Source organism: Streptococcus atopicus (assembly GCF_049166725.1).
Lineage (GTDB): Bacteria > Bacillota > Bacilli > Lactobacillales > Streptococcaceae > Streptococcus > Streptococcus hominis.
The window spans coordinates 1-56,308 of sequence record NZ_JBMHFC010000014.1; the positions used below are offsets into that span (position 1 = coordinate 1).

A 56,308-nucleotide genomic window follows, 5' to 3' on the forward strand; every position below is an offset into this window, starting at 1 on the left:
ACAATGTATTACCTCATTACGCATAACAAACTTTACGATTACACTTTAACCCAAAATCATTAAAGCCGTCTATGCTCTATCATTGTAACACCTTATGAAAAAAATAGCTAGATAAGGTGTTGATTTTGTGTACTCTTTTTCCAATCAAAAGAACCGAAAAGGGCTAGGATAAACTATTAAAATCAAATCAATCATCAATTCTTTGACTGAAAAACATTGAATTGCTTGACAAATGGTAGAAAAAAGACCACCTCTTGGTGATCCTTATAGGGAGATTTTTATGAAAAAGTTTTAGGATTTCTATCAAACAAAGTTAGGAGGTCTTCATTTGATGATGTTATTATAAAATGATTTTCTTAAATGAAGCTTAAGCTGCATTTTAAATTTACAATTTCTGCAAAAGATACTGGAAAAGTTCTAGATTTCCTTTTTCTTCATTGACTAAAAACTCTGGGTGCCATTGAAGCCCAATGATCCGACTATCATCTAGCGACTCAATCGCTTCAATGGTTTTATCCCTAGGATCAAAAGCTGTTGCGCGAAAATTCGGCGCCAAATCTTTAATACTTTGTCGGTGGACAGAGTTAATCTGACTAGCACGACCGAACAATTCTTCAACAATGCTGCCTTTCTCAGTTTGAATAGAGTGAGAAGTTCCAAAAGGTAAGCCCTGCCAATGGTTGTCAATATGCTGATTCAGCGTTCCACCAAAAGCAACATTGACTAGCTGCAAGCCTCGGCAAATCGCCATAATTGGTTTTTCTTGCCGAATAGTTTCTACTAACAGAGCCAGCTCAAATTCGTCTCGCACCATATTGTAATCATCACTCTCAATCGTCTGCTTTTCTCCGTAAAAAGTGGGGTGCACATGTTGTCCACCAGACAAAATCAATTTATCAATACTTTCAACATAATCCCTCACCAAATTTTTGTCACCAACAGGGATAATCATAGGCAATCCGCCAGCGATTCCGATACTCTCAGCAAATTTACTAGAAACGGACGAGTGAATATTTTTACCTTCCTTATCGACAGGACAAAGATTAGCGGTCACTCCAACAATCAGTTTGCTCATACAATTCCCTCCTCATTGATATACACAATCTTACCACTTCCTCTACCTGCCGTCCAATTGATTTTTTTAAAGGTCGTGATAAATAGTTTTTATACTAGCCACAACTCCTGCCTCATTACACTCTTTTTATGCACTCTAATCAGACTTTATTCTTATAAAATAATAACTTATAAAAACAAGCTACTACTAAACAAGAAATTTATCGCTTTCTATGGTAAAATGAAATTAGAAAACTCTATAAGGAGAAGAACATGGAAAAACAAACAGTTGCTGTTTTAGGCCCTGGTTCATGGGGTACTGCCTTGGCACAAGTATTAAATGACAATGGACATGAAGTTCGCATTTGGGGCAATATTGCCGAACAAATTACTGAAATCAACGAGCACCACACTAACAAACGGTATTTTAAAGATATTGTTCTTGATGAAAAGATCACAGCGTATTACGACTTAAAAGAGACCCTTGATGGCGTGGATGCTATCCTTTTCGTCGTTCCAACCAAGGTTACACGTCTTGTAGCCAAACAAGTGGCTGAGGTATTAGACCATCCAGTCAAGATCATGCACGCTTCAAAAGGACTCGAACCCGATACTCACAAACGACTTTCCATAATTTTAGAGGAAGAATTGCCTGAACAATTCCGTAGCGAAATCGTCGTTGTCTCTGGTCCTAGCCACGCTGAGGAGACTATCGTTCGCGACATTACTCTCATCACAGCAGCTTCAAAAGATTTAGAAACGGCTAAATACGTCCAAAACCTTTTCAGCAATCACTACTTCCGTCTCTACACTAATACAGATGTCATCGGCGTAGAAACAGCCGGCGCACTAAAAAATATCATTGCGGTCGGAGCAGGTGCCCTTCATGGTCTCGGTTACGGTGATAATGCAAAAGCTGCCATTATCACACGCGGCTTAGCAGAAATCACCCGTCTCGGTGTAAAACTCGGTGCCAGTCCTTTAACATATAGCGGTTTATCCGGAGTGGGAGATTTAATTGTCACAGGGACCTCCGTTCACTCACGCAATTGGCGCGCTGGTGACGCTCTTGGTCACGGTGAAAAGCTAGAAGATATCGAAGCTAACATGGGCATGGTTATCGAAGGCATTTCCACTACCAGAGCGGCCTATGAACTCGCACAAGAGTTAGACGTCTACATGCCTATCACCCAGGCCATTTATCATGTCATTTATGAAAACCTTAACATAAAAGATGCCATTTATGATATAATGAATAATGAATTCAAAGCTGAGAACGAATGGTCGTAATCAGTCACATTAAATAAGGAGTCGTTCTATGACAAAAGTAAGAAAAGCAGTCATTCCTGCTGCTGGACTTGGAACTCGTTTCCTACCAGCCACAAAAGCACTCGCAAAAGAAATGCTGCCTATTGTTGACAAACCAACTATTCAATTTATCGTTGAAGAAGCGTTAAAATCCGGTATCAAAGACATTCTGGTTGTAACAGGTAAATCCAAACGCTCTATTGAAGACCACTTTGATTCAAATTTTGAATTGGAGTACAACCTCAAAGAAAAAGGTAAATCTGATCTTTTAAAACTCGTAGATGAAACGACTGGTATCGGTCTTCATTTCATTCGTCAAAGCCATCCACGAGGGCTTGGCGATGCTGTTTTGCAAGCCAAGGCTTTCGTTGGTAACGAACCTTTCGTTGTCATGCTAGGCGATGACCTAATGGACATTACAAATGACAAAGCAGTACCACTTACCAAACAATTGATGAACGATTACGAGGAAACACACGCTTCAACTATTGCTGTCATGAAAGTGCCACACGACGAAGTTTCTTCTTACGGCGTTATTGATCCACAAGGTGAAGGAGTAAATGGACTCTACAGCGTTGAAACTTTTGTTGAAAAGCCAAAACCAGAAGATGCACCAAGTGATCTCGCCATTATCGGTCGTTACCTACTAACGCCTGAAATCTTTCCCATTTTGGAAACACAAGCGCCAGGTGCTGGGAATGAAATCCAACTGACAGATGCTATTGATACTCTCAACAAAACACAAAGAGTATTCGCTCGTGAGTTTACAGGTGACCGTTATGATGTCGGCGACAAATTTGGCTTTATGAAAACATCTATTGACTATGCCCTCAAACATCCTCAAGTCAAAGACGATATGAAACAATACATTATTGAGTTAGGCAAGAAATTAGACAAAAAAGAAAACTAACAGATAGCTGTGATGGGTGGCACCTATTCCTAATCAATTGTTCCAAGGAACTCTAATTGATTAAAATCAAAAGTGCTTTTCCAATCACTACATTTGTTGGGAAAACAATAACTTGTAAAAGGCAGGGAAAATATCATCCCTGCCTTACTTTTTGATACCCAAAATTCTTAATGAAGTAGATAATTGCTCAAAGCACTAACTTGAGGTTATAGATAGAGTTTGCGAAGTAAGTCTCAATACTGCTTTTGGCAGACTCGGAAAAAGCCCCTTTGGAAATGAAAATAGTAACCGCAAATCTACTTTACAACAAACTCTCATTGCACCCAATCTAAATGATAAATTGTAAAATATAGTGCAACAAAAAAACTCATAGCGTTTCATTGGTGTAAACTGTAAGTAACCACACAAACAGAACCCGAGGAAAAACTATGAGCTACTACCATCTTACCATAACTGACCGAATAAAGATAGAAACCTACTTGGAATTAGGTTTGAAACCTTGCCAAATTGCAAGTAAACTTGGCGTCCATAAGTCTACCATTTCAAGAGAGTTAAGACGATGCCAAAATGGTTATTCCGCAACCTCAGCACAGGAACAGTACGACCGCAGGGCTAAGCAAAAAGGTCGGAAGTCTCGTTTGACACCAAAGTTGAAAAAGGAAATTGAGGACGGTTTAAAATCCTCCTGGTCGCCTGAACAGATTTGTGGTCGCTATCAGCTTGAACAAAAGCCAATGGTAGCTTTTAAAACCATCTATAACTGGCTCTATGCTGGTTTGATTGATCTGGATTTGAGCGTCCTTCGTCGTAAAGGAAAAACTCGACAACCCAAAGAAACACGTGGAAGATTTAGGATTGGTACGCCAATTTCCAAACGTCCTAAAGAGGTCCGTAATCGTGAAACTTTTGGGCACTGGGAGCTTGATACTGTGGTGTCTTCCAGAGGCAAAAGCAAGGGGTGTTTAGCGACCTTTCTAGAGCGAAAAACTCGTTTTTACTTAGCTTTCAAGATACCAGATAGAACAGCCAAAGCCATGTTTTCAGCCATCGAACAACTTTGTAGGCTATTTCCAAAAGAGGCTCTTAAAACCTTCACTTCAGACAGGGGAAAAGAGTTTGCCTGCTATCCTCTGGTAGAGAATTTAGGAATTTCCTTTTTCTTTGCGGATGCCTATTCATCCTGGCAGAGAGGAAGCAATGAAAACGCAAATGGCTTACTAAGAGAATATTTCCCAAAGAAAACAGATTTAGCCACTATCTCTGATGAAGATTTGAACAAGGCTTTATATAATATCAATCACCGACCACGAAAATGTTTAGGTTACAGAACTTCTTGTGAAGCTCTAGAGGATGAGTTCGAATAAATGTTGCACTTATTCTTGCAATTTATCAAATAAAAAACTCATTAAAATCCTGAATGGTCTATTTTAGGTCTTAAACGGTCCTTTTTAACTAAAACTCCGCCTTAGTGATTCCCTAAGACAGAGTTATTTCTATAAAGTTAAAAGATAAATCGCAAACCAGCCACCAATATCACACCAAAAATTACGGTCATCACTAAGTTACGATAACGAAAAGCAATGTATATTGTTGGAAAAACAGCTATTAAATCTAGCCATTTAAAGGTTGGCAACTGTCCTACTTCTCCCTTGGTAATGCTGGATAAAATCAACGCAAAAATAATAGAGACCGGTAAATATTGCAAGAAACGTTCGACAATCTTAGGTAACCCGCGATATTTTACCAATATAAAAGGAGTAATCCGTGATAACCATGTCACCAAGGCTGAGAGAAGAATGGCGACAAATATATAATTATTTATCATCTAGCATTACCCCCGCAGCACAGCCTAATAAGGTTGAAAATAACACAGCTAATGAAGAAGAAATTATCATTATCAGAGCAAAGAACGACAAAGTGACCACAACTAAAATCACCAAAAGTTTTTGAAGTTTTGTCTTATGGAGCATCACTAAAAATTGGGAAGAAAAAATCCCAATAAACATACCCACCAGCGCAAAATCCAAGCCAAACATTTCTGGATTTGGCAAAAGGCTTCCTAATGTCGTTCCGACTACAGATCCGACGAACCAAGCGAGATAGCTCGTAATGTTATTGCCGTACATCCATTGAAGCGAAATATATTTTGTATGGACGTGCTCACTTAGTAAAACGCCGTATGTTTCATCTGTCAAGAGTATTCCGATACCAATATTTTGCAAGAGACTTGCATGCCGAAAAAAAGTAGATGTATGAAGACCTAGCAAAAATAGACGCAAATTGATTAAAAAAACTGTCAGAGCAATAGCTGTTACCGGGGCGTGAATCGCAAGAAGTGCTAGCATAGCAAACTGAGCACTTCCTGCATAGACTAAACTGCTCATCAGTACCATCTCAAGAGGACTGACATAAGAAGCACCAATAATTCCACAAGCTAGTCCAATACTAACATACCCCAGAGCTGTTGGCATTGCCGCCTTAACCCCGTCCTTAAAACTTTTTCCTATCATATTTATACTTCCATTGTGTCAAATGCCAGACTTGGCTTAGCATTCAAGCTCAATGTTGCAAGATTCCCTTTATTCCACTCACTGACGCTCGCATAAGCAATCATTCCTGCATTGTCCCCACAGAGACGCAAAGGCGGTATGATTACCTTGATATCTGTCATTTCAGCTGCTAAACGTTCACGTAAACCTTGATTAGCAGCAACACCGCCCGCAACGACTAAGGTCTTAACAGGATATTTCTCCAAAGCTTTTTTTGTTTTTGCCATGAGAATATCTAAAACAGCAGCTTGAAAACTAGCAGCCAAATTTTCTTTTGCCAAACTTTCACCCCTTTGCTCCGCATTGTGACAGAGGTTGATAAAGGCAGATTTTAACCCAGAAAAGGAAAATTCCAAATTATCCTCTTTGATCATCGCTCTCGGAAAATCATAAATATCTTGTCCTTTATGGGCCAATTCATCTATCTCACGCCCAGCTGGATAAGTCAATCCCATCACACGACCAACTTTATCATAAGCTTCTCCAACTGCATCATCGCGTGTTTCCCCGACAATCTGATAATCACCAGCTTCGCTGACATAAACCAACTCAGTATGCCCCCCGCTGACTAATAACGCTAAAAGAGGGTATTCTAATTTCTCAACACTTTGAGCCGCCATCAGATGACCTGCCATATGATTGACAGGAATAAGCGGTAAATGATGTGCCCACGCAAAAGACTTAGCAGCTGCCAGTCCGACTAAGAGGGCGCCTACGAGCCCTGGTCCATAAGTTACTGCTACTGCGGTCACCTCTTTTTCTGTAATACCGGCTTTCGCAAGAGCTTCCTCAATGCAAGCCGTGATAACTTCCACATGGTGACGGCTAGCCACTTCCGGTACCACGCCACCAAAACGTTTATGGCTCTCAATCTGGCTCGCAATAACATTGGATAAGAGTTCAGCGTCATTCTTTAAAACCGCTACGCTAGTCTCATCGCAGGACGTCTCAAAAGCTAAAATATATCTATCATTCATAGTTTTCCCTTTTCATTACAATCGCATTTTCCACTGGCTCATGATAGTAATTCTTGCGCCGAGCGATTTCTATAAATTTCTCTTTTTGGTAAAACAGCAGAGCTGCTTTGTTAGATTCTCGCACTTCGAGGAAAATCTCTTTGTCAATTGGCAGATGTTCAAACAAAGCGGTCGCAATTTTCTTTCCTTGATAGGCTTTCTTAACCGCAATTTGTAAAACTTCTGCTTCAAAGTCCGACTCTTGAAAAGTCAGAAACCCGATTAAATTTTGGGCTTCTAAAGCCAAAACATAAACCGACAAAGGATTTTGTAAATCTTTCTCAATCTGCTCTATATTCCAAGGACTGACAGCATACACATCTTTCAATACTTGGTAAATCTGCTCTGCTAAATCAGCAACCTGCTTTTTTTCATCTTTTTTAATCTCAATCATAAGCGCTTGATGTAAGAATCTTTTGTTTCTTGATGGTTTTTGAGCCAATTCTCTTCTGCTTCCACTCGCTTGAGGTAATTCGGCACGAAATCATGAACAGAGCGAGCTGGTAGTTGCAGACCGATTTTAGCAAGGAGCACAGCGCTTGGCAGGGTTGCTTTGATAACAGCTGCTGGCAAAGCGGATTGAATCTGCTCCACAAAATTTTCCACTTCTCCTACAAAAGTTACCTGAGAAGCAGACTTGGCTTTTTCTAAAACTTCTTCAAAAGATAAATGAGCTTCCGGCTGAGTTGCTCTGCCATTTTCATAAAAACCAGCATAGACATTGTTGCGTCTAGCATCCATGAGAGGAATGACCAAGCCGTCAATGTCCTCTGGCACCAGAATCCGCAAGCTAGAAACTCCCACCAAATCTATTTTAAGCGTATGTGCTAACGTTTTGGCCGTTGCTACAGCAATTCGCAAACCTGTATAACTACCAGGACCTTCTGCAACTACAATGCGACCTAAGTCACTTGGTTTCAAATCCAAACTTTCCATTAAAAAATCAATAGCCGGCATCAATGTAACGCTATGATTTTTCTTAATATTTATCGTCATCTCAGCAAGCAACTTATCATCTTCTAAAATCGCAATTGCTAAGGCTTTGCTGGATGTGTCAAAAGCTAAAACTTTCATTCTTATCTTTCCTTTGTGATAATCTACTTTCTATTATACTACAAAAAATACGGATTTCCTTAATATGATTTCCAAAAAAACAAGACCTTTTGAAAATCGCTTTCCTAGATTTTCTCACTTCTTTCTTTTACTAAATATCCTTTTTATGATATAATGATTGTAATTGTAACGTATCAAAATCAATCTATTACTCGGAAAATCAAATAGATGAAGACCGCCCTTGAAAATAAGGTGGCTATTTTCTGGTAGATTGATCATGAATGAGAAAGGAATTGAAATGATTTACAAAGTTTTTTATCAAGAAACAAAAGAACGCAATCCACGTCGGGAAAACACGCATTCTCTCTACTTGGATATTGACGCCAAAAACGAATTAGAAGGACGCATCAAAGCTCGGAAACTCGTCGCAGAAAAAACACCTTACAATGTTGAATTGATTACACTTTTGTCTGACAAACATTTAGAATACGAAAAAGAATCAGGCAACTTTACAATTACGGAGCTCTAAACCATGTCATATACTTTAAAACCCGAAGAAGTCGGTGTATTTGCCATTGGTGGTTTAGGAGAAATCGGGAAAAATACCTACGGGATTGAATACCAAGATGAGATTATCATCGTTGATGCAGGGATTAAATTTCCTGAAGATGACCTCTTAGGGATTGATTATGTCATTCCTGACTATTCTTATATCGTAGAAAATATTGACCGTATCAAAGGAGTGTTGATTACTCACGGTCATGAAGACCACATCGGAGGGATTCCCTTCCTTCTCAAGCAAGCAAATGTTCCTATTTATGCTGGACCACTTGCCCTTGCACTGATTCGTGGTAAATTAGAAGAGCACGGACTTTTACGTGACGCTAAACTCTACGAAATCAATCAAAATACCGAACTTCAATTTAAAAATTTAAAAGCAACCTTCTTCCGCACAACTCACTCCATCCCAGAGCCTTTGGGAATTGTCATCCACACACCTCAAGGGAAAATTGTTTGTACGGGTGACTTCAAGTTTGACTTTACACCTGTTGGCGAGCCAGCAGATTTACATCGAATGGCAGCACTTGGTGAAGATGGTGTTTTAGCACTTCTTTCTGACTCCACCAATGCAGAAATTCCAACTTTCACAAATTCCGAAAAAGTCGTTGGTCAGTCTATTATGAAAATCATTGAAGGCATTCATGGGCGGATTATTTTTGCCTCCTTTGCCTCAAATATCTTCCGTCTCCAACAAGCTGCGGATGCTGCGGTTAAAACTGGCCGAAAAATTGCTGTTTTTGGACGTTCAATGGAAAAAGCCATTGTCAACGGAATTGAACTAGGGTATATTAAAACCCCAAAAGGAACGTTCATTGAACCAAATGAAATCAAAGATTATCCCGCAAATGAAATTCTAATCATGTGTACAGGAAGTCAGGGAGAACCGATGGCAGCTCTTTCACGCATTGCGAATGGAACCCATCGTCAAGTCCAACTCCAACCAGGTGATACAGTGATTTTCTCTTCTAGTCCTATCCCCGGAAATACTACTAGTGTCAATAAGCTCATCAACACCATTTCAGAAGCTGGCGTTGATGTTATCCATGGAAAAATCAATAACATCCATACATCTGGACACGGTGGACAACAAGAGCAAAAATTGATGCTCCGTTTGATAAAACCTAAGTATTTCATGCCAGTCCATGGTGAATACCGCATGCAAAAAGTTCATGCTGGACTTGCAATGGATACAGGCATCCCTAAAAAGAATATCTTTATCATGAGTAATGGAGACGTCCTTGCTTTAACTGCCAATTCGGCTCGCATCGCAGGAAGTTTCAATGCCCAAGATATTTATGTTGACGGTAATCGTATCGGAGAAATCGGTGCTGCAGTCCTCCGCGACAGACGTGACCTTTCCGAAGATGGCGTTGTCCTTGCAGTAGCTACCGTTGACTTTAAATCAAAAATGATTTTGGCTGGTCCTGATATTCTTAGTCGCGGTTTTATCTATATGCGTGAATCAGGCGATCTCATTCGTCACAGCCAGCGTATTCTTTTCAATGCGATACGTATTGCATTGAAAAATAAAGATGCCAGCATCCAGTCAGTCAACGGAGCTATTGTAAATGCTCTTCGACCATTCTTATATGAAAATACCGAACGCGAGCCTATTATCATCCCAATGATTTTAACACCAGATGAATAAATCTAGCAATATAATCCTTACATACTAAAAAAAAAACAACTTGATTTGGGTAAAGTCAAGTTGTTTTTATTGTAGCTTGGTCATAACGACCAAACGAGTGGAAACTCTGGAGTTTTATCAACATTCTAATTTGATTTTTATACATATTCAACTCCCAACTTCCACAAGTATAAGCTGAGGAGCGAATGACAACAAAAAAGAGAGGCGAACCTCTCTTCTCTATACTGATGAATTATTTAGCAATTTTTGCAAAGTATTCAAGAGTACGTACAAGTTGTGCAGTGTATGACATTTCGTTATCGTACCAAGATACAACTTTCACCAATTGTTTTCCGTCAACATCAAGAACTTTAGTTTGAGTTGCATCAAACAATGAACCAAATGACATACCTACGATATCTGAAGATACGATTGGATCTTCTGTGTAACCGTATGATTCGTTAGCTGCTGCTTTCATAGCTGCATTTACTTCATCAACAGTTACATTCTTTTCAAGAACAGCAACCAATTCAGTAACTGATCCAGTTGGAGTTGGAACACGTTGGGCTGAACCATCAAGTTTACCGTTCAATTCTGGGATAACAAGACCGATAGCTTTAGCAGCACCAGTTGAGTTAGGAACGATGTTTGCAGCACCAGCACGAGCACGGCGAAGATCACCTTTACGATGTGGACCGTCAAGGATCATTTGGTCACCAGTGTAAGCGTGGATTGTTGTCATCAAACCTTCAACGATACCGAAGTTGTCTTGAAGTGCTTTAGCCATTGGAGCCAAGCAGTTTGTAGTACATGAAGCACCTGAAATAACTGTTTCAGTACCATCAAGAACATCGTGGTTAGTGTTAAATACGATTGTTTTAACATCGTTTCCGCCAGGAGCAGTGATAACAACTTTCTTAGCTCCACCTTTAAGGTGTTTTTCAGCTGCATCTTTCTTAGCAAAGAAACCAGTTGCTTCCAAAACGATTTCTACACCGTCAGTAGCCCAGTCGATTTGTTCTGGGTCACGTTCAGCAGAAACTTTAACGAATTTACCGTTAACTTCGAATCCACCTTCTTTAACTTCCACAGTACCGTCGAAACGACCTTGAGTTGTGTCATATTTCAACAAATGTGCAAGCATAACTGGATCTGTAAGGTCGTTGATACGAGTAACTTCAACACCTTCTACGTTTTGGATACGACGGAATGCAAGACGACCGATACGACCGAAACCGTTAATACCAACTTTAACTACCATTCGTGATTTCCTCCTTATGAAAATCAAAAAATTTTTATGTGAAAAGAGTAACTTGAGTTGCTACAAATCACCTTTCAACATATCTATTATATACTTTATCCCTTAAAATTGCAACTGATTTCAGCATTATTAACAAGGAATATCATTTCTTTCAAAGATTTTCATTTCTCTTTCATTTCCGGAAGCTAAGTGGAAGATATGCAAAAAGAGAGTGGGACAGAAATCAGTAGTTTCGTAGAAACTTGATTTCATCGTCCCACCTCTGTACGGTTGAGTAGGGCTGTACAAGTTGATTTATCAACGTATTAGAGTCCACTCAGCAGTGATTGATTGGCGCTAAAGTGCCTAATCAACTGTGCATGGGAAACTCTACATTGACTAAAGTCAATAGAGTTTCTCCAAACTACTGCGTTTTATAATTCTGACTATATAAACAAAGGAAGCTGAGTACATTGTCCCAGCTTCCTTTGTTTATAAAAAACGCCCGCAATTGCGGTGCGGACGTATGGGCTTGACTTGATTAAGCCTCACCTTTGTTTTTCTTAATAATTTCTTCTTGTACTGACTTCGGTACATCTTCGTAGTGGTCAAATACCATCATGAAAGTACCGCGTCCTTGTGATGCTGAACGAAGAACTGTTGCATAACCGAACATTTCAGCAAGTGGTACATAAGCACGAACGATTTGGCTGTTACCATGAGCTTCCATACCATCAACACGTCCACGACGAGCTGTTACATGTCCCATAACGTCACCAAGGTTTTCTTCTGGAACAGTAATGGTAACAAGCATCATTGGTTCAAGAATAGTTGGTTGTGCAGTCTTAGCAGCTTCTTTAAGAGCAAGAGAGGCAGCAACTTTGAAGGCTGTTTCAGATGAGTCAACATCGTGGTATGAACCATCATACAGTTTTGCCTTCACGTCAACGATTGGATAACCTGCAAGGACACCGTTTGCCATTGACTCAACCAAACCTTTTTCTACAGCTGGGATGAATTCACGTGGAACGACACCACCAACGATAGCATTTTCAAACTCGAAGCCTTTTCCTTCTTCGTTTGGAGTAAATTCAATCCAAACATCACCGAATTGACCTTTACCACCTGATTGGCGTTTGAAGAATCCACGTGCTGATGTTTGTGCACGGAAAGTTTCACGATAAGATACTTGAGGAGCACCTACGTTTGCTTCAACTTTGAATTCACGACGCATACGGTCTACAAGGACATCCAAGTGAAGTTCACCCATACCAGAGATAACTGTTTCACCAGTTTCAACGTTAGTTTCAACGCGGAAAGTTGGGTCTTCTTCAGCCAATTTTTGAAGGGCAATACCCATCTTATCTTGGTCAGCTTTTGACTTAGGTTCAACCATCAATTGGATAACTGGTTCTGGAACTTCGATAGATTCAAGGATAATTTTTGCCTTTTCATCTGTCAATGAGTCACCAGTTGTAGTATCTTTCAAACCAACAGCTGCAGCGATGTCACCAGAGTAAACTGTTTCGATTTCATTCCGGTGGTTAGCGTGCATTTGCAGGATACGCCCGATACGTTCACGTTTTCCTTTAGAGGTATTCAAAACGTATGAACCTGAGTTCAAGACACCTGAGTACACACGGAAGAAAGTCAAACGACCAACAAATGGGTCTGTCATAATCTTGAAAGCAAGTGCTGCAAACGGTTCGTCATCAGATGCAGGACGAGTTTCTTCTTCTTCAGTATCTGGATTTACACCCTTGATAGCTGGAATGTCAAGTGGGCTTGGAAGGTAGTCAATAACTGCATCAAGCATCATTTGAACACCTTTGTTTTTGAAGGCAGAACCAGCAAGAACTGGGAAGAACTCAACATTGATAGTTGCTTTACGGATGGCAGCTTTTAGTTCTGCTTCAGTAATTTCTTCCCCTTCAAGGTATTTCATCATCAAGTCTTCGTCAGTTTCAGCAACTGCTTCGACTAATTTTTCACGCCATTCTTGAGCTTGTTCAAGATAATCAGCTGGAATATCTTCTTCAAGAATATCTGTTCCAAGGTCATTTGTATAGATTTCAGCTTTCATGCGAACCAAGTCAATGATTCCACGGAAGTCGTCCTCTGCACCGATTGGCAATTGAATTGGATGAGCATTTGCTTGAAGGCGATCGTGAAGTGTGCTTACTGAGTAAAGGAAGTCCGCACCGATTTTATCCATTTTGTTAGCAAATACGATACGTGGAACGCCATATTCAGTTGCTTGACGCCAAACTGTTTCCGTTTGAGGTTCAACACCTGATTGTGAGTCAAGGACAGTTACGGCACCATCCAATACACGAAGAGAACGTTGTACTTCAATTGTGAAGTCCACGTGCCCTGGTGTGTCAATAATGTTGACACGGTAATCCTTCCATTGTGCTGTTGTTGCAGCAGATGTAATAGTAATACCACGTTCTTGTTCTTGTTCCATCCAGTCCATTTGTGAAGCACCTTCGTGTGTTTCACCAATTTTATGGATTTTACCGGTATAGTAAAGAATACGTTCAGTCGTTGTTGTTTTACCAGCATCGACGTGAGCCATGATACCGATGTTACGAGTTTTTTCAAGTGAAAATTCGCGAGCCATTTGGTTGTTTCTCCTATTATTTTATTTACAGTTTATTATAACATATTTTAAGAAAAGCGAGTAGGCAAATCCTACCCGCTTGTTGATTACTCATGCTAATTAGTAAGAGTATTAAGCCTTTGAAAGAGCTTTTGCAATTCTCTAAAAAGAGAAGCAATCTTACCAGCGGAAGTGAGCAAAAGCACGGTTAGCTTCAGCCATACGGTGAGTATCTTCACGTTTTTTAACAGCTGCACCAGTATTGTTAGCCGCATCCATGATTTCTTTTGCAAGGCGATCTTGCATAGTGTGTTCTCCACGTGAACGTGAAATAGTTACCAACCAACGAAGTCCAAGAGTTGTACGACGTTCTGGACGAACTTCAACTGGGACTTGGTAGTTAGAACCACCGACACGGCGAGCACGTACTTCAAGTACAGGCATGATGTTTTCCATAGCTGTTTCAAATACTTCAAGTGCATCATTTCCAGTAGCTTCTTTGATTTGCTCAAAAGCACCATATACGATTGAAGCTGCTGTACCACGTTTACCATCAAGCATAACGCGGTTGATAAGACGTGTCACTAATTTTGAATTGTAGAGCGGATCTGGCAATACTTCGCGCTTAGGCGCACGGTTTTTACGACTCATTGATCTTTATCCCCTTTCCTTATGCTTTTGGTTTTTTCGTACCGTATTTAGAACGGCCTTGTTTACGATCAGTTACACCTGCAGTATCAAGTGCACCACGAACGATATGGTAACGTACCCCTGGAAGGTCTTTTACACGTCCACCACGAAGAAGCACAACGCTGTGTTCTTGCAAGTTATGTCCGATACCTGGGATATATGCAGTTACTTCGATCAGATTGCTCAAACGTACACGAGCAAACTTACGAAGAGCTGAGTTCGGTTTTTTAGGTGTCATAGTACCAACACGAGTTGCTACACCACGTTTTTGTGGTGAGTTTTCACGAGTAGGTACACGCTTCAAACTATTATAACCAACATTTAAAGCTGGTGATTTAGATTTTTCTACTTTTGATTTACGCGGTTTGCGAACCAATTGGTTAATTGTAGGCATCTACATTTCTCCTGTATTTTTTTAATTTTGGTGATGATACACTTGGTGACAGCTATCATCTGTGTGTACTTTTGCAACATTTGTCAGCACGTCTCTGTACACTTTTGAGAGACCAAAAGTAAAAAGTACCGTCTATTAGTATAACACGACGGCACTTTCTTTGTCAATATATTTTTTATAGTTTTCCTATTGAAATCCCAGCTATTGTCCAGTAGTATTTGTGATTGGGACACTTGCTCCGTTTCCGTTAGTCGTTGGAGTTTGAGCTGAATTGGTTTCAGCTTGTCCTGTGGTAGCTGAAGTTGCTGGAGCTTGATAGGTTTGAGGATAAGTTTGTTGGTACGTTTGCCCTGCATCTGTTTGAGGCGTCACAGCGTTTTGATTTGCTGTAGCAGCTGCTTCGCTGGCTGCACGCGCCGCAATCGCGTCACTAACTGCCTTAATCCGTTGTTGAAGTTGAGCTTTTTGAGCTTCGTCTTTCAACTTGTCCACTTTTTCTTGAGCAGGCGTTACATTAGCCGTCGTCTGCTCCGCTTCCAGTTTTTTAACAGCCTCTTCTGCCTCTTGTGCAATTTTGGCTTGCTCTTTTTTCTCTTTTTCTGCTTTCGATTCTGAAGATTTTGATGTTGAAATGGTTCGCCTTACAGTCGGAGCAGCTGCACGCATCGCGTCATCTTGCTTTTTAACGAAAAATAATCCAGTAGCAAGAATGAGCGCCAAAGCTGTAACAATCGAAATTCTTAGCCACAAAGAGCTTTGATCCAATTTATCCAATATATTTTTCAAATTTTCACCTCATCTATTTGTCAAAAATATTCCCAACTTCTACGCTAATTTTGTTGGACTTCACATCGATATCTGTCACTTTCAATAATGATTTGTACTCTAGGTGTTCGCGTTCTGTCTGTGCATTTTCGGCAAAAACAGCTACACCAGCTAATTCCGAATCAAACTCTCGTAAAAGACTAATCATCCCATTAACTGTCCCACCGCCCTTCAAGAAATCATCTACAATTAGTACACGACTGCCAGCTTTTAAGCTTCGCTTCGACAAAAACATCTTTTCAATACGGTCGCCGCTTGAGCCTGACACATAATTGACGCTAACCGTCGAGCCCTCTGTGATTTTCAAGTCGCGACGGACAATGACAAATGGAACATTTAGCACATTTGCCACTGCATTCGCCAATGGCACTCCCTTTGTAGCAACTGTCATAACAGCATCAATTTTTTGTTTTCTAAATGTTTTGGCGATAATGCGTCCAATGTTATTTAAAATAGAAGGTGTACTCAACAAATCTGACAAATAAATGTAGCCACCAGGTAGAATCCGATTGCTTTCGGATAATTTCGTACAAAGTTCTTCTACCATTGCTCTAGCTTCTTTATCTGAGATAGAAGGTGTAAAAATAACACCTCCCCCTGCTCCTGTAATGGTTTCAATATGCCCAATCTCCATTTCTTCAAAAGCACGTTTAATAATGACAATATCTTCAGAAATAGATGATTTTGCGGACTCATACTTTTCGGCAAATGTATTGAGACTAGTTAGCTCATACGGATGATTGATTAGGTAGTTGGAAATGACTACCATACGTTCACTTCTTCTTAATTTCATGTTTTCACCAATTTTATTTTATTTTCTTCATTATATCATAATAAGCTCAAAAAACGAACATTATTTTTGCAATAACATTCGTTTTTCGTTTTTTACTTATCAAAATTAGGCTTATAGAAAGAGCGGTTGTCCATAGCAAAGATTCGATTGGTCATCTCACCCTCGCCAACCAAGGCTAGAGCCGAAGTCATCATCATCATTTCCGCATCTAAATTATCAATCATGTGGATAATTTCAGCTTCCATGATTTTCGGACGCACTGGACTACCGTATTCCAACAGGCCGTGATGACTTAGCAAAACATGACGGAGAATAATGACCTCTTCTCTAGTGTCGTCAATTTTTAATTCTGCCAACACCTTTGTTATTTCTTCATCAATCAAAGCGATGTGTCCGATGAGATTGCCTCGAACAGTGTATTCTGTTTGCTCTGGGCCTGTCAATTCCAGCACCTTTGCTAAATCATGGAGCATAATTCCTGCATAAAGTAAACTCTTATTTAGTTGCGGGTAAATCTCACCAATAGCATTTGCCAGCCGCACCATAGTCGCAGTATGAAAAGCAAGTCCTGCCTCAAAAGCGTGGTGATTGGTTTTCGCTGCTGGATAGGAGTAAAATTCTTTATCGTATTTAGCATACAAAGCCCGTACCACACGCTGCCAAACTGGATTTTCAATTTTAAAAATCATTTGCGAGAGATAGTCACGTAACTCTTGGACATCAACCGGTGGTTTTTCCTTAAAATCAGCCGGATTGTTTGGCTCGCCAACTTTAGGCAATCGCAAGGTAATTTGATTCACTTGCGGAGTATTGTTATATACTTCTCTGCGCCCTTGCATATGGATGACTTTTCCAGCAGTAAATTCTTCCACATTGTGCGGTTGTGCATCCCACAATTTCCCTTCAATCGTTCCAGTGTCATCTTGAAAGGTGAATGCCAAATAGTTTTTCCCTGCCCTTGTTTGACGAAGTTCAGCAGATTTGATGAGGTAAAACCCCTCAAACAGCTCGTCTTTTTTCATTTGGTTAATCTTCATATTCTTCCTCTTCATCTTGGAAATCTAGTAGACCGTTGAAGTCCGATTTGTCCGAAATTTCAATATGGCGCAAAGTTCGCTCGATAGCATTGGTTCTGCGCGTCAGCAATTCATCAATATTGCCAGAAGCATGTTGCAGATGTTTTTGTGCCTTGAGCAAAATGCCACCAAATTTATTAAATTCTGATTTGACATTACCCAAAACCTTGCTGATGTCATCTGCACTTCTTTGAATGTTGAGTGTTTTAAAACCGACCGAAAGCGAATTGAGTAGGGCAGACAACGTAGACGGTCCTGCGACCACAATCTGCTCGTCTCGACGCAAACTGTCAAAGAATTCCGGATTGCGAACGACTTCTGAATAAAGCCCTTCCGTTGGTAAAAACATCACGCCAAAGTTTGTTGTTGCAGGAGGCGCTAAGTATTTCTTATTGATGTCCTTGGCAAAACGTTTGACGCTCGCTAGCAAAGACTTGCGATACAAATCAATCTCTTCTTTGTTTCCTGATTCATAAGCATCCTCTAATCGATAGTAGTCAGCAAGCGGAAACTTGGAATCAATCGGCAAATAGATATATTCTTTTTCCACTTGCCCCGGTAATTTAATCGCATACTCTACGCGCTCACTGGATCCTGCAACCGTCGCAAATTCGCGTTCATACTGGCTCGGTGTCATAATATCTTCAATAATCTGACCAAGCTGCAATTCTCCTAAAATTCCACGCGTTTTGGTATTGGAGAGCACTTTGTTTAAAGTACCGACATCACGCGCTACATTTTGCATTTCTCCCAAGCCACGATTGACCGACTCTAATTGTTTTGAGACCGTTTCAAAGGAGGTTTGCAATCTCGCCTGCAACGTTTTCTCTAATTTTTCTTCCACTGTTTGGCGCATTTGCTCTAAACGACGGTCATTTGACTCTTGAATCTGACGCATTCGTTCGTCTGTCTTATCACGATTTTTAGTTAGATTCTCGCTTATCTCTAACCGCATTTCCGTTAAATTTCGATGTAAATCCGTACGCACCTCACCCAAACGATCTCCCAGAGCTAATTCCAGCTGTTGCTGTGCTAGAAGGCGTTGCTGCCGCTCCTGCTCAAAACGGTAATCCAACTGATCAGATAATTGATCGGCTTGATCTTCAAAAATCTTCTTCGCTTGGTCTGTCTGTTGCTGATTCTTTTGCCACAAAAGAAAGGTCACAATAAGATCTCCCAGCAATAAGAGGATGATTACAAACTCCATACTAACTCCTGTCTTTGCTATAAATGACAATAACATAATCTAATTGGCACTCTAAAAAAACGGGCTCATCTATAAATTCGTTAGAAGCATACACTTTTTTAAAAAAATAATTGGATTCGTTTAAAGGATATTTGGCGCCTTCAATGGTCAAACGACCGTCGTCCACAGGCATAAAAGCTAAATAGTTCATACCAGCTACTGGCTTTATCTCGTGACGCCCTTGAGGGCAATAGCGGAGCTCATTTTGTGCATTGCACAGTCGAATTTGCTGCATATAAGGAGTAATTTCTGGATTACTTGGCAAGAAAATATTTGCCAAAGTATGATCCAAGCGCCCGCCAAAAGCACCAAAAATTGTCACTTGCGCCTGTGGATAACGTGCAAAAACAGCTTTAACTGCCAACTCTAAATCCGTATCATCTTTTTCAGGTTGTGCTTGAAGTACCTCTTTAGATTGAGAACAAATCAAAGCCAACTCTTTCTCCGAAACGGAATCAAAATCACCGACCGCTAAATCTGGGCAAATGCCTTGTTCAATGAGAAACAGGCTTCCCCTATCTACTCCGATAAAGAGGTCAAAATCCATTTGAAAGCTATCTATCGTCCCACCAGCAAAGAGAGCAATTTTAATCATGCAATGCTTCTTTCAAGGTTTGAACCTGATGAGCGACATCACCTTTGAACACATAACTACCTGCCACAAAGACATTAGCACCAGCCTCTTTGGCAATGCGAATGGTTTCATCATCAATACCACCATCTACTTCAATATCAAAGTCTAGTTGGTTCACTTCTCTCAAAACGACTAATTCGCGTACTTTATCCATTGTTTCTGGTAGAAAAGCTTGTCCACCGAAGCCCGGATTGACAGTCATTACTAAGACTTGGTCAACCAGATTAAGTACGTTTTTCACCGCTTCAACAGGCGTTCCCGGATTGATAACAACACTTGCCTTGACACCAGCTGCCCGAATCTTTTGCAAAGCTCCGTGAATATGTGGTGTTGCTTCAGCATGGATGCTGATAATATCTGCACCCGCACGAGCAAAATCTTCAATATGGTGTTCTGGATTGGAGACCATAAGATGACAATCAAATACTAATCTACTGTGTGGTCGCATGCTCGCTACCACACCCGCACCGAAGCTGATATTGGGAACAAAATGTCCGTCCATAATATCAATATGAGCGTACTCTGCCCCTGTGGCTTCTAATTTTTTCAATTCTGATTCAAAGTTTGCATAGTCTGCACTTAAAATAGACGGTGCAATTTTATAAGATTTCATTTAGCTTCCTCCTCATTTAGGTTGCTTTTTAACTGCTTTTTTATAGATTTCACGACGATGTTCAATTTCACTCAAAAATTGCAAGTAATCTTCAAATCGAAAGGCTGCAATTGTTCCATTTTCAACGGCAGGTTTCACCGCACAGTTTGGCTCATGCGTATGGGTACAGGTTCGGAATTTACAGCTGCGACTGACTTCAGCAATTTCAGGAAATGCTCGGTTTAAATCCTCCGCGTTGTCCACTTCGTAATCCAAGGAAGAAAATCCCGGAGTATCCGCAATTTTTCCTCCATTGAGATTGTAAAAACTAACTGCCCGCGTGGTATGACGACCGCGGCCCAGACTTTCTGAAATCTTACCTGTTTCTAATTGCAAATCTGGTGCGATTTTATTGAGCAAAGTGGACTTGCCAACTCCCGTCTGTCCCATAAAAACTGTCTTTTTACTTGTCAAAAATGGCAACAGTTCGGCTACTGTTTTGGCAGTATCATAACCAATCGCTTGGTAAACCTCAAGGAAAACATCTAGCTCCTTGTCAGCTGTCAACAAATCCAATTTACTGATATAGATAATCGGATGAATGGCTTTCTGCTCCAAAAGAACTAAGAACCGATCCAAAAGATTGGGACTAAAATCTGGCTCTTTGGCACTCACTATCACGACAGCCTGATCGATATTAACGATGGGCGGCCTCACTAGACTGTTTTTTCGCTCTGCTATTTTTAAAATGTATCCTTCAGAATCTTTCTCAGCAGAAAATTCGACCTCATCTCCCACATAAGGCGTTTGACCTTTCTTGCGAAAATTCCCTCTTGCTCTGGTCTGATACACCTTGCCTTCTGACTCTACATAATAGAAGCCAGCCAAGGCTTTCACGATTGTTCCTTTCAAATGAACTCCTTTAACGCTTAATAAGTTCATTATAACAAAAAAACAAGTATTTTGCTTTTTAGTGCAAAAAAATGATGAAAAACGTCGCCAATGTGGTATAATAGATACCGAGCGGAAATGGCGGAACGGCAGACGCGCATGCTTCAGGCGCATGTGTCCATTCGGACGTGAGGGTTCAAATCCCTTTTTCCGCATTTTTATTTTGTTAGGTGTTTTGGTATTGCAGCTTATGCTGCGCTTTGCTTTCTCTCCTAAAACGAAATAACCTATTTTGAATGCTTCTATCGAGCCCATTCAAAAATTCCTTATTCTAAATTTTGGAAAGGTGGCCCAGCTTGGTACGGCACCGGACTCGAAATCCGGCAAATGGATTTTATTCATGCGCGGGTTCAAATCCCGTCCTTTCCTTATAAAGAACCTCACTAAAATGAACTTAGTGAGGCTTTTTGTTTACAATATTATCCAACTTATCTGAATCCCTCGTCATATAAGCTGTCTGCTAAACGCGCAAATTCTTGCAAGCCAAGCGCTTCTCCTCGTACACTTGGAGATAACTCAGCGTTGTCCAAAGCGGACTCTAGCTTTGTTTTGACTTCATTAGACTTCCCAAAATAACTGGTCAGATTATTCCAGAGGGTTTTCCGGCGGTGGGTAAAACTAGCTTTTGAGACTTTGAAGAAGAAAGCTTCATCTTTGACCCCAACTGCTGGCTGGTCTCTGCGGACCATCTTGAGGATAGCCGAATCCACATTTGGAGCAGGAACAAAGACTGTTCGTGGTACGATAAAAGCGACCTTGGCGGTCATATAATACTGCACCGCTATTGACAAACTGCCATAAGATTTACTATTGGGTTGCGCCGAGATACGATCAGCCACTTCTCGCTGCATCATCACGACAAATTCACTAAAAGGAATGCCACTCTCAATCAAGTGCATGAGGATAGGAGTGGTAATGTAGTAAGGCAGGTTGGCCACCACTTTGATAGGAAGATTTGGATTAGCAAATTCCTTGATTCGGGCTTGCAAGTCTGACTTAAGAATATCTTCATTGACCACGCGCACATTGTCAAAATCCCGCAGAGTATCTGCCAAAATCGGCACCAAGCGATCATCAATTTCAAAAGCCATGACTTCGGCTGCATTTTCCGCCAAAAACTCAGTCAGTGCCCCGATGCCTGGTCCGATTTCGATAACATTAACATTCTCATCAATCTCAGCTGTGTCCACAATTTTTTGTAAAATATTGGTATCCGTCAGAAAGTTCTGACCGAACGATTTTTTAAAAGTAAAACCATGACGCTCTAAAATAGCTCGCGTCACACTATAATCCGCAATTCTCATAAATCTCTTTTCTATCTGTTATCTGAATAAAATATATAAAATTCGCATAATTCCCAGCACAAGCAAAATCCAAAATGCCGGATGAATACGGCGTTTAGTTTCTGTTGAAGTAGATTCAGTCACATCAGTCATTTGCTTGCTTTTTTGATTTTTACGTTTCTTCAACTCATCTTGGTAAACAGCTGATTTTAGAATATTGTCTTCTGGCAACATGTCTGAAGCATAATCATCTGGGAAACCCATAGCTATCCCAAGCAAATCTTTATCTGTTAAAGAAAAATCCAAATCTTCCGGTTGATTTTGCTGAATAGCACGGACATTTTTTAAAAGTTTGTCAGAAGCAATAGGCAACTCATTCATAGAAATAATTTCTAAAACGTCAAATCCTAGCGTATCACCCTCTTTGATATTTACAGTAATGTAACACACAAAGTCATCGTACAGTTGCAAAGTCTGTGGAGCATGCTGCTCTAAAAAGGAGCGATTGCGACGAGCATTCTGATGAAAATTTTCAACAGAAAGAGCAATCCCCATATCCTGTGTCCGATAAAATTCTTCTGTTTTTCCTTTATCTTCTTTTTCAAGCTCTTCTGCTTTTTTCCATAGAGCAATAGCTGATTGCAGCTCTTCTTCACCCCAAAATAGTTGCCAGAAATAAGGAATCGTATAAATTCCCTCCGCTAAAACACGTACCTCATCTCCGTTTTTTAAATAAATATAGCTTCTATTTGCCATCTCGCTTCCTTTCGTATTTTTTTCATTCCATCTCAACATCTGTCAATCCAATCTCAAATAATTCTAGTCGTTTGAGCAATTGTTTCTCATTTGGATAGCCCATGCAGAATTCTTCAACTCAGAATTCACAACATTTTTGGACATCAACTTCATGTGAAACCAGTAGTACATAATGTTTCATTAGTGACATCAGTCATCATCACTGTCAAGCACTTCAAACATAATCTTTTGTAAATATCAAAGTTGACATATTATCGCCAGCTAAATCCCTCTTACCACTCATCATGCTTAAAAAACATACTAAACGCTATAATATTCGACTATCATTCTCCGGTCTTCTCTGTGGTTAGTTGCGTCAAAATTCGGTAGAGTTTCTCTTGTGCCTCTTGATCATAAACCGAGCGATTGGCTTTGACCTCTTGGCATTTTTCATTGTATAAAAAGCCGTTATAGCTGTTTCCCGTGGCGAGAGCGACATAGGTTTGTGCCATTTCTTCAGGCGAAATTGAGAATCGAGATTTCAGTTTGTATAGGTTTTTCATAAAGGAAGAAAGGTGACTATAACGCTTCATATCTACCTTAACACTAGGTACTCTGATAGCCTGAATTGTAACGTCTTTGTACCTTGCTCTCATAGCTAAGGTCAGCATCAGAAGCGCTAATTTGTTCTGGTAATAAGTTTTTGAAGGGGTGTAAGATTGTTCGCCCTTTAGATTATCAAAATTCAATTTAATAAAAGGATAGGCTTGTAAACCTTGCGATGAAATATTGAGAATGCGACCACTCTCGGACTCTTTCAATAAGGAAATAAAAGACTGGGATAGCAAAAAAGGAGCTACAACATTGGTCGCAAACTGCTTTTCCAATCCATCTTTGGTTAAAACTGGTTGCTTAATTGATAAATCAAAGTCAGCAGCATTATTTATCAAGACATCAAGCGCTCCTTGAGTCTGGATATAATTTTCAATAGCTGTTTTGGTACTCGTTAAGTCAGAAAGATCTGCTAATAGGTAGCTGACATGAGAATTACCAGTTTCACTAATGATTGTCTCACAGGCGCTCTCAGCTCTCTCTTTACTACGACAAAAAATCGTTACCTGCCAGCCTTTATCAGCTAGCTGTTTAGCTGCTTGATAACCTATCCCGCTATTTCCACCTGTTATGATACATTTTTTCATACTATTCCTTTACTTTTCACTTTCTTGATAATGCGCCATCACGCTCTCAACTTTTGCTAAATTTATCCCAAATAATTCCAAGCGTTTAAGCAATTGTTTCCCATTTGAATAGCCAATACGGAGTTCTTTCCCTAAAAACTCGCGACGTTTGCGGCTATCTTTTCCAGCTAGAAATCCTAAACGAATCAAATCTGAGCGTGTAATGTCAAAATCAGTCGTTTTTTCAAAATTCTTAGTCACCTGCGAAAGAGCTGTCCTCAAATCTTCATAAGAAGCATGCTCAATACCTAATGATTTTCCTTTACTTTTAGACTTGGGAGCTGCCTCATTGCGCTTTAAAAAAGCATGCTGAACGCTAGGAATCTCTGTCATAATCATTCTACGAATCCGCTCACCATTGACATCTGGGTCAGTAAAAACAATCACTCCATACAGATCATGAAGGCGTTTGATGCGTTTCATATCTTCTTGGCAAATCGCAGACCCTCTCGTTTCGTAAGTTTCTACGTCAAAATACCGCTTGAGATTGGCCGTATCGTCCCGACCTTCTACAACGATGACTTGAGAAATTTTTTCTTTCATCAATCTTCTTTCAAATTAAATATTCGCAGCGCATTTTCATATGTCGCTTGCGCAACTTCTTCGACAGTTAACCTACGAAGTTCTGCAATCTTGTCTACAACATAGCGAGTATAAGCCGTCCGATTTTCACGACCACGTTTTGGAACAGGAGCTAAGTAAGGTGCGTCAGTTTCAACTAGGATTTTATCCAAAGGGAGATTCTGCGCAGCTTCCTGCACATCTACAGCCTTCTTAAACGTGACCACACCCGAAAATGAAATCATCATACCAAGCTGGATAAAACGCTCTGCCATTTCCAAAGAACCTGAATAAGAGTGCATAATGCCGCCACGAGGACCAACACCTTCACTTTTAATAATCTCATATGTTTCGTCCAAGGCATCACGAGTGTGCACTACAAAAGGCAAGTCAAGATCTTTTGATAATTGAATCTGCCGCCGAAAAACTCGCTCTTGTACTTCTTTTGGTGTTGTCATCCAATGATAATCCAGACCAATCTCACCAAGAGCAATAACTTTTGGATCATGCAAATGACTGACAAGCATGTCCTCCACTTCCTGCGTGTAAGAACCTGCCTCCGTCGGATGCCAGCCAATCGTACTGTAAAGCTCATCATATTGACGAGACAGCGCTAGCGACTTCTCAATAGTTTCTGCATCAAAACCTACAATATTCATCTTAGTAACACCGAACTCACGAGCAAAAGCAATTTCTTCAGCTTCTTTTCCTGTAAAATTCTCCACATTGAGGTGGGTATGTGTATCAAAAATATTCATCCTATATTTCCTCTTTATATCAGTTTCTATTATATCAAAATCTCTGAGCAAATGCAGATTGTCTCTTTGTTATCCAACAAAAAAACCAGCGGTCTCGAGTTTCCGTTGGTTCTTCATCTTGTATTCGTTTGGATTATGCAGCCAAAACTTTGCGTCCTTTACGACGACGGCTAGCAAGTACGCGACGACCGTTTTTAGTTGCCATACGATGACGGAAACCATGTTTGCGCGCACGACGGATTTTACTTGGTTGATAAGTACGTTTCACTTTGAATACCTCCTCTTAGATTCTTGTATTCGTTTAGCCGGCTATTGTGATCAGTTACTAAACATACTTTATTATTCTATATGATTCTAAGCCTTTTGTCAATAGCAGCGCGAAATTGTTTTTGCTAAAGCCTCAAGAAAGTTTGTCTAAACCTCGTACAATTCTCTGGTTGCCTCATAAAAAGGAATGAGTGTTATCATAGCAGTCTGAAGCTCATCCAGAACTTGCCTTATTGATGTGGCTTGGGCTAAATCTACATCGTATTTCACTAAGACTTTACGGACTTGCCCTGTTTTTACTTGTTGGCTCAAATACTGTCGATTTTCTTCTGTTCCAGCAAATCGTTGACTGACTCCATTTATTTGAGCCAAGTAATAAACTGGAGTTGCGATTGGCACCTGCAAAACTCGATTTTGCTTCGTCAGACTGGTTTCATCTTTCTTGCGCTCGATAAAGCTGACTTCTAACGATACTCCAAAATCACTTGGCTTCCCATATAAACGCAGGGCAAACATTGGTTCTGTGATATCGCCATAACCACATAAATAGTTCCAAAAATGGGGACGCAAAATTTGTGCTTGATTCATCCAGTTGCTGGTACGCTCCAGAGTTAATTTTGGATAAGATGTTTGAAATTGCTTCACCAAGTCCGAAAATTCCGCGCGTGCTACCTGACCTTTTTGCTTAAAATCAAGCATCGTCTCTCTCAATTCTCCCGCTTTATCAGGAGAAATATATTTATGTCCTTGTAATGCTAAGTAAGTTTCAATAGCTGGAAAAATAGACATGTAAGCTCCTTTCTTCTCAATCTCAAGCACGTCATTAGTGGACTAAGCGGAAAGAAAGACTGAAAAGAAATTCTTCCCAGTCCTCAGTTTATTATTCACTGTCAATATCCACGACAACATAACGATTTGGCTCATCACCTTCTGAATAGCTGGTAAGTCCGTCCATTTTAGAAATGATACGGTGGATAATTTTCCGCTCATTGTTGGACATTGGGTCGGTTTTTTGACTATGCTGGTATTCCAACACACGGTCAGCCAATTTTTGAGCGTAGCTTTGTAGAACTTCTGCTCGATGTTCTACATAATCATTAACATTGATAGAAATGTAAAAACTCTTAGAATAGCGATTATAAAGATAATTCTGTGCCAACAATTGAAGAGCTTTCAGCACTTTTCCGTGATAGCCGATAATGCGACCAGGCTCATTGGTATCAATCTGCATATTGATTGTCCGACGATTATGAGCACTTGCAATACTAGCTTCAACGTCCATTTCGTCCACGATGTTTTGCACATAACCTGTCACACTCGCAACAACTTCTTCAACATCATAATCTTCTTCCACTTGAATGCCCAGATCTTCAAAATCAGCCGGCTCCTCAGCTATCGGTTGGACTTCCGAGTGCTTTTCTACAGCTTGGTCAAAAGCAATAATCTTGTCAGTTGTCTTTTCTTCTTGAGCGACCGATTTTTGAAAATTTACGATGTCACTATCTTTCAATAAGTCAATTGTGCCTGTTTCTTCAAGAATCGTGCTGGCTTCTTTTTCGTGCTTCAAAATTTCAGCTTTTACATCATCTGAGATTTCTTTGCCTTCTTCTTCGATTTTTTTAATTGCTGCAACAACATGTCCTAAGTCAACAGTTGCTTCACTCACGCTTTTAACGGGCTCATTTTGAGCATTGATTGCTTCCGGAACACCTTTGACAGCCTTTTGATTTGCCTTTACCACCGTCGTTTCGTTAATGGGCTCCACATCAACTTGGGCTAATTTCTTGCCAAATAATCCTAAAAATCCTTTTTTCTCACGAGAAATCACTTTGATATGTGCTTTCATCCGCGGAATATCTAACTCGCGCAAGCCATTTTGAATGGCTTCTTCAACACTCGCTCCTGTAAATAATACCATACAAGCGCCTCCTTACTTTTTCTTTTTTTGTGCTTTGCGATAAGCACGTTTTTTCTTTTCTTCACGTTCCCGCTCAGCAGTCGCTTTCGCTTCTCTTTCTGCAATGATTTTATATGGATTGCTCAGTAAAAGCGTTTGGAACACTTGATACGCGTACGATGTGCTCCAATACAAAGCAACCCCACTCGCTACACTCATGGCAAAGAAGAAGACAAACAGCGGCATGACAAACATCATTCCTGTCATCAAGCCATTGCGTTCCGCCATTCCTTTATTGCTCAACCAAGTACTCAAAAAGGTGAAAACGGCTGCTAAAACTGGCAAAATATAATAAGGGTCTGTCGCGCCCAGATTCAGCCAGAGAAAATGCCCTACTTTGAGAAATTCAACGCGTGTCAAGGCATGATACAAGGCAATCAACACAGGCATTTGAATGAGCAAGGGCCAAAATGATGCCGATGGTTTTACTCCTAATTCCTTATACAGCTTTTGTGTTTCTTCTGCCAAACGACTGCGACTTTCCATGTCGCGTCCTGGATACTTCGCCTGCAATTCTTTCACTAACGGCTGCGCTTCCTGCATTTTCCGAGAAGCATTAATCTGCAATTGGAAAACAGGCAAAAGAACTGTCCGAATAATCAATGTGAAAAGGATAATCCCAATTCCTGTACTTCCATTGAATGACAGAAAACGAATCGTTACGGCGAAGAAATAGACAAATCTCTCCCATAAATCCGGCGAACTCGCTGTGACCTCACTCGTCCCACACGCCGTTAAGATGAGCGAAGCTAAAACTAAAAGCCCCGCCAGTTTACTTTTCTTTTTCACTACTCAAACCTTCCTGATAAATTTTTGCTATTTTTAGTACATGAAGCAAATTTTGCTCTAATTCTTGATAAGTCAGAATTTCCACACCTTTGCGTGCAATAACGACAAAATCAAGCGCTGCTAACTCTGCTTGATGAGCTATCAAAACGTGTCGAATACGGCGTTTAATCTTATTGCGTATGACCGCATTTCCTAGTTTTTTACTGACAGATATTCCTACTCGAAAGTGTTTTTGTTTCTTTTCTAATTTATAAATGACGAATTTTCTATTGGCAAAACTTTGCCCACTTTTGAAAATCGCATTAAAATCTTTCTCGCTCTTGACGCGATAGCTTTTCTTCAAAACTCAACTCCATCTACCAAAATTATATCTATTATACCATAATTTTCAAAAAAACCAATAAGAGCAGGCATATTCACCGTTTTACCCTATCCAACTGATACAAGAACGCATGTAATTCACTCTTAGTCTGAAAATTTAATGCTAAAAGAGTTAGTAAAGTAAAGAAGAGCGACTAAGATTGTCTCCTAATCCCTCTTCTCGTATCTTATACCGAATGATTACCGACATGTGTAACTCATAGTTATATTTTTCAACTATTTGCTAGATTCTTTTGCAAAAAATTGCGTAGCTGCAACTGCTGCTTTCCAGCCTTTGTACAATTTTTGGCGCTCTGCTTCTAGCATCGCAGGTTGGAACGTTTCCCCAACCGCATTTAATGTTTTGAGTTCTTCCATGTCTTTCCAATAGCCGACTGCAAGACCCGCCAGAAAAGCTGCTCCAAGAGCTGTCGTTTCCAAATTTGCCGCACGCGCTAATTCAATTCCCAAAATATCTGCTTGGAACTGCATGAGAAAATCATTCATGGCAGCACCACCATCTACCTTCAGAACTTGGATTGCTGTACCTGTGTCCATTTGCATGGTGTCAATAATATCGCGCACTTGATAAGCAATGGATTGCAAAGTTGCTTTGATAAAATCTTCTTTACTCGTTCCACGTGTCAAGCCAAAAATAGAACCTCTTGCTTCTGGATCCCAATAAGGCGCTCCAAGTCCCGTAAAAGCTGGAACAACATACACTTCATTTTCATTGGTGGATTTTTTTGCATATCGCTCAGACTCAGGCGAGCTAGCAATCATACGAAGACCGTCACGAAGCCACTGAATGGCACTACCCGCAATAAAAATCGAACCTTCCAAAGCATAAGTCACTTTGCCATTTATCCCATAACCAATGGTTGACAAAAGATTATTTTTTGATAAATTGCATTCCTGACCAGTATTCATAATGATGAAAGAGCCTGTCCCATAAGTATTCTTCACCATTCCTGGCTCAAATGCTAATTGTCCAAAGAGAGCTGCCTGCTGATCGCCCGCCATTCCTGCAATTGGTACCTCTCCGCCATAGAAATGGTAGGGAGCTGTTTTGCCATAAATTTCTGAATTCGAGCAAACTTCTGGCAACATAGCCTTAGGAATATTGAGCAAGGATAAAATCTCATCATCCCATTGTAACTCTTTGATATTGTATAGCATGGTCCGCGCTGCATTTGAATAATCAGTCACATGAGCTGCACCATCCGTTAATTTCCAAACCAACCAGGTATCAATCGTGCCAAAAAGCAATTCTCCTCGCTCTGCACGTTCCTGCGCTCTCTCTACCTGATCTAAAATCCAGCGTACCTTGGTCGCAGAGAAATAAGCATCTATGATCAAACCTGTTTTTTGATGAAAGAAATCTACATATCCATCTTGCTTGAGCTTTTCTGCTAAAGGAGCTGTTTGCCGAGACTGCCAAACAATGGCATTGTAAATGGGCAAACCCGTTTCCTTATCCCACACAACCGTTGTCTCCCGTTGATTGGTAATGCCGATTGCTTCAATCTCTGTGGGCTTGATGCCACTTTCAATAAAAGCATTTGCAATGACCGACTGCACAGAATTCCAAATCTCATTTGCATTGTGCTCAACCCAGCCCGCCTGTGGAAAAATCTGAGTAAACTCTTTTTGACTCGTAGCAACCTTCTCACCTTTCTTATTGAAAATAATCGCCCGTGAGCTGGTTGTTCCTTGGTCAATCGCCATGATATAAGTTTCTTGTGACATAAAGCGCCTCCGTTGTATAATCTGCTTTTATTATACACAATAAAGCGCTTTCTTTCTATCTTTTTCTTCTGTTTTTGTGAAAATTTCACTTAAACTTTGTTTCAAGCATATAAAAAACGACTTCCTTTCAGAAGCCGTTTCATTATTTACACATTACAAACGAGCGTTCAATTCTTTGCTCAATTCTTCAAATCCTGGTTTTCCAAGAAGAGCAAACATATTTTTCTTGTAAGCCTCAACACCCGGTTGATCAAATGGATTAATAGCATTCAAATAACCAGAAATAGCGATAGCAAGCTCAAAGAAGTAAATAGTGTAGCCAAGAGTAAAGGCGTCTTGCTCTGGAAGAGTGACATACATATTTGGCACGTCACCGTCAGTATGAGCTAAAAGTACACCGTCTGTCGCTTTCTTGTTAACAAAGTCAACATCTTTTCCTTGAAGATATCCAAGTCCGTCTAAGTCTTCTGCCAATTCAGGAATCGTCACGTTTTTGCGTGGTTTGTCCACACGGACAACTGTTTCAAACATAATACGCGCACCTTCTTGGATGAATTGCCCAAGAGAGTGAAGGTCTGTTGAGAAATTAGCAGATGTTGGATAAATACCTTTTTGGTCTTTTCCTTCTGACTCACCAGCTAATTGTTTCCACCATTCTGAGAAGTATTGCAGAGAAGGTTCATAGTTAACCAAAATTTCAGTCGCATAGCCTTTGCGATAAAGGATGTTACGAAGAGCAGCGTATTGATAAGCTTCGTTTTCTGCAATCTTGTCTGAAGTGTAATCCTTACGAGCAGCATTGGCACCTTCCATAAGGGCTCTGATGTCAGCACCTGACGCTGCAATTGGTAGAAGTCCTACTGCTGTCAATACAGAGAAACGTCCGCCAATGTCATCTGGCACCACAAATGTTTCCCAACCATTGGCATCTGCTTCCACCTTAACTGCACCTTTTTGGCGGTCAGTTGTCGCATAGATACGTTTGTTAGCTTCAGCTTCACCATATTTTTTAATCAAAAGTTCTTTGAAGACGCGGAAAGCAATAGCAGGTTCTGTCGTTGTCCCTGATTTAGAAATCACATTAACTGAGAAATCTTTATCTGAAACGTATTCTACCAAGTCTGCAAGGTAAGTAGATGAAATAGAATTTCCAGCATAAAGGATTTGTGGAGCTTTACGTTCTTCTTTGGTTTGCAAGTTTGCAAAATGATTGCTCAAGAAATCAATCGCTGCTTTTGCTCCAAGGTATGACCCACCAATCCCAATCACGACCAAAACATCGCTGTCTGATTTGATTTGTTCTGCCGCTTTCAAAATGCGAGCGAATTCTTCTTTGTCATAGTTTTCTGGAAGGTCAAGCCAGCCACGGAAGTCACTTCCTGCACCAGTTCCTTTGCGCAACAGTTCATCTGCCGCAGAAACTTGTGTTTGCATGTAATCTACTTCATGCGGTGCAACAAATTTTCCAAGCACGTTTGAGTAATTAAACTGAATATGTGTCATTATAGTCCTCCAATTTTTCTTCTCTACTATGATACCGCTTTACTACTTTTTTATCAAGCAATTTTCTTGACTAAAACGTTTCCAAATCGTTTTTTTATAATTAACTTTCAAAAATCGCAATCTCATACCGACCTTTAAAGCAATCGTTTGCGTAAATCAAAAAATAATCACCCACAGAATACTTCTAAAATAAAAAATAGAGGAAAATAAATAGTAGCCTAATCTTAGGTTCTAGAGTTTAACTAATGTTTCCTTTTTTGAGTCGATTATTTTGCAGAGACAGCAAAAGTGCCAACAGTGAAAAGACAACAAAAATAAACCAGCACAAGTAGATATTGTAGGCAGAGAGAACTGAAAAGAGGACCGTTCCTAAAGGCAAAGAGAAGGTAAACAACAATCCGAGAAAGTTATTGCTTTGAGCCAAGACATCAGATGGTAGATTTGCCATTAACATAGCATCTAGTTTAGGCGTGGATTTCCCCATTATGTAAGCAGAAAAAGCTAAGATAATAATCCCAATGATTGGTGGTAATCCTACTAAGTTGCTGATGCCAACTAGTCCAAATGAAGAACTATTCATTATGAGCAGAAAGGAAAATGATTTTTTTGAAAAATAATCGTGAGGTGTTAAACTTCCTAAAATAGCGCCAACCAATAAAACCACTTCTACAATTAGGAGAGATTGTGCATAAGTCAGGTGAAAAATGGCATGTTTTAAAAAATAAAAATTGTAAATACTATTAACAGCTCCTCCTATCATATTCAGGGTTAAAATTGCAAGTAACAAGTGAATGAATGAAGCATTTTCGGATTCTTGAAAAATCAACTCCATATTTTGATAAAGCATTTTAAATTGCGTAAAAAGAGAAGTTTTTTCAGGAGTTGCTACCACAGCTTCATGAGTTAATTGACGACGCTTGTGCAAAAGCACTAAAGAAGAAGCTAAAAATGACAGCGCATTAATTATGGCAACTAGTGCAAAATTATTGTCTGAAGTTGCGAGCAACCAGACCCCTACTGTTTGTCCAGTAATGCTGCATAAATAAGTGATAAATTGCGTAAAGGAATAGGCTTCAAATAAATCATCTTTTTCTAAATTCTTTTGCAAAATCGGCATTCTTAACCCACCAGCATAGTCACTTAACATATCTGTTATCACATTCAAAAAACAGATGATTGCAAAAATGAGAAATGTTTTATTAGAAATCAGAAAAGCTACTCCTGTAAATAGAAGTGCCTGAACAAGGCCGATAACAATCATGAAATCGCCTTTTCTATCTGTCCTATCAGCTTGTACTCCTATCCAAAATGTGAAAAGTGTAGGAATAATTGTAATGATATTTGCAATAAACACAGCTGTATTGGCATAAGGCAAACTAGCAGCATAAATCACAAACACAATATTGTATAAATAAGACCCCATTAGGTTAAGCATCCGAGAGAGCGTAATACTTCTATATAATGCATTTGAGAAGAATAATTTCATATCAAGTTCCCTTTCAAACTTTTGTTGCACTAAGTATAACTTGAAAAGCGACTTCCAAAACAAAATTGTCATATATTCAACTCCGTTTTTGAGCAAAAAAAAATAAGGAAAGCAGTCTATTTTTTATTCCATAGACTCATTTCCTCACTTTAAATTTTTTTGCAAAAAAGTTCCGATTGTCATTTATTCACATTCTTTTAACCAATCAGACATATTTTTGGAGTAATAATCAGCACTCTGCTTGCAACCTATGATTTCAAGAGTTGATATAGCATTTTTCATTTTTGTAAGACCTTCATCTTTCTTTCCCAAAATATAATCATGCTGCCCATCTGCAAATAAATAGACAATTCTCAGGTATGCATCATTTTCATCAAAAAATTTTTCTTTGATTTTTTTATCAAAATAAGCAGCTTTTGTTAAACTTTTTTCTGCAATGGATTTAAACAAACCATTTAAAAGAATCGTGTAAATATAGTTTTTGTTTTTCTGTAAATCTCCTAAAAAATCAACCTTTTGAAGCATTTCTCGAACATATCGAAAGTAAAGATCAAGAGGGAGCAAGGCGGCAATATCTGAAAACAAGTGTAATTCATACTCTCCCCAGATTTCAACAGAAAATAAATAATCATATAAAAAATTCAACTCAATCTCTGTTGCTTGAATGGTTTCATCCAAGAAAAACATGTGACCTTTGATAACAATCGCATTTAGGATATACTTTTCTTCCTGTTCAGACTGATATTGATTCATTTCATTGTGGTACATTTCCCACAATGTATTCATATCTTTCTTTTCTTGAGCTTGCCACAGTTTATTTTTTAACAAAGTATAGGAAGTGGGCTGGAAGCCACGTACCAAATAGACAAATTCTTCTAGTTCTGTTCTGATATTCTCTAGACCAATTAACAGTTTTGAAGCCGAAATATCTGAATCTCCATTTTCAAATTTACTAAGCATGGAATAGGAAAATTCTTCTCCTGTTGCGGCTTTAAGAGAGATGTGCCGACCTGTTCGCAGTTCTCTAAAAATTTCACCCATGTAATACATATATCTTTCCTTTACTGAAAAATGATATTGATTCATCACTGAATGTTGTCTTTTGAAAAATCCTTTCAACACACACTTTAGCAATTGTTCCTATTCTTCATACTATAAAAAGAGCACACAATTCACACTCGCTTAGGGCTGCTGGATTCCTCCCCTGACCCGCTTCACGCAGAATTGTTGCTCCGATAAGTATTATACCATAAATTTGTTTTTGTGCCAATCAAGATTTTCTTTTTCTCAAAAAAGAATAGATATTCAGAGCGAAAAATTGCTAATCTACCAATAATAACATTAACTCTGCTACTATCTGGATAAGAGCATAGCCTTCTTAACAAAACGCTTCATTTTTGTCTCCTCTTTCTAAAAAAATCTTGCATCATCTGAGCACATTCTGCTTCCAAAATCCCATTTTCAAGCTCAACTCGGTGATTAAGTCGCTCATCTGTTAGAATATCATAGAGGCTACCGGCAGCACCAAATTTTTGATTTTTTGCTCCGTAAATAACCTGCGGAATGCGAGCTAGACCAATAGCACCGCTACACATGACACAAGGCTCAATAGTGACAAAAAGAGTCGTGTCCAGCAGACGCCAGCTATGCTCATGCTGATTGGCTTTCTCAATTGCCATCACCTCAGCGTGCATGACAGCTCGCTGCAACTCCTCACGCGCATTGTGCCCACGACCGATAATCTTCCCGTCCTTGACAATAACACAACCAATCGGAATTTCATCATTAGCAAGCGCAATCTCTGCTTCTTTCAAGGCTTCTAGCATGAATTCTTCTTTTTCTTCGCGAGTATATTCCATCTTCTCATCTCTTCTTCAGTTCATTTTCACTCTGCTTTCCATTATATCATAAGACAAAGAGAAAGAAAAAAAGCCACTTTACAGTGACTTTCAGGAGATTATTATGAAAAAGTTTAGGATTTCTATCAAATAAAGTTAGGAGGTCTTCATCTGATGATGTTAGTATAAACCCGCTAGCTTAAAATTAACTTAAGAAGAGATGTATTATTTAAAATTTTTTAAATTCTTTGTTTTTTACGCATAAAAAGCGAGCTTGAACTCGCTTCCGACTATAATTTCTATTATAAACTTGACCAAACGCTTTCTAAAATATTAGTTTGTTCACGACCTGGTCCAACAGAGAAAGTAGAGATGCGGACACCGACCAATTCACTGACACGACGGACGTAGTTGCGTGCATTTTCTGGCAACTCTTCTAAACTGCGAACACCTGTAATGTCTTCTGACCAACCTGGTAATTCTTCATAGATTGGTTTGCAGCGTTTGAGTTGCTCTAAACTAGCCGGGTAATGGTCAATACGTTCTCCGTCTAGGTCGTAAGCTACACAGATTTTAACCGTATCCAGTCCCGTCAAAACATCAATTGAATTGAGGGAAAGGTTGGTAATCCCAGATACACGACGACTGTGACGCATAACAACTGAATCAAACCAACCAACACGACGAGGACGCCCTGTGGTCGTTCCATATTCATGTCCGACTTCACGAATGCGGTTGCCTACTTCATCAAACAGTTCTGTAGGAAATGGTCCGTCACCAACACGACTGGTATAGGCTTTGCAAACCCCAACAACCTTGTCAATTTTGCTTGGACCCACACCGGAACCAATCGTCACACCACCTGCAACAGGATTGGAAGAGGTAACAAATGGATAAGTGCCCTGGTCAATATCTAGCATCACTCCCTGCGCTCCTTCAAAAAGGACACGTTTACCTTGATCAAGAGCGTCGTTCAAGATAACCGACGTATCTGTCACGTATTGTTTAATCTGTTGACCATAAGCGTAGTATTCTTCAAAAATATCGTCAAATTGGATAGCTGTGCTGTCGTAGAGTTTTTCAAAGAGACGATTTTTTTCAGCTAAGTTGCGCTCCAAACGTTCTCTGAAAATATCTTTATCCAACAAATCCGCAATGCGGATTCCCACGCGAGCTGCTTTGTCCATATAAGCTGGACCAATCCCCTTGATAGTCGTTCCGATTTTGTGATCGCCTTTAGCTTCTTCTTGCAGACGGTCCAACTCGATATGATAAGGAAGAATCACATGTGCACGATCTGAAATGCGCAGATTATCTGTTGTGACACCTTCGCCATGCAAATAAGCTAATTCATTTACCAAAGATTTTGGATTGACTACCATTCCATTTCCGATGACAGAGATTTTCTCTGGGAAGAAAATACCTGACGGAATCAAGTGCAATTTATACTTTTTACCGTCAATTACAATGGTGTGACCGGCATTGTCTCCGCCTTGATAACGGGCAATAACTTCGGCATTAGCTGAAAGGAAATCTGTAATCTTTCCTTTTCCTTCATCTCCCCACTGGGTTCCTACAACTACAACTGATGTCATAATCTTGTCTGAGCTAAGCGCTCGTCCTTTCTTGTCTACATGGCAGGAGTTTCACCTGCAATTATGTCTTACACTCTATTATAAGAAAAATTCCTTCTTTTTTCAAGATAAGACTATCGCAGTTGTTTGCAAATGACGAAGTTTGAGGCCCCCTCTTTTGAAAAATTCTTATCCTATCTAAAATAGAATCGTTTTCTTTTAAAAAAGGTTCGGAAAACGTAGTAGAAATTTGTTTTCTGAGCATTTTTATAATAGACTAAAAGTATTAGAAAACAAACAGGTATTTCCCATGAACATCAATCACTTATTCGAAAAATTAGCAGCAGATGCACCTATTTTACAAGCTACTTTCGGGTTGGAAAGGGAGGGCTTGCGCGTCAATCAAGATGGAAAATTAGCGCAAACTCCTCATCCTCAAGCATTTGGAAGCCGTAATTTTCACCCGACGATTCAGACCGATTTTAGTGAGCAGCAATTAGAACTCATCACCCCGACTGCAACTTCTACAAAGGAAGCAATGCGTTTTCTTGCTGCAATTACCGATGTAGCTGGACGTACCATTTCCAAAAGCGAAGCAATCTGGCCGCTCTCTATGCCTCCAAAATTGTCACCAGCAGAAATTCAAATCGCTCATTTAGAAAATGACTTTGAACGGCATTATCGAGAAAGTTTAGCAAAAAAATATGGAAAAACGCTACAAGCTATCTCAGGCATTCACTACAACATGGAATTAGGACCAGACTTGATTCAAGCCCTTTTCAAGGTCAGTGATTACCAAAATATTCGGCTTTTTAAAAATGACCTCTATCTTAAATTGGCTCGAAACTTTTTACGGTTCCGCTGGTTTCTGACTTATTTATACGGGGCAGCACCAATTGCTGAAGAAGGGGTTTTAGCGAGAAAGATTTCTCAGCCTGTACGCTCTATCCGCAACAGTGATTTGGGATATGTAAATGATAAAAAGATTCACATTTCCTATGCTTCACTAGAGTCTTATGTGAGCGATATAGAGAAATACGTGGCACAAGGCGATTTAATTGCCGAGAAAGAATGCTACACACCCGTCCGCTTCCGTGGGCAAAAAGAAAATCGGCATTACTTGGAAAAAGGCATTACCTATTTGGAATTCCGCTGCTTTGACCTCAATCCTTTTGAGGTGCTGGGAATCAGCCAAGAGACCATGGACACAGTTCATCTCTTTTTGCTTGCCTTGCTCTGGCTAGATGATATAGCAAACCCTGATGAGATCCTAGAGCAAGCTCATGCTCTAAATGAAAAAATAGCTCTCAGCCACCCTCTGACTCCTTTGCCTGTTGAAGCTGACAGCGATTTGCTCCTTGAAGCCATGCAAGCTGTCATCCACCAGTTCGGATTAAGCTCCTATTATCAAGACCTGCTTCATCATGTGAAAGATGCAGTTGCTAATCCCAGTCTGACCCTTTCTGCCCAGCTCTTGCCTGATATTTACAACCAATCCTTAGAAGCCTTTGGTTTGGAAAAAGCTAAAGAATATCACCACTACGCCTGGACTGCTCCATACGCTCTGAAAGGCTACGAGGAAATGGAGCTCTCTACCCAGATGCTGCTCTTTGATGCGATTCAAAAAGGGTTGCAGGTCGAAATATTGGACGAAAGTGACCAGTTTTTAAAACTTCAACATAAAGATCACATCGAGTATGTCAAAAATGGCAATATGACCTCAAAGGACAACTATATCGTGCCTCTTGCGATGGCAAATAAGACGGTGACTAAGAAAATTTTATCTGCTGCTGGTTTTCCCGTTCCTGCTGGAGCTGAATTCTCCACTCTGGAAGAAGGGCTAGCTTACTATCCCCTTATCAAAAATATGCCAATTGTTGTCAAACCCAAATCCACCAACTTCGGGTTAGGAATTTCTATTTTTCAGGAACCAGCCAACAGAAACAGTTACCAAAAAGCATTGGAAATTGCCTTTTCAGAGGACAGCTCTGTCCTTGTCGAAGAATTTATCGCAGGAACCGAGTACCGTTTCTTTGTCCTAGACGGCAAATGTGAGGCGGTGCTTCTGCGCTTAGCAGCCAACGTTGTAGGAGACAGTCAGCACACCATTCGAGAACTGGTAGCTTTTAAAAATACCAATCCCCTACGAGGGCGCTACCATCGCTCTCCACTGGAAATGATTGAGCTTGGTGAGATTGAGCTGCTCATGCTAACCCAGCAAGGTTATAAAGCAGATGATGTCCTACCGCAAGGAATTCAAGTTTTTCTCCGCCGTAATTCTAATATTTCCACTGGTGGAGACTCAGTAGATGTGACTGAAACCATGCACACCTCCTATAAGGAACTGGCAGCAGATATGGCAACAGCTATGGGGGCTTGGGTCTGTGGCGTGGATTTAATTATCCCAGATAGCACACTTCCAGCCAGCAAAAACAATCCTAACTGTACCTGCATTGAGCTCAATTTCAATCCTTCTATGTATATGCACACTTATTGTGCAGAAGGTCCCGGTCAAAGCATTACACCTAAAATATTGGCTAAACTTTTCCCAGAAATCCATTAAACACTAGATACACTGTAAAACGAGCCGAAAACAACAGCTCGTTTTTTAGGTAGATCAACGAAAAATAGAAATATTCGATAGTGATTCTTAGTTTATTCCCAGTCCCTGCCATGTCCATGCTTGATTTCAAATTCAAAATAACCATCTTCTTGAATCTTTTTGAAAATGTCCCGATAGGCTTTTTCATCAAAAAACGGTCCTTTATAAAGAATTTCAAAACTTAAACCGTCGTATTCTAAGTAGGCGTGCGAAGAGCGAAAACCATTTCTCTTGTAGAAATCCATTCGAGCTTTTCGTTGTTCTAGATTATCACAAGGCTCATCCAGCCGTTCTACTTCTAAAACCATGGTTCTTTGATAAAAATCCACCAACTTATCAATAATCTTCCCGCCATAACCATGACTACGCAAATGAGGCATAATCGCAAAAAAACTGATATAAAAGGCTTTGTCATTGTAGACTGAAAAGGCAAAACCGACAAATTCATTGCCATCATAAAAGGCAAAAAAATGAGAATATTCCCCATCTCCATAGCGTAGCAACTCGGATAGCGGTGCACGCTCCTCCTCAGGAAAGGCTTCTGTATTGAGTTGTTCTACTTTTTCTAAATCCGGAAATTCAGCTGTAACAATCTGACTAGTTAAAGACATGATTTTCTCCCCTTTTAACTGCTTTTCTTTTATTTTATCAAAAATGAAGGTATTTGAGAACTATTGGACTAACATTCACAACCATAAAAGAGGTCGGATTCTACCAACCTCTTTCGGAGTTCTTAATTCATCACAATCATCGCTTTAATTGTTTTTCTGTCAGCCATATCTTTGTAGGCTTGGTCAATGTTTTCCAATTTGTAAGATTGAGTGAAAACTTTACCAGGATTGATTTGACCGTCTAGAACTGCTTTTAGCAAGATTTCTTTGTCATAAGTTGTACAAGAAGCTGGTTCACCAGCCATTGCCAAGTTGACCATCCAGTAGTCACCGATATTGATGTCTCCTGTATGTGGCACACCGACGCGTCCGACAACAGCACCGGGGCGAGCAACCTCTCTTACCTCCATTTTTCCTGGTTCTACAAAAACTGCTGCTTTCATCTTATTGCTCCTTTCTCTATTAAAAAGATGATATTCCACATTCATCAAAAAGGTAAAATATTTACACTTTTATTATATACCTTGGAGTTCACTCTAAGTCAAGAAATTTTTGAAAAATCTGATCATTCCATGATTATTTTCAGCCAAACTTTTTATTAAAAATATCGTTCAGTTCCGTCTTTGATGCTTTTTTATGCTAAAATAGACTTAGAAATTTCAGAAGAAACGGGATTAGATAATTTATGTCCAGAAGAGATTATAGAAATGTACGTTCTAGAAGATGGATTGGTATATTGCTTATTTTTATCGCAGTTGGTATTATTATGCAGTACCTCATCCCGATCCTCTTTGCTGTCGGTGTAAGCTGCGGAATTTACTACTATGCAACAACCCATCAGCCGAAAAAAATCACAGGACCTAGCGCCAGTCAGCAAATCGAAGATTTGAAAGAGGAAATCGGTGCCGCAGATAGTCGAATCAAACAATTAGATGCTTATCTAGAAGAAAAGGCTTATGAAAAATACCAACAGTTGGCTGAACAGCTCTTGCCTCAATTAAGCTATATTCAAGGACGGGCTGATACTTTGAAAAAACATATCTCACCTGAGATTTACCAGCGGATTCAACGGAAAGTGCAAGACGTAACAGCAGACATTCATGCTCAACTTTACAACCTCCGCACGCAAAATGCTGAGAGTACAAAGTCAAGCCTTGAAGAATTAGCACCAGAATTGCTCGAAACCATTCACAATATCCAAACCGACCATGAAGCTATTCTCAAGAAAATTTCTCAATCAGAAAGCAACAACAAGGAAGAATTAACTGCTATTCATCAATCTCAAATGGAGCATTATGAGGATATTTTGGAAGGCTACCTAAAAATCAAGGCTTCCCCGAAAGATTTTTACAATGCTGAGGAACGGCTCTCCAGTGCCAAAGCGGCTATTGAGCAGTTTGATTTAGACTTGGACGAAACACTCCGTCAGCTCAACGAAGCTGACCTGCGAGATTTTGACATCAGCTTGCGGATTTTAACTAAAAAAGAAACGAACACAGAACTATAACATCAAAAGGAGACCTTATGAGCCAAGAATTTAACTTCGACATTGACAAAATCGCTAACAATGCCATTACGAAAACGGATAAAACCACCGAAATCATTGAATCAACCAAAACTCAAGCAAATGGGCAGTTAACTTTTTTGGAGAAATTAACTCCTGAACAACAAAATGCTATCATGGCAAAAGCCCCACAGTTGGTAGATAACTTTATTTCTGACCAGAATGCTCTTTTAGATTTTGGACAAGCCGCGGTCGAAGATGTTAATAACACTGTCAACCGTATTTTAGCCGAGCAAAAGAAACTTCAAATCCCACAAGTCGATGAATTGCTAAAAAACACTAATAAAGAGTTAAATGGTTTTGTTGCTAAGTACAAGGATGCTCAAATTGCAGAACTAGATAAAAAGCCAAATTTCTTAGAAAAACTTTTTAAACAAAGTAAGAATACCTTGCAAGAGTTCTATTTTGATTCACAAAATATCGAGCAAAAAATGGACGGAATGGCTGCTACTGTCGTCAAGCAAGAAGATGTACTCGCACGCAATATCGTTTCTGCTGAGATGTTGATTGAAGACAATACCAAATCCATTGAAAATCTAGTCGGTGTCATTTCCTTTATTGAAGCCAGTCAAAGAGAAGCCAGTGCGCGTGCCTTGACTCTTCAAAATGAAGTGGCACAATTAGATACCGCCACTCTAGATTACCAAACCAAATCACAAGAATTGGCTCGCTTAACCGAAGTTGTCAATACATTGGAACAGCAACACACTGAATACATCAGCCGTCTGTATGTTGCTTGGGCCACTACCCCGCAAATGCGTAATCTCGTGAAGGTATCTTCTGATATGCGCCAAAAGCTCGGCATGCTTCGTCGCAATACCATTCCGACCATGAAGCTCTCTATTGCTCAACTAGGCATTTTGCAACAATCAATGAAATCTGGTCAGGTAGCGGACGCCATTTCTAATGCCAACAATGCAGCGCTTCAAATGCTGGCTGAAACCAGCAAAGAAGTCATTCCACAAATGGAGAGAATCTCGCAAAATCCAACAATTGCTGTCGAATCTGTTACTAAGTTGGCTGAAAGCTTAGTCGCTCAAAACCAAGGTATTATCGAAGCCATTGACAAAGGACGGGAAAAACGCGCTCTCCTTGAAGCGACCGTTATCCAATCCGCTGAAACCATTAACGACTCTGTTAAACTACGCGACCAAAAGATTATCCAAGCTTTGCTAGATCAGGGAAAAGAAACTCAAAAAGAAGTGGATGAACGGACTACAAACGAAAACTAATGGACTGGAACAAGAGTTTAGGACAAAAGTTTCCTAAATTCTTATAATATACTATTTTTTCACCGAAACGAAATAGGTGCTTGGTTGTTGTCATTCCTTGCTATGCAAAGAATGACAACAACCTCGTCAACTATGCGGGGTGGGACAACAAAATCAATTTCTTACGAAATACCGATTTTTGTCCCGCTCCCTTTTCTTTTTTTATGTTACAATAAAAGGTATGGACAAGATTATTAAAACTATTTCAGAAAACGGAGCTTTCCGAGCTTATGTACTGGACAGTACTGAAACCGTTCGGACAGCTCAAGAAAAACATCACACTCAGGCCAGCTCAACTGTAGCACTAGGTCGCACGCTCATTGCCAGTCAAATCCTTGCCGCAAACGAAAAAGGAGATACAAAAATCACCGTCAAAGTGCTAGGGACAAGCTCTCTCGGTGCTATTATCACCGTTGCAGATACAAAAGGTACTGTCAAAGGTTATGTGCAAAATCCCGGCGTAGACATTAAAAAAACCGCGACTGGCGAAGTGCTGGTCGGACCATTCGTTGGAAATGGCGAATTCCTCGTCATTACAGACTATGGAACTGGAAATCCTTATCATTCTATGACTCCGCTTGTATCCGGTGAAATTGGCGAAGATTTAGCATTCTATCTAACAGAAAGCCAGCAAACTCCGTCAGCCGTCGGGTTAAATGTTCTACTAGATGCCAATGACAAGGTCAAGGTTGCTGGTGGTTTCCTCTTGCAAGTCCTTCCAGGTGCCAAAGAAGAAGAAATCGCCCGCTTTGAAAAACGAATCCAAGAAATGCCTGCTATTTCAATACTTTTGGAATCCGAAGACCATATTGAAGCCCTGCTTTCAGCTATCTACGGCAACGAACCTTACAAACGATTGTCAGAAGAAGAAGTTCGCTTCCAATGCGATTGCAGCAAAGAGCGTTTCCTAAATGCTCTCTCAAGCCTACCTAAGTCAGACCTTGAAGAAATGCGAGACGAAGACCACGGAGCTGAAATCACTTGCCAATTCTGCCAAAGCACGTATCATTTTGACGAGAAAGACTTGGAGGAACTCATTCGTGACAAATCTTAATACCTCTTTTTTGATTGGTGATGTAAAAATTCCCAACCGGACTGTTCTTGCTCCCATGGCAGGCGTCACCAATTCAGCTTTTCGGACGATTGCAAAAGAGCTGGGTGCAGGTCTTGTCGTCATGGAAATGGTCTCAGACAAGGGCATTCAGTACAACAACGAAAAGACACTTCACATGCTGCATATTGATGAAGGAGAACATCCCGTTTCCATTCAGTTGTTTGGGAGTGACGAAGATAGTTTGGCGCGCGCTGCCGAATTTATCCAAGAAAATACCCAAACAGATATTGTGGATATCAACATGGGCTGTCCCGTCAATAAAATTGTCAAAAACGAAGCTGGTGCAAAATGGCTCAAGGATCCAGACAAGATTTATTCTATTATCAGCAAGGTTCGGTCTGTTCTCAATATTCCGTTGACTGTGAAAATGCGCACTGGTTGGTCGGACGCCTCACTAGCTGTGGAAAATGCCTTAGCTGCGGAAAGTGCCGGTGCAGCAGCTCTTGCTATGCACGGACGCACACGCGAACAAATGTATACCGGTCACGCCGATCTTGAAACCCTCCACAGTGTTGCGCAAGCCTTAACCAAGATTCCTTTCATTGCCAATGGCGATATTCGCACCGTTCAAGATGCAAAACAACGTATAGAAGAAGTCGGTGCAGATGCAGTCATGATTGGACGTGCTGCCATGGGCAATCCTTACCTCTTCCAACAAATCAACCATTATTTTGAAACGGGAGAAATCTTACCCGACCTCAGCTTTGAGGATAAAATGCACATTGCTTACGATCATTTGAAGCGCTTGATTGACCTTAAAGGAGAACATATCGCCGTTCGAGAATTTCGCGGTTTAGCTCCTCATTACCTCCGCGGAACAGCTGGTGCTGCCAAACTCCGCGGTGCTATTTCCCAAGCCAACAGTCTTGCAGAAATTGAAGAGTTGCTGCAAATTTAAACATCAAAAAACACCAATCATCTGGAAACTTATTTCCAAATGGTTGGTGCTTTTTATTAGTCATTTCTACTAGGTATCTATCCGAGTCATTTCAGTCCTTGCTTGATTGCGGTAAATGAGATCTTCTCGAACAGAGAATCCTAATTTCTCCCAAAACTTGTTTCCTTCTGTATTCCTTTTGAATACGACCAAAGCGACCTTGTGAATTTTTAACTCATCTAAGACAGTTAACACCGTTTCAATCAACTGTCTTGCAATCCCTCTCCTGCGGTAGTTCGGATGAACTGCTGTATGGTAGATATAGGCTCTTCGACCGTCCGAACCAACTAAAATCGCTCCGATAATCGTTTGATTTTCTACTGCCACCAGACAAGTTTGAGGATTTCTCTGCAAAAACCGAGCAATTCCCTCTTTTGAATCATCTAAATCATTCAATCCCATGCCTGCACACGACAACCACAGTTGATAAACCTGATCATAATCCGTTTCTGTCATTTCACGAATGTTCATCTTTTAAGTCCTTATCTATCCCTGAACGTTTCAAGGAAAAACTCATAGCACTTCAAACTTCAGCTGCCCTGCTTTGACACCGACTTTCAAACGTTGTCCCGTCTGTAACTCACCAGCTAAAAGAAATTCGGATAAACGATCTTCTACCTGAGTTTGTAGAGTTCTGCGAAGTGGCCTTGCTCCCATTTCAGGATCGTAACCTTTTTTAGCTAGAAGTTTCAAAGCACTCGGTTGGAATTTAAGCTCAATTCCTTTTTCAGCAAGACTGACAATGAGTGGTTTCACCATAATTTTTACCACTTCTTGCATGTCTTCGCTAGTCAAACTATGAAAAACAACCTTTTCATCAATTCGGTTGATAAATTCCGGACGATAACTTTTCTTGAGCTCTTCCATCATCCGTTTTTCCATGCTTTCATGGTCAAAGCGGGCATCACGCGCTCCAAAACCGACCGTCTTATCATCCCGCAAACTTGTCGCACCAAGATTGCTGGTCATAATGATAATGGTGTTGGAAAAATCCACCTTGCGTCCCTTGCTATCGGTCAGAACACCATCATCTAAGACTTGGAGAAGCACATTGAAAATATCAGGATGAGCTTTTTCCACCTCGTCAAAAAGGAGCACAGAGTATGGACGATTGCGAACTTTTTCAGTCAATTCGCCCCCTTCTTCATAACCGACATAACCTGGAGGCGCTCCATTGAGACGACTCGCCGCAAATTTCTCCATGTACTCACTCATATCAAAGCGAATCAGCGCTGTTTCATCATCAAAGAGAACTTCCGCTAAAGCCTTAGCCAGCTCAGTTTTTCCAACCCCGGTTGGGCCCAAGAACATAAAGGAGCCAATTGGACGTTTGCTGGTGCGGATGCCAGATTGATTGCGCCGAATCGCTCGACTGATAGCAGAAATTGCTTCATTTTGCCCAATGACCCGTTTGTGCAGTTCCTTTTCTAAATGGAGGTATTTCTTCGCATCTGTTTGCGTCAACTTTTGCACAGGAATGCCCGATAAACCGCTGAGTGTTGCCAAAATATCCTCGTCTTTAACCTTTAGTTTGTAGACAATTGGCTGACTTTCTTTCTCCAACAAAGCGCCAACCTTTTTCCAATCGCCTGCCATTAAAGCCTCATCTGCTGCACTCAATTCTGCTTTTACATGATTTTGCGGACCTTTATTTTGTACCGTTGCAGCAGCTTCATCTAGCAAATCAATCGCCGAATCAGGTAGATGTTTGCTTGTTAGATAACGATGAGCATACTTAACAGCTGTTTCAATCGCTGAATCTGTAATCACCACCTTGTGGTGTTCTTCATAGCTTTTCTTGAGTCCCTGTAAAATCGCAATACTATCAGCTACTGTCGGCTCTTCAATAGTAACCTTGGCAAATCGCCGTGAAAGAGCTGCGTCCTTTTCAATATATTTCTGGTACTCTTCTTGTGTCGTTGCGCCGACCGTTCTAAGTGTTCCTCTGGCCAAAGCTGGCTTGAGAATGTTCGCTGCATCCAACGTCGAGTCAATCCCGCTACCAGAACCCATAATGGTATGAAGCTCATCAATGAAGAGAATCACATGCCCGTCTGTTTCAATATCATTGATAATATTGTTCATTCGCTCTTCAAAATCGCCGCGAAAACGAGTCCCAGCTACCACATTCATCAAATCCAGCTCCAGAACTCTCATCTTTGCAAGCTCATTTGGCACCTGACCAGCAGCCACACGCTGTGCCAAACCAAGGGCCAATGCTGTCTTCCCAACTCCTGCATCTCCTACCAAAACTGGATTGTTTTTCGTCTTGCGACTTAAAATCTGAAGCATACGCGAAATTTCTTCATCACGCCCAACGACCGGTTCTAAAAGACCAGCACGAGCCATTTCGGTTAAATCACGGGTATAGTCTTCTAGCCCGCCGCTGGTAGAAGGATGCATACCCATCATATTGGCCATCGTTTGTTTTGCTGCGGCAGTATTTTTATTTAAGTGGCGAATAGCCTTTATATCTTCTTTACCCCAGCTAGCCTTATGCTCTAAGTTTTTCCGAAGATCGGTCATGCGCAAAACGCCTTCTTTATCCTCATAGCTAAAGCCTGTAAATTCAAGGAGACGTGCCGCCAAACTTCCTCTGTCAAACAGCATAGCTAACAACACATGCTCTGTCCCAAGATTCTTAGCATGCACAGACTCCGCAATTCGCTCAGCTGTCAAAAACAACACTTTCATACGATGAGAAAATGGCCAAATGGTAAAGCTTCCCTCTTGTTGATAAATCTTTCCTGTGATATGAAAGGCTGCTTTCTCAAAATCATCAATTTCAAGCGGATAATCATTTAAAACAGAACCCGCAACACTATAAGGATTATTCGCCATGGCAATCAACAAATGCCAAGACTCCAAATAATCTGTTTCAAAATGGCTTGCTAGCAGCTGCGCCGACTCAATACTTTCTGTCAAAGCTTTTGAATATTTCATATATTAGTTTTTCCCTTTTCTATCAACTTGTTGTAAAATTTTCTTCAACATCCGCGCACGAATTCGTGCAGCATCTGTTCCCAATACTCTATCAGTTGCCGTCGCTAAAAGAAGATTACCTTCTCGTTCTGTCATGATTTTTTCATCAAATAGTAGTTGAATAATATCTGTAAAAACCTGCTGACTGATCTGCTCGCCGACGCTATGCAGCAAATCACAAAGCAGCTCATGATGATTAGAAAACTCAATCCGACCAATCCGAATATAGCCACCTCCACCGCGCTTACTTTCGACAACATAGCCACGACTTTCCGTAAAACGTGTCTTGATGACATAATTTATCTGACTTGGAACGACCTGAAAAACATCCGCAATTTCACTGCGCTTCAACTCTGCAATCCCAGCTTGAGCTAAAATTGCTTTGATATATTCCTCAATACTGTCTGACGTATTCTTATGGCTCATGACAACCCTTTCTTCCAGTTCTTTCTTTTGCTCCATAAATGAGCAACTGACATTGACTATCTTTGACTATACTATCATTTAACACTCTATCAGTCAAATTTTTAGGGCTTAGCCCTTGAAAATACTGACTTTCTTCAAAAACAATTAGGCATTAAATCGCCTTAGTTTTTCTTGAAAGTTCCTAAAAAAGTCCACAAAAAAGAGCCCTAAAAAGGGCGTAATATTAACGAGTTCAGCAGGCAAGAAACTAGCACCTTTGAAGGTGCTTTTTTATTCATCTAATCAATTATCAATAATAATGTTACAATAACTATAATATAAACAATAACTTTCTGAAAGGATTAACATGGATAAGATAGAAATGATTTCTTTTTCAATCCTACTTGATGAAGTTGCTGAAGTAAGGCAACTGCTTGAAAATATTGTAAGTTTGGATAAGACAGTTTATTCAGAACTATCAATAGGTATCCTTCCTTTTGTATCATCTCTCTGTGATGGAATACTAAAGTTTTTACCCAGAGATGTTCATAGTGATTTTCCAAATATTGGAGAACAGGAATTTCAAAAAATAATATCTAGTGTCCGAGTGAGTTATAAGCAATACTCTGATAAAAAATTTAGCAAGGCTAACAAACTGATACTTGAAATAGAGAGACGCTTTTATTCACAAATGGTAGAAAATTACAATTTATTTCAAAAACTCGTAATCAATATTTTTGGACAACATGATTTAGGGGTATATTACTTCAACGAAATTCCATACGCTAACACTAACCAATATCATATTTACCTAGAAAGTATTTTATCGAAAACTGATAAAAAGGATATTTCCTATTTTGATAAAAGAGCTACTGATTTATTTTTTGAATTTAGCAAAGCTTTAGGAACTTTAATTAATTCAGTAAATCAAAAAACTATTAAGAAGCCTACAATCCAGGATATTAAAATTGAAAACTTTGAACAACGTGATTTTTTCTTATTTGAATCTAAAAGAAGGAATTTTTTAACAGGAGTTCTGCCTACGGGCACTCAGTTATTCTTATTTAACATACTATGCCAGAATAATTTTGTAGTACATATTATGCCAAGTGTCTTAAAATCAAAAAATTACTTTTTTACACGCTCGCTAATCCAATGCTATTTAGTTAGTATTACAGCCTTACGCTTGATTCTTAATAAGGAAAGCTCTTTATTTACTGATTTCCAACGGGAGGAAGTTGTTGATATCCTTGATCGCAAAGAAAAAGTTTTTAACTTCCGACAAGATTTTAGAAATAATATATTTCATTATAAAATTTCAAATGTCCCATTACAAATATTTACCAATCCCCCGAAATTCTTTGAAGAACTGATTGAATTTCATTCCTCAAAAAATTTTAAAGAGTATCAAAAACTATTATTGGAAGAAATCTTAAAAATAAATGACATAATCAATTCATTTATCAATTGAAAATTAGGTCTTATTTCAGAAAAATAGTTTCATCTCAATTCTATTTTAGAAAAACTAATACTTTTTTCTAAAAACAATAAGTTTTTACCCCCTTTTTCTCTGAACATCTCCGACTTGGAAAAAGTTCCCTTCACCGGTACCCTACTGGCCAGAAAGATTTTTTAAAAGGTGGGGGGAGTCAATATCCTTTTAGTTCTATAAATTTTTCAGCAATTATCTTTCTCCGCTTATTTATATCACGAGTGGATTTATTTAATTTAAAAGCGACATCGTCCCAGGTCGCTCCCTCTTTTAGAAACCTCATTTTAAATATTATCAAATCAGTATCAATCAACTCATTCATTAAAGTTTCGACAAGCAGCTTGAACCCTTCTAAATATCTGAGTGTAACATCTTCTTCAAGTCTAATTATTGTATTTTCTGTTGGGTTATTTGCTTTGTTCCCTTTACCTTTTACGTGGTCTCCATAGCCACGTTTCTTATTATGTATCAACTCCTGCCTTCTCGAATATATGCGGTTATCAATCGTTCTATACCATTGTAGCTCTACGTCAATAGAATCTAACTTTCGTTTACTTAGACTGGCCATCTATCAGCACCCCCTATAAAATTAAAACATTTTTTGATTTTAGTTTGTCATATTGGGTATTCTGTCAATCTCAACAAATCCAGAAAAACCTTGACTAGTCTGGTATTCTTTACCCACTATAATTTTAGTTTGACAAGGTTTCAATATGACAATCTCAATAAAGAAAAATAATAATAAGCCCCCAGTTTCTCATATCTTACATTCTGTGAAACTCACTTCATTCTGTAAACCCCTGATATACCTTGCTTTCAAGCTATTACTTCTTTTCAGTTTATGCTTACTTTGTTATGTGAAACTTAGTAAAGTATAAAAGTAGGACTAGCGATATTTCTTTTGTTTCAGCCATATATCACTAGCCTTACTTAATTTGTTCCCTATTTTTTTAAATAATCTTTAATGTCCCGATATTCCTTAGAAAAATTCATCCACCCGCTAATATCAGGATTTAAGAATGGTAAGACAGTAAGCGGACTTACTTCCGTTCGATATAGCAATAGAGAATGTTTCTGACTTATTTCCCTGACTACACCTGTATGGATTTCTTCTACATCCTTCTTCAGTTCTTGAATTTCATCATATGCATCCAGAATTCGTCTAAGTTTCTTCCGGTATTGTTTATAGATCTTCTTAGTTTCCATCCGTTGCTTAGTTTCTTTAAAAATGTATTCAAAGATGACTGCATTAGCTTCTGAAAAATCACTATCAAATTTTTCCTGAAGGCCATTAATAGCTTTTTCCATCTTTTCAAGTCGCTCTAAAGATTCTAAGTTATTTGACAAAAAAGAATCTATATTCTCAAATGAAACTGTTTGATTGCCTAAAAGGCTTTTCCTTTTTTCGCTTAACTGTTCTCGTGCTGAATTAATCTTACTTTTTTTATTATCTAGATCATCCAGTGTTTCAAATACTTGATTAATATCCATTTCTTTCTCCTAGTTCCATTGAATAAAGTAACCACAATCTTCTTCAACTTTTTTTACATCAAAACGGGTATGCAAAATCAACCGTTTCCCAAAATAGTCATTCGCATTCACCCAGCTAAGTGTATCTTTCTTTCGGTCAAACAAAGTAACAAAATTTTCTAGATCTCCGATAAAGCCTTTTTTGTCGCCTTTGTTCCCTAATGTTGTATCATCTACAATTAAAAAGTTATCTACAAAGAATGTTTCACTTGTCCCTGTCTCTTTATCAACTTTAAGAAGATAATTTCCTGAAGTGTCTTTCATTTTTTCTAAGACACTAAATAGTGATTGACTAACAACCATAGATACATTTCGCTCTGGATTGATTAAAGAAACAATAGATTTCAAGTCGTCCATACTTGTAGCAGCCTGCACTTTCGCAGTTTGGAGAATTTTCCCAATCTCTCTATTTCGTGTTCTACGTTTTAATTTAATAATCTTCTTACCAAGAAAATCCGTTAAATTATATTGGCCATCATCTAATTGCTCCTGTGAAAAATCAAGTTTTCCACTAAATAATTTAACTAAGTAATCAACGCTGATAGTTTTCTTTTTATCTGCTTCTGTTCTCTCAACCGAATTTTCGCTAACTTCTTGTAATGAATCAGATTCAAAGTCAGTTACTTCGTACTTCCCACCACGGGTACGAGTCTCAATAACATTTACTAGATCAACCAGTTCTTTACGTTGGTGTTCATCTTCGTAACTATCAAGGATTGGTTTTTCAATGAGTACATGATTATTTTCTACGTTCATCCCTCTAGTGTTATAACCTGTACTCCGGATATAAGCTTCTAGATTTTCTTTTTGTTTAGCTAAGTTAGTTGTCATTTTTTTGCTCCTTTATCTTTTAATATCTGATTTTTGTTTATAATTTTTTCTAGATTTTGGTTTGTCTTGTTTGTTAGCATATTTTTCTAGTATTTCTTGTTTCCGTTGTTCTAAGCGATCATCTTCTTTTTTACACTGAGAAAAGAGTTTCTGTCTTTTATCCGGATCCATAGAAAACTTATTGGCTACCACATACCCTAAAGAAGTATCTCCTGACATCACCCGCACCCCCTTTCTATGCAAACAAAAAGGGACATACCACTAGCATTATATGCTTACGGTATGTCCCTGAGTTGTTCTCAATAGACCTATTTTTTAGTTTCTTTTTTGACTAGATGGGTAAATTTCCCATCTGAGTAGAATAAAATTATCTCTCCAAACCTTGGAACTTTTTCTATCTCTATTATACCACATTTTTCGTAGACAACAAAGCCTTTTTCTGTTGAAAATCGCATTTTATCATCATTCATTGAAATTCTCCCCTCACTGTATTTATAGTGTATCTCTTGTCTTTGATCGTGAAAGCCTTAAAAGTGTTACCGTCTAAACCTTTCAAAATTCTACTTGAATTTCTAGCATTGTAAACCGTTCGCAATTCACTGCTATCTAGATTCGTGTTAAAAATCGTAGTTTCTCGATTATTGATAATATCAAATAAGAAATCCTGTTCCCAGTCACTCTTAGGTGTTACCGTCCCATTTTTTGCTCCCAGGTCATCGATGATTAGAAAATCTACATCAACAAGCTTTTTAACCGCCTCATACTCTGTTAAGTTTGCATTTCTTCCATATGCCCATCCTTCTTTTATCTGCTTGATAATCTCGGTTAAGCTGACAAACAAGACACTCTTAGGCTCGTTCTTCTCTCTGAAGCTCTCATTGATTTCTTTGGCCAGAGCAAGAGATAAATGGCTTTTTCCTATTCCAGTGCTACCACTGATTAAAGTATTCCCCGTCATACCTGCAAGGTACTTCTGGGCTTGACCTTTTACAAACTCTAGCATCTGGCGCTCCTCTGTCGTCTTAACAAAGAAATTATCAAACGTTGCCCCCTTCAACTCGTTAGGAATCGTGCTATCACGCATTAAGACATCATAAGTTTTAAAGTAAGCCTGTCTGTCCTCGAACTGTTGTAATAGGTCTTGCTCTTTTTGTTTAATCTCTCCCTTCACACACTCCGGGCAAAATGCTTGTACTTTTCTTTCTGAACTCCCTAACACTGGTACAGAAATTTCCCAATAATTGACCTGGTGAATATCGCAAACTTTATCCAATATTTTTCTGTTATTAAATTCTTTAAATTGTTCCTTCATCTTTGTAACTCCTAAAATGGTAGGTCTGGGAAGTTATCTTCAGACTTCCCTTTTATGGTTTTAGGCTTTTGATTCAAATAACTGTCAAACTTAGATCCGAAAAGTGTTTCTGGTCTCAGATATTTAGAAAATTCAGGACTATCCTTCCATTCTGCCGTTTTAATATCTATCACCTGTTTAAAATCTTCAAGTGTATAGCCTTCTTTGAATCGTGCTAGTAAAAGCCTTTTTGTCTTATCAACAAACTTATACCGCTTATTAGCTACTTGATTCAGATAAACAATAGGAATCCAAAGTTCTTTATGTTTTGTTTTCTCTAAATCTTTTATAGCTGTTTCTTCAAGCCAAGTAGGAAAAGTGCAAGGTGAGCTTTGCTCATTAGGCGAGGTTCCCTCGACTATATATTCTTTATTTATATCTAACTTTAAATCTTGCTCTAACTCTTTCTCTTTATCTATCTCTATCTCTGTTGGACATGAGTTGGAAATAGTCTTTTTATTTTGGACATTCTCCAATTTTGGTAAATCTTGACTATTTTTTCTTTGTTCTCGCTTGTATTTTGCCCAGTTTGTTTCACTCTCAACCATGGCTTTTGCTTGCGATAATGTAGCATGGCCATCATTATCAATCTGAATCAGTCCACATCTTGTAAAATATGCTACTGTCATATTTATATCATCCTCGGACACATCCAATTTTAAAGCTAGCTCCTGTACCAAATTATCAAAATACCCCTCATAGTACAAAATGCAGTCATCTTCTAAACTTTCCAACATAAGACGGATATAAATCACTGTCATAGTGTAGCCACCAGGCATATTTTTAAGTCGCTTAATAAAAAGATTATCAAAAAACTTCTTATCAACTTTTAACCAAAAATATATTTTAGTCTTTGCCATCGTCTACCCCCAGGAACTTCAAAATATCCGTAACTTTGTAATAGACTTTTCTAGTATCTTCTAGTGGTGGTTGGTAACGTCTTAGTCCTGCACCTTCCCACTTTTGCAAAGTTTTGTATTTTATGTCTAACTCATCCATAACTTCTTGTGCTGATATTAAACCAGTTAGTCGTGGTTTAGGTCTTTCTCGAACTGCTAGATAGTTTTCTATTACCGTGCTTATTCTATTAGTCAAATCATGTTCGCTTTCTTTACTCAAACTAAACATACTTAATCCCCTTTACTGACCATTCCAAGCTGAATATATCGCCCATAATAAGGGCTTAAATCCTCGCTAGTCGTTTCTATCGTCTGTGTACTTTCTCGCTCGATTTGGGCACTTTTTTTGCGGTCTAGGTGGTTTAGATAGATTAGTAAACCAATAGCTACCACAATAAAGATAACCGCTTGTATGTTGGTTAAATCTAACTCATTCATGTTTTATCCCCTTTCTATAGTCATTAGCCTGTTGAGTATGTTCTGAAATGAGTTGGTTCATAGCTTGGATTACTGTATTTAGTAAAGCTGATGATTGTTTACTGTCTTCCATACTAACCATTTCTAAGACTAGTAGAGTATCAGTTAACTGATAACAAAGCCCCTCATAATCTACTAGAACATCATTTGTATTTACTGTCATATTATTTCCTTTTCTTTTGCCTTTTCCTATACAGGTTTCCCACCACTCCAAACGCTGGGCAGTTGCCCCAAGTTGGCGAACGCTTGTAGCGGTGTTTCATGAGTAATTACCCATCTTTCAGCTAAACAAGGCCTTAGAATCACCCTGTCAGCGCTTGATTTCAAAACCTTTTCTAATTGCTTGCCTGCTCTTCGGTTTTTCTTTAGGTATTTGATAGAATAGATATTTTTTGCTATAATCAAAGCATAGAAAAAATTTCTATACTCTGAACTGTGTCGCTTGCTCTCCTCTACCAAAATTTGAGCAAGTGATTTTTTTATTTTCTTTTTGCATGATTACTACCTGACTTTGGTTTATAAAGCAAGTCTTTACTTTCAATTAGATCCAGAATCCAACTGAATCCCTGCTCCACCGTTTCAAGAAATGCGCCCAGGTCTTCACTGTCCAAGTTCTCGTAGTTCATACAAAGATATTCGGCTAGTTGTCTGTCTTTCTCAACTAGCTTTTTAAAATCCTTGGAATACTTGGGAATTTCTAACCCTTTGGCATTTGTAACTGTCTTAAAATCATTTTCCATTTTCTATACTCCTATACTTTAAAAATTAGTTCTTTAATTTCTGAATACCCCCTATTCAAGTTAATCATCGCTATTGCCATATCTTCCAAACGTTGGTAGTTTGTCAGTTCTGCACTTGTCAAGCCATCAATACCGTTCTTACTTTCTCGCTCCTTCATAAGTTGCGCTTTATTCTTCCCTGTCACTCCCTTTAGTAGTAAGTTTGTAAGGGTACTATAGGCATGCTTAGGTGCTTTCTCCCATGTTTGAATAGCTTCAGTTAAGCTTTTGCGCTTTGGCTTTTC

60 protein-coding genes, 2 tRNA genes, 1 other RNA gene and 1 pseudogene (1 of these 64 cut by a window edge) are annotated in these 56,308 nt (G+C 39.4%); 13 read left to right on the forward strand and 51 right to left on the reverse strand.

The features are described from left to right. Window positions 1-385: 385 nt before the first annotated feature. Entirely contained in the window at window positions 386-1,075 is a 690-nt protein-coding gene (locus ACOMA9_RS08805; protein WP_330945457.1) for a gamma-glutamyl-gamma-aminobutyrate hydrolase family protein, read from the reverse strand. Between the two features lie 251 nt (window positions 1,076-1,326). Here ACOMA9_RS08805 and ACOMA9_RS08810 point away from each other — a divergent pair, with 251 nt between their 5' ends. From ACOMA9_RS08810 to ACOMA9_RS08820, 3 genes are all read left to right on the forward strand, one after another. After that, on the forward strand, window positions 1,327-2,343 hold the full coding sequence (locus ACOMA9_RS08810) for an NAD(P)H-dependent glycerol-3-phosphate dehydrogenase (RefSeq protein WP_330945456.1): 1,017 nt from the start codon (window positions 1,327-1,329) through the stop codon (window positions 2,341-2,343). A gap of 28 nt (window positions 2,344-2,371) precedes the next feature. After that, the gene (gene galU / locus ACOMA9_RS08815; protein ID WP_330945455.1) at window positions 2,372-3,271 is read left to right on the forward strand and encodes a UTP--glucose-1-phosphate uridylyltransferase GalU; all 900 of its coding nucleotides are present in this window, start codon (window positions 2,372-2,374) and stop codon (window positions 3,269-3,271) included. 428 nt (window positions 3,272-3,699) lie between these two features. After that, complete coding sequence (locus ACOMA9_RS08820) at window positions 3,700-4,635, forward strand: IS30 family transposase (RefSeq protein WP_421425250.1); 936 nt, start codon at window positions 3,700-3,702, stop codon at window positions 4,633-4,635. A 137-nt stretch (window positions 4,636-4,772) separates the two neighbouring features. On the opposite strand, the gene ACOMA9_RS08825 is transcribed toward ACOMA9_RS08820, so the two are convergent. The 5 genes from ACOMA9_RS08825 to tsaB are packed head-to-tail and all read right to left on the reverse strand — an operon-like array spanning window position 4,773 to window position 7,910. Further along, the gene (locus tag ACOMA9_RS08825) at window positions 4,773-5,096 is read right to left on the reverse strand and encodes an AzlD domain-containing protein (RefSeq protein ID WP_151379764.1); all 324 of its coding nucleotides are present in this window, start codon (window positions 5,094-5,096) and stop codon (window positions 4,773-4,775) included. Next, window positions 5,086-5,781: an AzlC family ABC transporter permease gene (locus ACOMA9_RS08830; RefSeq protein WP_247905454.1), complete on the reverse strand. Its 696-nt coding sequence runs from the start codon at window positions 5,779-5,781 to the stop codon at window positions 5,086-5,088. The genes ACOMA9_RS08825 and ACOMA9_RS08830 overlap by 11 nt, the downstream gene beginning before the upstream one ends. A gap of 2 nt (window positions 5,782-5,783) precedes the next feature. Beyond that, window positions 5,784-6,797, reverse strand: a complete 1,014-nt coding sequence (gene tsaD / locus ACOMA9_RS08835) for a tRNA (adenosine(37)-N6)-threonylcarbamoyltransferase complex transferase subunit TsaD (protein ID WP_151379765.1) — start codon at window positions 6,795-6,797, stop codon at window positions 5,784-5,786. Next, window positions 6,790-7,230: a ribosomal protein S18-alanine N-acetyltransferase gene (gene rimI, locus ACOMA9_RS08840; RefSeq protein ID WP_003032237.1), complete on the reverse strand. Its 441-nt coding sequence runs from the start codon at window positions 7,228-7,230 to the stop codon at window positions 6,790-6,792. Before rimI ends, tsaD begins: the two co-directional genes overlap by 8 nt. Then, window positions 7,227-7,910, reverse strand: a complete 684-nt coding sequence (gene tsaB / locus ACOMA9_RS08845) for a tRNA (adenosine(37)-N6)-threonylcarbamoyltransferase complex dimerization subunit type 1 TsaB (protein WP_037613507.1) — start codon at window positions 7,908-7,910, stop codon at window positions 7,227-7,229. The genes rimI and tsaB overlap by 4 nt, the downstream gene beginning before the upstream one ends. A gap of 277 nt (window positions 7,911-8,187) precedes the next feature. Here tsaB and ACOMA9_RS08850 point away from each other — a divergent pair, with 277 nt between their 5' ends. Together ACOMA9_RS08850 and rnjA are read left to right on the forward strand one after the other, a co-directional pair. Continuing rightward, window positions 8,188-8,418, forward strand: a complete 231-nt coding sequence (locus ACOMA9_RS08850) for a DNA-dependent RNA polymerase subunit epsilon (protein ID WP_247906798.1) — start codon at window positions 8,188-8,190, stop codon at window positions 8,416-8,418. A 3-nt stretch (window positions 8,419-8,421) separates the two neighbouring features. Next, window positions 8,422-10,098 carry a ribonuclease J1 gene (gene rnjA / locus ACOMA9_RS08855; protein WP_421425256.1) on the forward strand — a complete coding sequence of 559 codons (1,677 nt, stop codon included), beginning with the start codon at window positions 8,422-8,424 and terminating at the stop codon, window positions 10,096-10,098. Between the two features lie 232 nt (window positions 10,099-10,330). On the opposite strand, the gene gap is transcribed toward rnjA, so the two are convergent. The 11 genes from gap to rsgA all read right to left on the reverse strand — a co-directional run bounded on the left by gap (window position 10,331) and on the right by rsgA (window position 21,081). Further along, on the reverse strand, window positions 10,331-11,338 hold the full coding sequence (gap, locus tag ACOMA9_RS08860; RefSeq protein WP_003026445.1) for a type I glyceraldehyde-3-phosphate dehydrogenase: 1,008 nt from the start codon (window positions 11,336-11,338) through the stop codon (window positions 10,331-10,333). Window positions 11,339-11,858: 520 nt separating this feature from the next. Continuing rightward, the gene (gene fusA, locus ACOMA9_RS08865) at window positions 11,859-13,940 is read right to left on the reverse strand and encodes an elongation factor G (RefSeq protein WP_151379767.1); all 2,082 of its coding nucleotides are present in this window, start codon (window positions 13,938-13,940) and stop codon (window positions 11,859-11,861) included. 159 nt (window positions 13,941-14,099) lie between these two features. Beyond that, a complete protein-coding gene (gene rpsG / locus ACOMA9_RS08870; protein WP_003026449.1) occupies window positions 14,100-14,570 on the reverse strand; it encodes a 30S ribosomal protein S7 in 471 nt (156 codons plus the stop codon). A gap of 19 nt (window positions 14,571-14,589) precedes the next feature. Further along, window positions 14,590-15,003, reverse strand: a complete 414-nt coding sequence (gene rpsL / locus ACOMA9_RS08875; RefSeq protein WP_003026451.1) for a 30S ribosomal protein S12 — start codon at window positions 15,001-15,003, stop codon at window positions 14,590-14,592. A 201-nt stretch (window positions 15,004-15,204) separates the two neighbouring features. Next, complete coding sequence (locus tag ACOMA9_RS08880; RefSeq protein WP_330945330.1) at window positions 15,205-15,789, reverse strand: hypothetical protein; 585 nt, start codon at window positions 15,787-15,789, stop codon at window positions 15,205-15,207. A 13-nt stretch (window positions 15,790-15,802) separates the two neighbouring features. Beyond that, window positions 15,803-16,621, reverse strand: a complete 819-nt coding sequence (gene purR / locus ACOMA9_RS08885; RefSeq protein WP_003077581.1) for a pur operon repressor — start codon at window positions 16,619-16,621, stop codon at window positions 15,803-15,805. A 92-nt stretch (window positions 16,622-16,713) separates the two neighbouring features. Next, complete coding sequence (locus tag ACOMA9_RS08890; protein WP_003041828.1) at window positions 16,714-17,658, reverse strand: 3'-5' exoribonuclease YhaM family protein; 945 nt, start codon at window positions 17,656-17,658, stop codon at window positions 16,714-16,716. Continuing rightward, window positions 17,648-18,904: a DNA recombination protein RmuC gene (locus tag ACOMA9_RS08895; protein WP_247905450.1), complete on the reverse strand. Its 1,257-nt coding sequence runs from the start codon at window positions 18,902-18,904 to the stop codon at window positions 17,648-17,650. The genes ACOMA9_RS08890 and ACOMA9_RS08895 overlap by 11 nt, the downstream gene beginning before the upstream one ends. A gap of 1 nt (window position 18,905) precedes the next feature. After that, window positions 18,906-19,538: a thiamine diphosphokinase gene (locus ACOMA9_RS08900; RefSeq protein WP_330945329.1), complete on the reverse strand. Its 633-nt coding sequence runs from the start codon at window positions 19,536-19,538 to the stop codon at window positions 18,906-18,908. Further along, window positions 19,531-20,190, reverse strand: coding sequence for a ribulose-phosphate 3-epimerase (gene rpe, locus ACOMA9_RS08905; protein ID WP_049514475.1), 660 nt, complete (start codon window positions 20,188-20,190; stop codon window positions 19,531-19,533). Before rpe ends, ACOMA9_RS08900 begins: the two co-directional genes overlap by 8 nt. A 12-nt stretch (window positions 20,191-20,202) precedes the next feature. Then, a complete protein-coding gene (gene rsgA / locus ACOMA9_RS08910; RefSeq protein ID WP_330945328.1) occupies window positions 20,203-21,081 on the reverse strand; it encodes a ribosome small subunit-dependent GTPase A in 879 nt (292 codons plus the stop codon). A gap of 111 nt (window positions 21,082-21,192) precedes the next feature. Here rsgA and ACOMA9_RS08915 point away from each other — a divergent pair. After that, window positions 21,193-21,275 (forward strand) — tRNA-Leu (locus tag ACOMA9_RS08915). A 125-nt stretch (window positions 21,276-21,400) separates the two neighbouring features. Continuing rightward, window positions 21,401-21,489: transfer RNA gene (locus ACOMA9_RS08920), tRNA-Ser, on the forward strand. Window positions 21,490-21,548: 59 nt separating this feature from the next. On the opposite strand, the gene rsmA is transcribed toward ACOMA9_RS08920, so the two are convergent. The 17 genes from rsmA to ACOMA9_RS09005 form a co-directional block, all read right to left on the reverse strand. Continuing rightward, window positions 21,549-22,424: a 16S rRNA (adenine(1518)-N(6)/adenine(1519)-N(6))-dimethyltransferase RsmA gene (gene rsmA, locus ACOMA9_RS08925; protein WP_330945327.1), complete on the reverse strand. Its 876-nt coding sequence runs from the start codon at window positions 22,422-22,424 to the stop codon at window positions 21,549-21,551. 18 nt (window positions 22,425-22,442) lie between these two features. After that, window positions 22,443-23,159 carry a dimethyladenosine transferase gene (locus ACOMA9_RS08930; protein WP_330945326.1) on the reverse strand — a complete coding sequence of 239 codons (717 nt, stop codon included), beginning with the start codon at window positions 23,157-23,159 and terminating at the stop codon, window positions 22,443-22,445. 323 nt (window positions 23,160-23,482) lie between these two features. Further along, a complete protein-coding gene (locus ACOMA9_RS08935) occupies window positions 23,483-24,337 on the reverse strand; it encodes an SDR family NAD(P)-dependent oxidoreductase (protein ID WP_106083620.1) in 855 nt (284 codons plus the stop codon). 9 nt (window positions 24,338-24,346) lie between these two features. Further along, a complete protein-coding gene (rnmV, locus tag ACOMA9_RS08940; RefSeq protein ID WP_330945325.1) occupies window positions 24,347-24,919 on the reverse strand; it encodes a ribonuclease M5 in 573 nt (190 codons plus the stop codon). Then, entirely contained in the window at window positions 24,919-25,695 is a 777-nt protein-coding gene (locus ACOMA9_RS08945) for a TatD family hydrolase (RefSeq protein ID WP_330945324.1), read from the reverse strand. Before ACOMA9_RS08945 ends, rnmV begins: the two co-directional genes overlap by 1 nt. 133 nt (window positions 25,696-25,828) lie before the next feature. Then, window positions 25,829-25,963 (reverse strand): 50S ribosomal protein L34, encoded by a 135-nt coding sequence (gene rpmH / locus ACOMA9_RS08950; protein WP_003026476.1) that lies wholly within the window; start codon window positions 25,961-25,963, stop codon window positions 25,829-25,831. A gap of 146 nt (window positions 25,964-26,109) precedes the next feature. Next, window positions 26,110-26,751, reverse strand: coding sequence for a ribonuclease P (locus ACOMA9_RS08955; protein ID WP_247906788.1), 642 nt, complete (start codon window positions 26,749-26,751; stop codon window positions 26,110-26,112). Between the two features lie 91 nt (window positions 26,752-26,842). Then, complete coding sequence (jag, locus tag ACOMA9_RS08960; protein ID WP_126407941.1) at window positions 26,843-27,880, reverse strand: RNA-binding cell elongation regulator Jag/EloR; 1,038 nt, start codon at window positions 27,878-27,880, stop codon at window positions 26,843-26,845. Window positions 27,881-27,892: 12 nt separating this feature from the next. Continuing rightward, window positions 27,893-28,708: a YidC/Oxa1 family membrane protein insertase gene (locus ACOMA9_RS08965; protein WP_270206400.1), complete on the reverse strand. Its 816-nt coding sequence runs from the start codon at window positions 28,706-28,708 to the stop codon at window positions 27,893-27,895. Next, on the reverse strand, window positions 28,692-29,051 hold the full coding sequence (gene rnpA, locus ACOMA9_RS08970) for a ribonuclease P protein component (RefSeq protein ID WP_421425266.1): 360 nt from the start codon (window positions 29,049-29,051) through the stop codon (window positions 28,692-28,694). Before rnpA ends, ACOMA9_RS08965 begins: the two co-directional genes overlap by 17 nt. 254 nt (window positions 29,052-29,305) lie before the next feature. Then, complete coding sequence (gene glpK / locus ACOMA9_RS08975; protein ID WP_151379774.1) at window positions 29,306-30,817, reverse strand: glycerol kinase GlpK; 1,512 nt, start codon at window positions 30,815-30,817, stop codon at window positions 29,306-29,308. A 153-nt stretch (window positions 30,818-30,970) separates the two neighbouring features. Continuing rightward, window positions 30,971-32,320, reverse strand: a complete 1,350-nt coding sequence (locus tag ACOMA9_RS08980; protein WP_151379775.1) for a glucose-6-phosphate isomerase — start codon at window positions 32,318-32,320, stop codon at window positions 30,971-30,973. A gap of 238 nt (window positions 32,321-32,558) precedes the next feature. Continuing rightward, the gene (locus tag ACOMA9_RS08985) at window positions 32,559-33,806 is read right to left on the reverse strand and encodes an MFS transporter (protein WP_421425286.1); all 1,248 of its coding nucleotides are present in this window, start codon (window positions 33,804-33,806) and stop codon (window positions 32,559-32,561) included. A gap of 183 nt (window positions 33,807-33,989) precedes the next feature. Next, entirely contained in the window at window positions 33,990-34,856 is an 867-nt protein-coding gene (locus ACOMA9_RS08990; protein WP_421425270.1) for an Rgg/GadR/MutR family transcriptional regulator, read from the reverse strand. A 102-nt stretch (window positions 34,857-34,958) separates the two neighbouring features. After that, an RNA gene (gene ffs, locus ACOMA9_RS08995) (signal recognition particle sRNA small type) lies at window positions 34,959-35,045 on the reverse strand. Window positions 35,046-35,197: 152 nt separating this feature from the next. Continuing rightward, entirely contained in the window at window positions 35,198-35,665 is a 468-nt protein-coding gene (gene tadA, locus ACOMA9_RS09000) for a tRNA adenosine(34) deaminase TadA (protein ID WP_421425273.1), read from the reverse strand. Window positions 35,666-35,946: 281 nt separating this feature from the next. Beyond that, window positions 35,947-37,239 (reverse strand): adenylosuccinate synthase, encoded by a 1,293-nt coding sequence (locus ACOMA9_RS09005; protein ID WP_151379777.1) that lies wholly within the window; start codon window positions 37,237-37,239, stop codon window positions 35,947-35,949. Between the two features lie 289 nt (window positions 37,240-37,528). Here ACOMA9_RS09005 and gshAB point away from each other — a divergent pair, with 289 nt between their 5' ends. Then, window positions 37,529-39,781, forward strand: a complete 2,253-nt coding sequence (gene gshAB / locus ACOMA9_RS09010; RefSeq protein WP_151379778.1) for a bifunctional glutamate--cysteine ligase GshA/glutathione synthetase GshB — start codon at window positions 37,529-37,531, stop codon at window positions 39,779-39,781. A 92-nt stretch (window positions 39,782-39,873) separates the two neighbouring features. On the opposite strand, the gene ACOMA9_RS09015 is transcribed toward gshAB, so the two are convergent. Together ACOMA9_RS09015 and ACOMA9_RS09020 are read right to left on the reverse strand one after the other, a co-directional pair. Then, the gene (locus ACOMA9_RS09015; protein WP_151379779.1) at window positions 39,874-40,431 is read right to left on the reverse strand and encodes a GNAT family N-acetyltransferase; all 558 of its coding nucleotides are present in this window, start codon (window positions 40,429-40,431) and stop codon (window positions 39,874-39,876) included. Window positions 40,432-40,553: 122 nt separating this feature from the next. Next, window positions 40,554-40,829, reverse strand: a pseudogene (locus tag ACOMA9_RS09020) (alcohol dehydrogenase); the annotation flags it as partial. 287 nt (window positions 40,830-41,116) lie between these two features. On the opposite strand from ACOMA9_RS09020, the gene ACOMA9_RS09025 reads away from it, so the two are divergent. From ACOMA9_RS09025 to dusB, 4 genes are all read left to right on the forward strand, one after another. Then, window positions 41,117-41,938, forward strand: coding sequence for a hypothetical protein (locus ACOMA9_RS09025; protein ID WP_330945320.1), 822 nt, complete (start codon window positions 41,117-41,119; stop codon window positions 41,936-41,938). Between the two features lie 17 nt (window positions 41,939-41,955). Then, window positions 41,956-43,227: a toxic anion resistance protein gene (locus tag ACOMA9_RS09030; protein ID WP_330945319.1), complete on the forward strand. Its 1,272-nt coding sequence runs from the start codon at window positions 41,956-41,958 to the stop codon at window positions 43,225-43,227. A gap of 220 nt (window positions 43,228-43,447) precedes the next feature. Continuing rightward, complete coding sequence (gene hslO, locus ACOMA9_RS09035) at window positions 43,448-44,320, forward strand: Hsp33 family molecular chaperone HslO (protein WP_330945318.1); 873 nt, start codon at window positions 43,448-43,450, stop codon at window positions 44,318-44,320. Next, window positions 44,307-45,278 carry a tRNA dihydrouridine synthase DusB gene (gene dusB / locus ACOMA9_RS09040; protein WP_330945317.1) on the forward strand — a complete coding sequence of 324 codons (972 nt, stop codon included), beginning with the start codon at window positions 44,307-44,309 and terminating at the stop codon, window positions 45,276-45,278. Before hslO ends, dusB begins: the two co-directional genes overlap by 14 nt. Window positions 45,279-45,347: 69 nt before the next feature. On the opposite strand, the gene ACOMA9_RS09045 is transcribed toward dusB, so the two are convergent. Genes ACOMA9_RS09045 through ACOMA9_RS09055 form a run of 3 tightly spaced genes read right to left on the reverse strand, consistent with a single transcriptional unit; the run spans window position 45,348 to window position 48,725 of the window. Continuing rightward, a complete protein-coding gene (locus tag ACOMA9_RS09045) occupies window positions 45,348-45,788 on the reverse strand; it encodes a GNAT family N-acetyltransferase (protein WP_106083635.1) in 441 nt (146 codons plus the stop codon). Between the two features lie 42 nt (window positions 45,789-45,830). After that, window positions 45,831-48,260 (reverse strand): ATP-dependent Clp protease ATP-binding subunit, encoded by a 2,430-nt coding sequence (locus tag ACOMA9_RS09050; protein ID WP_330945316.1) that lies wholly within the window; start codon window positions 48,258-48,260, stop codon window positions 45,831-45,833. A 3-nt stretch (window positions 48,261-48,263) separates the two neighbouring features. Next, window positions 48,264-48,725, reverse strand: coding sequence for a CtsR family transcriptional regulator (locus ACOMA9_RS09055; protein ID WP_151379822.1), 462 nt, complete (start codon window positions 48,723-48,725; stop codon window positions 48,264-48,266). Window positions 48,726-49,071: 346 nt separating this feature from the next. Between ACOMA9_RS09055 and ACOMA9_RS09060 the strand changes: the two genes are divergently transcribed. Then, window positions 49,072-50,175 carry a hypothetical protein gene (locus tag ACOMA9_RS09060; protein WP_330945315.1) on the forward strand — a complete coding sequence of 368 codons (1,104 nt, stop codon included), beginning with the start codon at window positions 49,072-49,074 and terminating at the stop codon, window positions 50,173-50,175. A 178-nt stretch (window positions 50,176-50,353) separates the two neighbouring features. On the opposite strand, the gene ACOMA9_RS09065 is transcribed toward ACOMA9_RS09060, so the two are convergent. The 12 genes from ACOMA9_RS09065 to ACOMA9_RS09120 all read right to left on the reverse strand — a co-directional run. Beyond that, window positions 50,354-50,764: a DUF722 domain-containing protein gene (locus ACOMA9_RS09065; RefSeq protein WP_330945314.1), complete on the reverse strand. Its 411-nt coding sequence runs from the start codon at window positions 50,762-50,764 to the stop codon at window positions 50,354-50,356. Window positions 50,765-51,138: 374 nt separating this feature from the next. Then, a complete protein-coding gene (locus ACOMA9_RS09070) occupies window positions 51,139-51,687 on the reverse strand; it encodes a hypothetical protein (protein ID WP_330945313.1) in 549 nt (182 codons plus the stop codon). A 9-nt stretch (window positions 51,688-51,696) separates the two neighbouring features. Next, a complete protein-coding gene (locus ACOMA9_RS09075) occupies window positions 51,697-52,557 on the reverse strand; it encodes a phage major capsid protein (RefSeq protein ID WP_330945312.1) in 861 nt (286 codons plus the stop codon). 12 nt (window positions 52,558-52,569) lie between these two features. Beyond that, window positions 52,570-52,776, reverse strand: a complete 207-nt coding sequence (locus ACOMA9_RS09080; RefSeq protein WP_330945311.1) for a hypothetical protein — start codon at window positions 52,774-52,776, stop codon at window positions 52,570-52,572. An 89-nt stretch (window positions 52,777-52,865) separates the two neighbouring features. Next, entirely contained in the window at window positions 52,866-53,027 is a 162-nt protein-coding gene (locus ACOMA9_RS09085; RefSeq protein WP_330945310.1) for a hypothetical protein, read from the reverse strand. Next, complete coding sequence (locus ACOMA9_RS09090; protein WP_330945309.1) at window positions 53,024-53,869, reverse strand: ATP-binding protein; 846 nt, start codon at window positions 53,867-53,869, stop codon at window positions 53,024-53,026. Before ACOMA9_RS09090 ends, ACOMA9_RS09085 begins: the two co-directional genes overlap by 4 nt. Before the next feature lie 11 nt (window positions 53,870-53,880). After that, entirely contained in the window at window positions 53,881-54,768 is an 888-nt protein-coding gene (locus tag ACOMA9_RS09095; RefSeq protein ID WP_330945308.1) for a conserved phage C-terminal domain-containing protein, read from the reverse strand. Then, window positions 54,755-55,036: an XRE family transcriptional regulator gene (locus ACOMA9_RS09100; protein WP_330945307.1), complete on the reverse strand. Its 282-nt coding sequence runs from the start codon at window positions 55,034-55,036 to the stop codon at window positions 54,755-54,757. Before ACOMA9_RS09100 ends, ACOMA9_RS09095 begins: the two co-directional genes overlap by 14 nt. Before the next feature lie 2 nt (window positions 55,037-55,038). Further along, window positions 55,039-55,245 carry a hypothetical protein gene (locus ACOMA9_RS09105; RefSeq protein WP_330945306.1) on the reverse strand — a complete coding sequence of 69 codons (207 nt, stop codon included), beginning with the start codon at window positions 55,243-55,245 and terminating at the stop codon, window positions 55,039-55,041. Then, window positions 55,238-55,447 (reverse strand): hypothetical protein, encoded by a 210-nt coding sequence (locus ACOMA9_RS09110; protein ID WP_330945305.1) that lies wholly within the window; start codon window positions 55,445-55,447, stop codon window positions 55,238-55,240. The genes ACOMA9_RS09105 and ACOMA9_RS09110 overlap by 8 nt, the downstream gene beginning before the upstream one ends. A 316-nt stretch (window positions 55,448-55,763) precedes the next feature. Further along, the gene (locus ACOMA9_RS09115) at window positions 55,764-56,024 is read right to left on the reverse strand and encodes a hypothetical protein (protein WP_042900400.1); all 261 of its coding nucleotides are present in this window, start codon (window positions 56,022-56,024) and stop codon (window positions 55,764-55,766) included. 11 nt (window positions 56,025-56,035) lie between these two features. Further along, window positions 56,036-56,308, reverse strand: the end of a protein-coding gene (locus ACOMA9_RS09120; protein ID WP_330945304.1) for a Rha family transcriptional regulator. 330 nt of this gene lie beyond the right edge of the window; 273 of the gene's 603 nt are visible here — the last part of the coding sequence; its start codon lies beyond the right edge, outside the window; it ends in the stop codon at window positions 56,036-56,038.

What these genes read in the sequence shown, in the direction of transcription:
- ACOMA9_RS08805 (WP_330945457.1), bottom strand. Translation starts at nt 1,075, where the DNA reads ATGAGCAAACTGATTGTTGGAGTGACCGCTAATCTTTGTCCTGTCGAT.
- ACOMA9_RS08810 (WP_330945456.1), top strand. Translation starts at nt 1,327, where the DNA reads ATGGAAAAACAAACAGTTGCTGTTTTAGGCCCTGGTTCATGGGGTACT.
- galU (WP_330945455.1), top strand. Translation starts at nt 2,372, where the DNA reads ATGACAAAAGTAAGAAAAGCAGTCATTCCTGCTGCTGGACTTGGAACT.
- ACOMA9_RS08820 (WP_421425250.1), top strand. Translation starts at nt 3,700, where the DNA reads ATGAGCTACTACCATCTTACCATAACTGACCGAATAAAGATAGAAACC.
- ACOMA9_RS08825 (WP_151379764.1), bottom strand. Translation starts at nt 5,096, where the DNA reads ATGATAAATAATTATATATTTGTCGCCATTCTTCTCTCAGCCTTGGTG.
- ACOMA9_RS08830 (WP_247905454.1), bottom strand. Translation starts at nt 5,781, where the DNA reads ATGATAGGAAAAAGTTTTAAGGACGGGGTTAAGGCGGCAATGCCAACA.
- tsaD (WP_151379765.1), bottom strand. Translation starts at nt 6,797, where the DNA reads ATGAATGATAGATATATTTTAGCTTTTGAGACGTCCTGCGATGAGACT.
- rimI (WP_003032237.1), bottom strand. Translation starts at nt 7,230, where the DNA reads ATGATTGAGATTAAAAAAGATGAAAAAAAGCAGGTTGCTGATTTAGCA.
- tsaB (WP_037613507.1), bottom strand. Translation starts at nt 7,910, where the DNA reads ATGAAAGTTTTAGCTTTTGACACATCCAGCAAAGCCTTAGCAATTGCG.
- ACOMA9_RS08850 (WP_247906798.1), top strand. Translation starts at nt 8,188, where the DNA reads ATGATTTACAAAGTTTTTTATCAAGAAACAAAAGAACGCAATCCACGT.
- rnjA (WP_421425256.1), top strand. Translation starts at nt 8,422, where the DNA reads ATGTCATATACTTTAAAACCCGAAGAAGTCGGTGTATTTGCCATTGGT.
- gap (WP_003026445.1), bottom strand. Translation starts at nt 11,338, where the DNA reads ATGGTAGTTAAAGTTGGTATTAACGGTTTCGGTCGTATCGGTCGTCTT.
- fusA (WP_151379767.1), bottom strand. Translation starts at nt 13,940, where the DNA reads ATGGCTCGCGAATTTTCACTTGAAAAAACTCGTAACATCGGTATCATG.
- rpsG (WP_003026449.1), bottom strand. Translation starts at nt 14,570, where the DNA reads ATGAGTCGTAAAAACCGTGCGCCTAAGCGCGAAGTATTGCCAGATCCG.
- rpsL (WP_003026451.1), bottom strand. Translation starts at nt 15,003, where the DNA reads ATGCCTACAATTAACCAATTGGTTCGCAAACCGCGTAAATCAAAAGTA.
- purR (WP_003077581.1), bottom strand. Translation starts at nt 16,621, where the DNA reads ATGAAATTAAGAAGAAGTGAACGTATGGTAGTCATTTCCAACTACCTA.
- ACOMA9_RS08890 (WP_003041828.1), bottom strand. Translation starts at nt 17,658, where the DNA reads ATGAAGATTAACCAAATGAAAAAAGACGAGCTGTTTGAGGGGTTTTAC.
- ACOMA9_RS08895 (WP_247905450.1), bottom strand. Translation starts at nt 18,904, where the DNA reads ATGGAGTTTGTAATCATCCTCTTATTGCTGGGAGATCTTATTGTGACC.
- ACOMA9_RS08900 (WP_330945329.1), bottom strand. Translation starts at nt 19,538, where the DNA reads ATGATTAAAATTGCTCTCTTTGCTGGTGGGACGATAGATAGCTTTCAA.
- rpe (WP_049514475.1), bottom strand. Translation starts at nt 20,190, where the DNA reads ATGAAATCTTATAAAATTGCACCGTCTATTTTAAGTGCAGACTATGCA.
- rsmA (WP_330945327.1), bottom strand. Translation starts at nt 22,424, where the DNA reads ATGAGAATTGCGGATTATAGTGTGACGCGAGCTATTTTAGAGCGTCAT.
- ACOMA9_RS08930 (WP_330945326.1), bottom strand. Translation starts at nt 23,159, where the DNA reads ATGGCAAATAGAAGCTATATTTATTTAAAAAACGGAGATGAGGTACGT.
- ACOMA9_RS08935 (WP_106083620.1), bottom strand. Translation starts at nt 24,337, where the DNA reads ATGAAAAAATGTATCATAACAGGTGGAAATAGCGGGATAGGTTATCAA.
- rnmV (WP_330945325.1), bottom strand. Translation starts at nt 24,919, where the DNA reads ATGAAAGAAAAAATTTCTCAAGTCATCGTTGTAGAAGGTCGGGACGAT.
- ACOMA9_RS08945 (WP_330945324.1), bottom strand. Translation starts at nt 25,695, where the DNA reads ATGAATATTTTTGATACACATACCCACCTCAATGTGGAGAATTTTACA.
- ACOMA9_RS08955 (WP_247906788.1), bottom strand. Translation starts at nt 26,751, where the DNA reads ATGTCTATTTTTCCAGCTATTGAAACTTACTTAGCATTACAAGGACAT.
- jag (WP_126407941.1), bottom strand. Translation starts at nt 27,880, where the DNA reads ATGGTATTATTTACAGGAGCGAGTGTTGAAGAAGCCATTCAAAATGGC.
- glpK (WP_151379774.1), bottom strand. Translation starts at nt 30,817, where the DNA reads ATGTCACAAGAAACTTATATCATGGCGATTGACCAAGGAACAACCAGC.
- ACOMA9_RS08980 (WP_151379775.1), bottom strand. Translation starts at nt 32,320, where the DNA reads ATGACACATATTCAGTTTAATTACTCAAACGTGCTTGGAAAATTTGTT.
- ACOMA9_RS08985 (WP_421425286.1), bottom strand. Translation starts at nt 33,806, where the DNA reads ATGAAATTATTCTTCTCAAATGCATTATATAGAAGTATTACGCTCTCT.
- ACOMA9_RS08990 (WP_421425270.1), bottom strand. Translation starts at nt 34,856, where the DNA reads ATGTATTACATGGGTGAAATTTTTAGAGAACTGCGAACAGGTCGGCAC.
- tadA (WP_421425273.1), bottom strand. Translation starts at nt 35,665, where the DNA reads ATGGAATATACTCGCGAAGAAAAAGAAGAATTCATGCTAGAAGCCTTG.
- ACOMA9_RS09005 (WP_151379777.1), bottom strand. Translation starts at nt 37,239, where the DNA reads ATGACATCAGTTGTAGTTGTAGGAACCCAGTGGGGAGATGAAGGAAAA.
- gshAB (WP_151379778.1), top strand. Translation starts at nt 37,529, where the DNA reads ATGAACATCAATCACTTATTCGAAAAATTAGCAGCAGATGCACCTATT.
- ACOMA9_RS09015 (WP_151379779.1), bottom strand. Translation starts at nt 40,431, where the DNA reads ATGTCTTTAACTAGTCAGATTGTTACAGCTGAATTTCCGGATTTAGAA.
- ACOMA9_RS09025 (WP_330945320.1), top strand. Translation starts at nt 41,117, where the DNA reads ATGTCCAGAAGAGATTATAGAAATGTACGTTCTAGAAGATGGATTGGT.
- ACOMA9_RS09030 (WP_330945319.1), top strand. Translation starts at nt 41,956, where the DNA reads ATGAGCCAAGAATTTAACTTCGACATTGACAAAATCGCTAACAATGCC.
- hslO (WP_330945318.1), top strand. Translation starts at nt 43,448, where the DNA reads ATGGACAAGATTATTAAAACTATTTCAGAAAACGGAGCTTTCCGAGCT.
- ACOMA9_RS09045 (WP_106083635.1), bottom strand. Translation starts at nt 45,788, where the DNA reads ATGAACATTCGTGAAATGACAGAAACGGATTATGATCAGGTTTATCAA.
- ACOMA9_RS09050 (WP_330945316.1), bottom strand. Translation starts at nt 48,260, where the DNA reads ATGAAATATTCAAAAGCTTTGACAGAAAGTATTGAGTCGGCGCAGCTG.
- ACOMA9_RS09055 (WP_151379822.1), bottom strand. Translation starts at nt 48,725, where the DNA reads ATGAGCCATAAGAATACGTCAGACAGTATTGAGGAATATATCAAAGCA.
- ACOMA9_RS09060 (WP_330945315.1), top strand. Translation starts at nt 49,072, where the DNA reads ATGGATAAGATAGAAATGATTTCTTTTTCAATCCTACTTGATGAAGTT.
- ACOMA9_RS09065 (WP_330945314.1), bottom strand. Translation starts at nt 50,764, where the DNA reads ATGGCCAGTCTAAGTAAACGAAAGTTAGATTCTATTGACGTAGAGCTA.
- ACOMA9_RS09070 (WP_330945313.1), bottom strand. Translation starts at nt 51,687, where the DNA reads ATGGATATTAATCAAGTATTTGAAACACTGGATGATCTAGATAATAAA.
- ACOMA9_RS09075 (WP_330945312.1), bottom strand. Translation starts at nt 52,557, where the DNA reads ATGACAACTAACTTAGCTAAACAAAAAGAAAATCTAGAAGCTTATATC.
- ACOMA9_RS09080 (WP_330945311.1), bottom strand. Translation starts at nt 52,776, where the DNA reads ATGTCAGGAGATACTTCTTTAGGGTATGTGGTAGCCAATAAGTTTTCT.
- ACOMA9_RS09085 (WP_330945310.1), bottom strand. Translation starts at nt 53,027, where the DNA reads ATGAATGATGATAAAATGCGATTTTCAACAGAAAAAGGCTTTGTTGTC.
- ACOMA9_RS09090 (WP_330945309.1), bottom strand. Translation starts at nt 53,869, where the DNA reads ATGAAGGAACAATTTAAAGAATTTAATAACAGAAAAATATTGGATAAA.
- ACOMA9_RS09095 (WP_330945308.1), bottom strand. Translation starts at nt 54,768, where the DNA reads ATGGCAAAGACTAAAATATATTTTTGGTTAAAAGTTGATAAGAAGTTT.
- ACOMA9_RS09100 (WP_330945307.1), bottom strand. Translation starts at nt 55,036, where the DNA reads ATGTTTAGTTTGAGTAAAGAAAGCGAACATGATTTGACTAATAGAATA.
- ACOMA9_RS09105 (WP_330945306.1), bottom strand. Translation starts at nt 55,245, where the DNA reads ATGAATGAGTTAGATTTAACCAACATACAAGCGGTTATCTTTATTGTG.
- ACOMA9_RS09110 (WP_330945305.1), bottom strand. Translation starts at nt 55,447, where the DNA reads ATGACAGTAAATACAAATGATGTTCTAGTAGATTATGAGGGGCTTTGT.
- ACOMA9_RS09115 (WP_042900400.1), bottom strand. Translation starts at nt 56,024, where the DNA reads ATGGAAAATGATTTTAAGACAGTTACAAATGCCAAAGGGTTAGAAATT.